Below are 52,332 nucleotides of genomic sequence, written 5' to 3'. Positions count from 1 at the left end.
GCGGCTTCGAACTCGACGAGCTCCTGCAGAACGGTGCGGACCGACTCGCGGATCATGTCGACACCGTCGCCGGTGCGGAACGCTTCGAGCAGCTCGGACAGGGCAGACTGGGGCAAGGCCATCGGTGGTTCTCCTTCAGTGCGTGACTTGGTCGTTTCACACCGAAGATCCCGCCGATGGCCGCCTACTTCACGCAGCCCCGCCGATTGACCTCAAACCCCACCACTCCACGGGACTCTCCTGTCTGCGATGTCGAGCTGGGCTGCTGCGACGTTGGCGAGCAGGTGGGTCACTCGTGCGGTCCCTGGGAGGGGGACGACAGGCTGGCCCGAGCGGCGGCCGCGGAGATGCACCCAGGCCAGTGCCGTTTGGCTGGGGGTCACCCCGTACTTCGCGGCGACCTCTCTGAGGGTTTCTGTCAATGGGCTTCTGGAGCTTCCGACAAGTGCCCCATGGCCCAGCGGTGAATGCGCCACTAGCGTGATACCGAGTTCGGCAAGCGCCGGCATCATCGGTTCGACGTCGCGCTGTGACAGTGACCATTGTTCCTGTACGGCCTGGATCGGGTGGACGGCGTGAGCTCGCCGAATGTCGTCGATCGTGACGTTCGACAGCCCGATGGCTCGGATCTTTCCGGAGCGGAGAAGATCCGCCATCGCCGTCACGGTTTCCTCGATGGGGGTCTCCTCGCTCCGGTGGTGTAGGTAGTACAGATCGATCGTCTCGACGTTTAGACGTCTCAGGTTCCCCTCGATCGCTGATCGCAGCGTGTCTGGGTCTGCTCGGACGCTCCAGTCGTCATGACGACCCGAGGGACCCCAATAGACCCCGAACTTGCTGCACAGCGTCACGTGATCACGATGTGCTGCGATGGCACGTCCAACCAGCTCCTCGTTTCCGTACATCTCGGCGGTGTCCAACAGCGAGACTCCGGCCTCGACAGCGGTGCGCACGAGAACGGTGGGGTCGCGATCGGGGTCGCCCCACCCCTCGTCCGCGAAGCGCATGAGCCCCAGTCCTTGGAGCGGGAGGTCGTCAGGGGTCCACAGCGCGGCATAGCCCATGACGAGCACCGTAGGACCTCTACTGGACTTGAGGTCAACACCGAAGCATCTGGCCAGAACAGACCGGTATACCAGCCCTGAGCAACAGGTATCCCAACGCTAGAGCGCAGGCGCCCAGTCCCAGTTGCCGATCGTCACGCGGAGCGGTGTCGGACCCGATGGTCGAACTTGGCGCGTGGTCCAGACGCTGGTCTCGTGAGCGCCAGCAAGCAGCGTGCGCAGCTTCAGGGAACTGGCTATTCCCGGGAGGATTCCCGAGAGGCGTCGAGTTCGCTGCTGGAGGGCAGCAGGCGTCCGAAGGCTTGAGTGGCCCGGAGAAGCACCTCCGGCTCGGGATTTAGTCCACGCAGCCAGGGCTCGGGGTCCCGTGCCACCACCAGCGCCCGACCGTTGGGGAGGTTTTCCACCGTGAACGCGTCGAGGGCTGGGCCCTTGGCAAGGTGGCGGGGGTTGAGCACTTGGGCCACGCTCGGCGCGACGGCGTACTCTTCCGCAGCCCACCCGTCGAAGCGCTCCTCTGCCTCGGTCGGATCGCGCTCCAGTTTCGAGCTGTAGAGCCTGTGGTCGGGGATGACCAGGCGGTCGCGCCGTACGTACGCATAGTCCAGATGCGGCCCGAGCGTCCGCAACCCGGCCACCAACCGGTCCAGTGTGGCGCGGCGCCCGAGCTCCGGGTCATGAACCTGAAGCCAGGCATCGTTTTCCAGGCCGAACCGGAAGCCGGCATAGCGAGGCGGCGTCTTGGTGAACTGACGGACACCCAGGAAGTCGTCTGCATGGGCCCGCAACTCGTCGGCCTGGCGACCAGGGGTGGTGATGAACTCGGCGGTGCCGCGGTCAACCACGGGCGTACCCATCGGCAGCTGGACCAGGTCCACGACCCGCTCCGCTGTCTCCTCGACCAGCGCATGTTCTCGGCGCTTGAAGTGCGACCCGTTCGGCGTAGTCACGTAGCCGCTGGTGAAGTAGAAGAAGGCCGTCAACACCCGATCTGGGCCGAGGGCCCAGTCGTCGAACATCCGTTGCGGAACCCGGCTCACGGCGCGCTGCGCTGTGATGCGCACCCTATGACCCTCGAGATGGGCGGCGAAGTCTTCGAACCAGGCCGCCACCTCCTCATCGGACATCGGACCGTCCTCAATCACCGCGACAACGGACCGCTTCGCGATGGATGGTTCGCCGTACAACGTGGTCGGATCGAAGGGATGCCGCTGCAGCGACAGTTCGTAAGCACGCCGAGCCGCGTCCCTCACCCTTGCCAGCAGCGTCGCCATATCTTCCCCGCGGCCGACGGCCGCGACCTGGAACGGCACCGAGTGGTGCTCACGCTCGTGGAGTCGCGCAAGCAAGCCGTCAAGGTCCATCTCCACTGTTGCCACCCCATGATCGTAGGGACACCCCTCGAGGCCCGCGGGTGGTCCAACTCGATGACCGCTGCCCGCGTGATTCTGGTCAGGGAGCCATCCGCACTTCGGTATCAGCGAACGCACTCATCTCGGCAGATCCGGACGTCCCGTAACCGAACCGGTCTCGGCCGCCTTTCCGCACGGGTGGTCAGGATCAGCCGTGTTGTCCCGCAGGGGATCGGGCAGCGGGACGATGGACGTACCTCGGCTAGATCCGGATGTTGTGCGGCAGGATCGCCCCATGAGAGCGCAGTTGAAGTCCCTCGACCTCGAACCGGACCCATCAAGTCTGTCGGAGGACCCGGCGGAGTTCTCTCTGCTGGCGCGGATGATTGTGGGTCAACCCGACACCCCGGGCGAGGAGTCGTTCGACATCACCGTCTGCACTCCTGAGTGGCTCGCGGCGCAATGCCGAGCGCAAGGCGGGCTCTATAACCCACGGCATCACCTGGTGGTAACGCTGGACGACTTCGATCAACGTCGATTGCGAGGATGGCTTGAAGCCCAAGTTCGAGCGGTGGAGGCTCCGACATGGGGTGAGGTCGGCGAAAGGCTGGGCCGTCTGGGTTGCTGGGAGTTCGAGGACTACACGCCGTAGCAGACGATCCACACCCCGGCTGATCCGAGCGTCCCGGGTGAGGAACGGGCAAGCGCTGCAACCTTCGCCGCTGGCGGTTCCTGTTGCGGGACGTCCACTCAGCCGATGTGCGGACCTTCCATAGGATGCCGCAATGCCAGACCGGACGTTCCCTCTTGCGCCCCGCAGCGCTACAGCCCTCGAGGTCGGGGACCTCATCGCAGTGCCGTGCGAACCGGAGGGCTGGGCCTGCTTGCAAGTCGTAGACGTGAAACGCCAAGGGCCTGGTGCACGGACGACCTTCGTGGCTGGCGTGTTGCCGTGGTGTGGCGCGGACGCGCCAACTCGTGACGACGTGTCCGGGCTCGCGGCGACCCAGGAGGGGCTGGTGCCGGTCGAGATATTCACGGAGGGCGGCCTGCAGGTCGTTGACCAGGCCGACGTCGTCGAGACTGGCGCACCCTCGAACTTCCGTGACTTCGGGGTCGGGACGGTGCACAAAGTCTGGGGGTGGCGGACGGCCATACGGAAGGCACAGGAAGCCTGCTGAACGCCCGCATCTGGCAGCCGCGATCCGTGCGCACAGAGCGGGGATGGCCGCGCGGTTTCGGCAGATGCGGACGTCGATCGGTTGCACACGGCCTCGTGGGCGAGGATGACACCTATGTATCCCCGGCAGTTGACCGTCCGTGAACGCGCGGTGCTTGACGCTTTGCTCACGGCGGATTTCGACGGCGTCGAGGGGCTTCGTGCTCAAACGGCGGAGGCAGAGGTCCTAGGCGGGTGCGGGTGTGGCTGCCCTTCGATTAACTTCTTCGAAGGTCGAACCGAAGGGATGGACATCGTCGTCAACGCGGGCTTCAAGAACTCAACGACCTACGACGGGCTGTTCCTCTTTACCGTTCGCCTTCCCGACGTAGGCGACGTCCTGGGAGGCATCGAGTGGGTAGGGCAGAGTGATTCGGACCCGGATGAACTGCCGGCACCTGAGGATCTGACGATCGCCTTGGCAGGCTCATGAGTCGTCCGACCATCCAAAGAACCGGATGTCTCGGAAGACGAACGGCTGGCGGCCGCGAGTCATGCTCGTCGCGCATGTTCGAGGCGACGACGGCCGATCGCCGCAGGCGGATCGGCTTGCGGTCAGCCGGCGTTGACTCGGCGTGCGGATCGCGGCATGGAAGGACGGCCCGTTTGGTCTTGCGCGTTGGCTTGCTTGTGGCAAAGGGGCGAGAGCGCGTGGGCCGACTCCACGGGTGTCGTCGGGCATTGTCTTCCAGGGAAGTAGCAGGCCGCTGGTCAGCAGCACGACGGCGGCGGCGGCCAGCGCGAAGCGGGGACTGGTCGCGGCCGCCAATGGGCCGCCGGCGACGATGAAGAGCGGCTGGACTGTCTTCGAGCTGATTGACCAGGCTGTCGTGACTCGCGACATGTGGGCGTCCGCGGTCGCTCGCATTCGATGGGTGACGAAGGTGGGGTTGAAGACTCCTGCGCTGAACAGCAGGAGGAAGTCGGCAACGATGATGACGACCAGGCCGGTCGTGCCTGCCGGGGCCAGGGGCAAGATCCCGAGCCAGAGGGTCCTGAGCACCCCGAAGGTAAGCAGGATGGTCCGGTCGCCGTACCGCTGCGTGAGTCGCGGGGTGCACATCGCCCCGAGGATCCCGCCGAGTCCGGGCAACCCGAGTGCAAGGCCGTATTGCCAGGGCGCGAGACCGAGGTCGCGGAGCATGAAGACCGTCATCAGGGGTGCGGCCAGCATGATGCAGCCGCCGAAGAGCATGGCGTTCCAGAACAGCGCGGTCAGGTCGCGGTGGCTGAAGATGTAGGCCCACCCAGCGGTGATGTCGCGTCGCCAGTGGTGGTCGGTGGCTTTGGCCGGGGGCGGGGGTTCTGGTGCTCGGAGGGCTCGGATGCCCAGGGCTGAGAGGAGGAAGCTCACCGCGTCGATCGCCAGGGTCGCCGTGGCGCCCAGCCAGGAGATGAGTAGTCCGCCGAGGGGCGGCCCGGTGCTGGTGGCGGTCCAGAACGTTGTCTCGAATCGGCTGTTCGCCACCAGTCGCTCGTCAGGCGCAACGAGGGCTTTGAGGTGGGCCCCGCTCGCCGCGCCGAAGGCGATGTTGCACGTTGCTTGGAGAATTCCGACCAGGCACAGCTGCTCGTAGCTCAGGGCACCGAGCGTGGCGGCGACGGGAACACTGCCTAGCGCGGCGAAGCGGAGCAGGTCGGCTGCGATCATCACGGGGCGCTTCGTGCGGAACTCGATCAGGGACCCGAGCGGCAGGGCAATCGCGGCGCTCGCGATCCCCGACAGAGCCGCGAGCATCGCCACCTGGAACGCCGAGACGTGAAGGACCAGGACCGCGACCAATGGCAGGGCTCCCGAGCCAAGGGCGCTGCCGATCTCGCTGATGGAGTAGGCGCCCCACAGGCGGTGGAAGTCACCGCTCAGCCGCGGCCGATGGCTCGCAGTCAGAGTCGGGGACGGTTTCACCCAGCGACCCTAGGACCGGGCGTGGCCAGGTCCACCTGCGACTCGCTCCAATCCCGCACTTCAGACGAAGCTCCAATGAGCAACTCGGCGACCAGCGTGGGTGGTGCATGCGCATTGACATGCGCGCGCCCGCTGCGGACCGTCACGCTCCGGGTGACGATCAGCGGAGCTCGCCAGTGCAGGATCGTCAAGCGGACGGGCAACGCACGATCACTGCGAGACTGGGTCTATGACGTTGAGCCCCCGGGAGACGACATTCGTCGTGCCGTTCTACTTGAACTTGATGGGGGAGAACGCGACTTGGGTCGGCGGGGAGGTTTGGGATGGAGTCGTCACGGTCGGCAGGACCGCGACTCTTGACGACGTCCTGTGGATGCTCCGAGTTGGGGCTTGGCGTCCCGTTGTCATGGGCGCGTGGCTTAGTCTGCGGTTCGATCGGGCCGCTGTTGGCGCGGCCGTCCTTGACGCGCTCCACAAGTCTGCAGGGTCTCTCACCGCTCCACCCCTAGCCGTAGCCGCGTTCATCGTGGTCGGCGACGAGGCCGCCGCCCCCGCGCTACGCAAGAGCATGGCGCGATCCGACGAGGGTTCAGTCGGAGTTCTCGATGCGGCTCTGGAAAAACTGGGTGCCGATCCTGGGCAATCTGTCAGCGAGGAGAGCAGGGCATCGTTTTCCGAGATGGTGGTTTTCGGCGAACGGCTACGCGAGGCGCTGACGGGCGCGTAGCGGCTCCGTTCCTGAACCGAGCGCTCGACGGCAAGATCCCGCGCACAACGACCGCCCGCGATGCCTCGGTCCATTGCGCTTGTGGCTCCGGGATCGGCTCGCCCTACTCTGAACCCGTGAGCCGGATCAAGAACCCTCAGGACAAGAAGCGTCTGAGCTTGGAGCGCGACCGGCGCAACACCTACGGCGAGAACGACAAGGCGTCGCGCAAGAACATCCCCCGTGCCAAGGCCCGCGTGAACCGCGCGAACCGTAGGGCAGAGACAGTCGCCCTGGAGGGCGCGCTCGGCGCTCCCGACGAGACCCTCGACGCGATCGTCGGCCGCCGTCGCAAGGTCTGGCGAAAGTGGACCGACGCACCCCTGGGTTCGGTGCTCGCCATCAAGCGCGGTGAACCGTCAGGCGACCCACTGGAGTCTCGGCGCCTCCCGTACCCGTGAAGGGACCGACCCGACGGCGCTGCACCCTGTGCGTCAGGCTGAGGTGAGACACCACTTCTGAGTTCGATCCCTCTGCACGGGGCGAGAGGCGAGACACCTGATGACGATGACCACTGCTGACGCCGCCCGGCTTGATGATGGGGTGGTGAGCCCAAGAGCTGATCGTCCGAAGCGACGCACCTTCACCGCGGAGTACAAGGCCCATATCGTGGCCGAGTACGACGCGGCCGACCACGGCGAGCGTGGCGCGATCCTGCGCCGGGAGGGCCTGTACTCCTCCCACATCACCGAGTGGCGCAAGGCCGCCGAGGCCGGCGCTGTTAGCGCTCTGGGCCCCAAGACACGGGACCGGCGGGACCGGGAGATCGAGCAGTTGCGCGTTCGCGCGGAGAAGGCCGAGTCCGAGCTCGAGCGGACCAGGGCGGTGTTGGACATCGTGGGAAAAACGCACGCGCTCTTGGAGACGCTCTCCGAGAGCAAGGGCATCCAGAAGCCGCCGCCGCGGTGATCAACCCAGCCGTCGCCGAGCTCGCCGAGCACACGAGCGTGAAGCAGGCGTGCGAGCTGGTGGGGCGGCCGCGGGGCAGCCACTACCGCGCTCAACGACCCCGAATGCACGGGCCCGCGGCGAAGCGCCCGACGCCACCCAACGCGATGAGCGCCGACGAGCAGGCCGAAGTGATCGGGGTGCTGACCAGCGAGCGGTTCTGTGACAAGTCCGTGGCCCAGACGTGGGCCACCCTGCTCGACGAGGGCACCTACCTGTGCTCGATGTCGACCATGCACCGGCTCCTGCGCGCCCACGGTGCCGCGGGGGAACGACGCCGACAGGCCACCCATCCGCCGAAGAAGAAGCCCGAACTCCTGGCAGTCGGGCCTGGGGAGATCTGGTCGTGGGACATCACCAAACTCCGCGGGCCTGGACGCGGGGTCTGGTTCCAGCTCTACGTCGTGCTCGACATCTACTCCCGCTACGTCGTGGCCTGGACTGTCCAGAACCGCGAGGACTCCGAGATCGCGGTGACGATGCTCGAAGAAGCGATGGGCGTGCACGGCATCCCAGAAGCGGTCCACGCGGATCGGGGGACCTCGATGACGTCGAAGCCTGTGGCCCAGTTGCTGCTCGACCTCGGCGTCGATCGCAGTCATTCTCGCCCGAGGGTATCGAACGACAACCCCTACTCCGAGGCCGCGTTCAAGACCCTGAAGTACGCACCCGTCTTCCCCGAGAACTTCGGCTCCCTGACCGACGCGAGGGCGTTCTGTGAGACGTTCTTCGGCTACTACAACCACGAGCACCGCCACTCCGGGATCGGGCTGCACACCCCGGCGTCGGTGCACCACGGCACCGCGACCGAGATCCGGGTTCAGCGCCAGCAGACCCTCGACGCGGCCCACGCCGCCCACCCACACCGGTTCGGCAACCGCCGACCCCAGGCACCAAAACTTCCCACCGCTGCCTGGATCAACGAGCCATCACCGGAGGCCCTCATACAAACCGCTTAACGAGACGTGTTTCAGACTGCTTGACATCTTCCGCTCCGGCGGCATCAACCGCGATGAGGGTGCCCTACGTGGTAGCAATACTTCCCGGCGTCTTCACTGAGCGTACATCTCCAACGCGTTGTCCAACGAGACTTTCCGGGCTGGCATCCCGTCATCAAAGGTCGGCTACGTTACGTCCTTGTCGGCGAGAAGTGTCTTCATCCGCAATGCGGCGTCAGAGTCGTTGAGCCAACCCAAGACATCAAAGTCTGCGATTCGCAGGGTCGGTGCCCAGCCGTGCAGGCCAGGCAGCAGGTCTGCCAGTGCATCGCGGAAGGCCCGTTGTGTGTGTCTTCCGCCCGGCTCCGGGAACAGCGGCGGGCAGGGCCGCGCGAATCCGCCTCCCCGTTGCTTGGTGTTGGCAGCGGCACGTGCAGCCCACAATCCCTGGTCGAACGCCGTCTCGACGTGGTCCGGGTACAAAGCGATGGTGCGGGCGCGCGGCACAGTGAAATGCTGGATCTCATCCACCTCAACTATCCGAGGAACACCGTCCGCGCCAATAAGGACGGCATCGATGCTGCGGCGTTCACGCGTAGGCATCTCGTCTGGAAGCACAGACCCCTTAAGTTCCCGATAGATGGCCTGAACGTCGGGCCAAAGGTCGCCACACTCCGATAGACCGGGCCGCATCAACCAATCCGGCGACACCTCACGGCTAAGCGTCGTGACCAGCGCGGCCTCTACAAGGTCGAGCACCCGGTTCTGTACCTGCCTAGGCATCCTCAACCGTCCCTCCAAGCCCGCCTTCGTGACGACTAATGATCCTCTCGTCTCCGGGGATCGGCCCAGGCCGTGGCCTCTGCCGACGATGACGGGAACGGGGCGCGTGCCCGCTAGTCTGGCGTCGCGAAGGGCGGGGGCTCCACCCCGCCCTTCGTGCTGTCTTGAACCACCGCCCGCAGCGCGACCCACTTGGGGTGGGCGACCCGGCTTCGGGGACCCACACGATGACTCCCGATGTCATTACTGAGGTGTCTCCTTACGCAGAGCCCGCCACGAGACTAACTAGTAGTCGCCGCTTCGGCATTGGACCACCAGCAGACTCGCACACGTCACCGCCGTATTGGGGCGACGCAACGCGCGAGGCAGGTCGCCTCATTCGGGCGGCGGGGACGGCAGCGTGTCGATCTCGATGGCGAGGTCGACGGCCTCCTGCTGATCGAGTCCCCGGTAGGCGGCGATGACCTGCCACATCAGCGTGAAAGCGACAACGGCGAGCCTGGTCAGCGCGTACGGGTTGCGCGCTTCCGGGAGCACGAAGTAGCCGCGCCCCTGCGCCTCATCCCACCGGTAGACCTCCTCGACGATGTACGGGGTTGGATGGGTCGCGTTCGATAAGTACCCGTACATGCCTGGGGTGACAACGTCTTGGGCGATGGCGTTCTCGATGAATCTGAGGCTTGCGCTCAACCCGGGCTTCGACTGCTTGCACAGTCTGACCAGCGCGCCGCTGCGCTCATCGAACTCGATCTCAGATGGATAGAAGAGGACCGGCAGTACCTCTTGTCGGAGAGCCTTCTTGAACTTCACGATCTGCTCCGTATCGGGGTGCTCGAAAGCCTTCGCCGCTGACGCCCGTTTGGTCGCATCGTCGAGTTCCGCCAAGAAGACCCGAGCGGCGCGACCTCGCGGGTTATCCATGAGAGATGGGTCGAGCAACCAGTAGACGTGCCCGCAGAGTTCGACGATGGAACGCGTCAGGGGTGCGATCGAGAAGGTGACTTGTCGCTCCTTGATGAGCGACTGGACTGCCTCCAGGTGTTCGGCGGCCTGTTGCGTGAAGAGAGTTGAGATGACAGCCGCACGGTTGGCCTCAGTGCCGTTCCAGTGCCTGCCCGGACCGATGTGTCGACGCAGCCGCCCCGTCTCGTACTCGAAAGGCGAGCCCGGCTGCGCCTCCCAGCGCGTGCGCCTTCCGAAGTCCTCATAAGCGTCGAGGCACTTGTCGATGTGCCCCACCAGGCCGTCCAGCATCGCGTCGATTGCTGGGGTTGTCTTGGGTCGCGCACGCATGAGCACACGCTGCCAGACAGCGCTAACGCGCCCTCCGCGACACTCGCACGTGCCGCGTCAGATCCCAGCGCAGGGTCAAGCGTCTAGCAGCCATTCGATTTGGATGGGGGTTAGCGTCCAAGTCCCCCCTCGGACACTGAGAAGGCTCCGGCTCCACGGGGCCTTCTCTTCATTTCAGCCCACCATCGGGCCAGCAGCTCCCAGTCTGTTGCGACTCTCGTGTGGGCGTCGATGGCGACGTGGGGCCCCGTAGGTCAGCAACCGGATGGGTATGCACCGCCTGGCCCGACACCATGGTCCAAGAGTTGCTGGTGGTCGCCATACGCGTCGAAAGCGGATAGTGAGTTAGACGTGGATCACTGTCACCGGGGTGTCGTCGAGTAGTCGGGTGAGATCCCCCGGATCGGATGTCAGGACGATCACGGGTTCGTCTTGTCGTATCGCTGTGGCGGCCACGACGGCGTCAACGGTCGGGTTTCCCGGCGTCCCCGTCATAGCTCCCTTGCCCAGCAGCACCCCGGCGTCGCGGGCGATGTCCGTGTCGACGTCGATGACTGCCAGCTTCTTCAAGGCTCGGTTGACGTTTGCGTCACGGGCGGGATGGCGGAGCACTTCAGCGATGGTGATGGCGGACAACACCACTCGTGCGTCGCGCTTATAGGCGGCAGCCAGTCGAATTCGCATCGCCCGATCGTTGCTGGCTGCTTTCGAAAGCCCTTCGGCGTCCAGAACCAGTGTGCCCCCCTCGCCTACCGCGCGGGCCATTGTGCCAACGCTTCATCGATCTCAGCCTCGGTGACCGGGCCATCCTCGGCTTCAGCCTCCATCGCGTCCAGCAACTCTTTCAGGTTGTCGCGTTCGAGTTGCCTCACAATCGCCGCAGCAAAATATTCAGACCGTTGCCCCTGCCCGACACGTTCGTTGAGTTGATCCATCACGTCGGACGCGATTGTGACGCTGACCTTCACCTTCGGGCTGGCTGTTCGCCCGATGACAGGGCGGCTAGCGGGTGATGCTGTGCGGGCCGTGGGTGCTGAGCGCTTTATCGGCGTGGACCGCTTCTGGGCGGCAGGTGCACGCTTCGCCTTGTTGACGACCGCCTTACTGAACCTGCCTGCCTTGCTGCTGGGCAACGCTGTGCTCCGAGCCGTCGTGTTGCGACTACTCGTGGCCTTGCTTGAGGTCTTTCGTGGTTGCGCCATCGGTCCATCCTACCAACGGTAGGACACGTTCGGTAGGAGCAACATCCGGAACGCACTCCTCCGTGCACGTCGACCTCGTCGAGGCCGCTGGGAAGCCTCCCGCGCGCCTCCTTTCCTTTCAGCAGCGGGCCGAGCAAGCTTCAGTCCGCTGCGGCGCCCTCCGTGGACGAGGCTCCCAGCGTGAACCCTTGATCGACCTGCGTGTGGACGACGATGCGGGTCCGGTCCGGTCGGAAGAAGTCGCGCGCGAACTCCACCGGCAGGCCGTCAGCGGCGTACGACGTCCGGGTGACCAGCAGGAGCGCGTCTTCCCTCGCGACGCCCAACAGCTGGGCCTGCTGCGTGCTCGCCTTGACGGGCTCGATGACCTCTTCCGCCGAGTATGGCGATCGCCCGTATTCGCGCTCCATGACGCGGTACAACGAGTCGCCCAGGTCGAGCTCCAGCATCCCGGGGAAGACGGCCGCCGGCAGGTAGGTCTCCTCCAGCGTGATCGGATCGCCGTTGGCAGAACGCACGCGAAGCACTTCGTGCACATCATCGCCCCGGCGCAGCTGGAGCGCGGCCCGGACGTCCGGCGCAGGAGCGCGCGTGAGGGCTTGCACGATGTGCGCGCCGGCCTCGACGTGGGCGCGGCGCATCTGCTCGGTGAAACCCGGGAGCTCGGAGAGGCTGAAGTCAAACCTCGGCTGTGCGACGAAGCTGCCACCGAGGCGGCCGCGCCGACGCTCGAGGAGACCCTTGCCCTCGATGGAGGCCAGCGCCTGCCGGAGCGTCATCCTGCTGACGCCGAGGGCGGCTGCGACGTCGACCTCAGGTGGCAGCCTGGTCCCCGCTGGCAGCTGGCGGGAGGTGATCAACTGCTCGAGCCAGCCGCTGATCCGAGCGTGGGCAGGCAGGCCCGTCGCCCCCATCAGGTCAGGGAGAGGCGAGAAGACCTCGTCCTCCATCGTCAGCATCGGACACGTTCGTTCGTGGGGTCGTGCCACGCCTTGAGCGAGACCTCGACGGGGTGCAGCTCCCCGCCCACGTTCACCTGGTAGCTGCCGGCCTTGATCCAGGCGGCGTCAATGGGATCCCCCGCAGGATCCCAGACGTACGCCAGACCGACGCACGCTCCGGTGGCCTCGCCCCACGCTCCGGACGTCACCTGGCCGGCGGCCACGCCGTCGCGCAACACGAGCTCACCGCCCCACAGCATGGGGTCGCAGGAGCCGACTCGCAGTCCGACCAGACGCCGTCGTGGTCCAGCGGCTCGAGCCTCCTCGACCGCCTCCCGGCCCAGGAAGTCGATGTCGGTCTTCAGCTTGCAGGCGAACTGCAGGCCGGCCTCGACCGGGTTGTGGTCCGGAGTGAGCTCGCGACCGAAGGCGCGGTATCCCTTCTCCAGCCGGAGCGACTCGATGGCGTAGTAGCCACCTCGAGCCACCCCGAGCTCGCGACCTGCTTCGAGGAGCTGCTCGTACACGCCGACCGCGAACTCCACGGGGACGTACAGCTCCCAGCCGAGCTCGCCGACATAGGTGATCCGGGTGGCGCGGACGGTCGAGTAGCCCAGGTCTATCTCGCGACTGGCACCGAAGGGGAAGGCTTCGTTGCCGAAGTCGGCCCGGCTCACCCGGGTGAGAAGGTCGCGGGAGCGAGGGCCCATGACTCCGAACACCGCTGTGCTGGAGGTGGCGTCGAAGAGCGTCGCCTCGAGGCCCGCGGGGATGTGCTTGCGGATGTGGTCCTTGTCCCGCTCGGTGGTCGCTGCGCTGGAGACGATGAGGTATTCGTCGTGGGCGAGCCGGGTGACGGTGACGTCGGACTCGTAGGTGCCACGGCTGTTCAGCATTCCGGTGTAGACGGACGTGCCCGGCTCGACGGCGACGTCGTTGGTGCACAACCACTGCAGAGCGCTCTCGGCGTCCCTCCCCTTCACCACGTACTTCGAGAAGCTGGTCTGGTCGAACACCGTGACGTTCTCGCGGGTGTTCCGCTGTTCGTCGGCCGACCACGGCAACCAGTTCTGCTTGCTCCAGGAGTACTCGATCTCTGCAGCCACACCAACGGGTGCGAAGAAGTTCGCTCGCTCCCAGCCCATCCGGCTACCGAAGTTGGCGTTGGCCTCGACCAGCAGGTGGTGGACCGGCGAGCGGCGGAAGGGCCGGGCGGTGCGCATCTCCCGGTTCGGCCACGGGATCTCGTAGTGCAGGCCCAGGATCTCGCTCACCCGGTCGTGCAGCCACGTGACGTTGCCGTTGAACGGGGCGAACCGACGGATGTCGACCGCCGTCAGGTCGCTCGCGGGCTCTCCCCCCACGATCCACTCGGCCAGCGCCCGGCCGGCCCCACCCGCAGACGCGATGCCCACGGAGTTGAAGCCGGCCCCGACGTAGAAGTTCTGGAGCTCGGGTGCCTCACCGAGGATGAACTGGTTGTCCGGCGTGAAGCTCTCGGGCCCGTTGTAGAACTTGCGGATGCCCGTCTCGTTGAGCGCGGGGATGCGCAGGAGCGCGTTGTCCATCAGGATCGCGAAGTGGTCCCAGTCCTCCTCGAGGAGAGCGAACTCGAAGGGATACGGCAGCTGGTCCGGGGCGACCCACGGCTTCGCCTCGGGCTCGAAGCCTCCGACGACGAGCCCTCCGACCTCCTCCTTGAAGTAGGTGTAGCCGTCGGGGTCGCGCAGCACCGGAAGATCGCGGTGCACGCCCTCGATGCTCTCGGTGACGACGTAGAAGTGCTCCGCCGAGTGCATCGGCACGTTGACCCCGGCGAGAGCTCCCACCGCTTTCGCCCACTGGCCCGCGCAGTTCACCACGACCTCGGCCTCGATGGTCCCTGCGTCGGTCTCCACACCGGTGACACGACCGCGCTCCGAGAGGACTCCCGTGACCCGGACCCGCTCGAACACCTGGGCCCCGCGCAGCCGCGCACCCTTGGCCAGCGACGACGTGAGGTCGGTGGGGTTGGCCTTCCCGTCTCCGGGCAGCCAGATCGCGCCGACGAGGTCGTCGACCTGCATGACGGGGTATTTCTCCTGCGCCTCGCCGGGCGTGAGCAACTCGCACTCCATGTCGAAGGCATCAGCGGTGGCGGCCGTACGGCGCAGCTGGGTCATCCGTTCCTCGGTGCGCGCGACCGTGACACCACCGCACTGCGTGTAGCCGGCAGAGAGCCCGGTCTCCGCCTCGAGCTCGGCATAGAGCTGGGTCGAGTACTGGACGAGTCGCGTCCCGCTCTCGGACGCCCTGAGCTGACCCACGAGCCCGGCGGCGTGCCAGGTCGTACCGCAGGACAGCTGCCCCTGCTCGAGGAGCACCACGTCGGTCCACCCCAGCCTGGTCAGGTGATAGGCGACGCTGGTGCCGATGACACCGCCGCCGATGACGACGACCTGGGCACGGCTGGGAAGGCTGTTCGGCATCTCTGCATCCTCGGCTCGGTGTTCCTCGCGGGCTCAGTCCGCCCGCTGCACGTCTTCCAACAGGGACTCGAGGTCGGGTCCCCGCATCTGGCTCGTGGCCAGGTCGTAGCGCTCCAGGGCCCACTGCCAGAAGTCGAAGTCGACGGGGCTGACTGCGTCCTGGATCGCACCCCACAAGGTCCAGCCGTACTGGCCGACGATGCCCTGCAACCTGGCCCGGGCGACCTTGGACGGGCGCGGCCGGCCGTAGTAGGCCGTCACCAGGGCCTCGAGCTGGTCGAGGCTGAGCCGGCACTCCGCCCAGATGTTGCCGAGCTCGAACGCCGCGTCGTTGTTCCCGGAGTACTCGTAGTCGATCAACCAGATCTTGCTGCCGTCATCGACGAAGTTCTCCGCAAGGAGGTCGTTGTTGCACGGGACGGTGCCCTCGTCGCGGACGGTGAGGGCCTGCCGGATCGGGCTGAGGACCTCGGCGTGGTCGAGGTATCCCGGCGGGAGGCGGAACCCATTGGTCTGGACGGTCCGGAGGTAGGCCTGCTGGCGCTCGAACATGTCGAAGGTGCCCTCGAACCTCGGACCGTCGTGCAGCTGCCGGCAGGACGCAGCCACTCGCTCGACGACACCGGTGTTGGCAAAGGACTCCCTGCTCAGGGTCACCCCCTCCAGGAAGCCGATGACCAGGACGCCGAGATCTGGCCGGTAGTCCACCACGGGAGCACCGACCCCGGCCCTCTCGGCAGCGCACGTGTTGTGGTGCTCCACGTCGCGGTCGATGTCGAGGGCGTCCGCGTTGAGCGCAGAGCACCGGGCCACGAAGCTGCCGGCCGGCGTCGTCACCTTGAGGTTGCGATTCGTCAGCCCGCCCGAGAGCTCAGTGATCGACCGGGGTCGTCCCGACAGCGCAGGGATCTGGTCGAGCAGCGCTTCGAGCTCCTCGTCCTGCACCTGCAGACCGTCGGCTGCCATCGGACTCCTCGGCGAGGCGGACCGCAGTGCACGGTCCGAGTCGAAATGTGATGTGGACGACCCTAGGCGATAGACCACCTAAGGTCTAGACACAAGCCGACAAAGGACTAGACTTCTCCGCAGCTCTTGCTTCCCACTCTCCCTCCGGAGGTCCGTCCCGTGCCTGCGTCCCCAGCGGTCAGCGAGGTGGTGACCGCGTGGAGCGCGCGACCGGGCCGGGCTGTGATCTTCGACTTCAACGGGACCCTCTCCGACGACGAGCCCATCCTGCTGGGGATCTTCACGGAGCTGTTCGACCGCCACCTCGGCTGGCAGATGACTCCCCGCGAATACGCCGACCGACTCCTGGGACACAGTGACCGAGAGATCATCGAGATGGCCGTGCGCCAGCACCGGGGCGATGACTCCGACCTCGTCGAGGATCTGCTGGCCCAGCGGAGGGAGCGGTACGTCGAGCAGGTGGCCGCCCGGTCGCCGATCACCGACTCCGCGGCCCAGCTGGTCGAGCACCTGGCCCGGGAGTCCGTTCCCATGGCCATCGTGACCGGGGCGCAGCGAGCGGACGTCCTGGCGGTCCTGGGCAGCTGCTCGACCGGCGACCACATCGGCCTCCTCGTGACCGAGGACGATGTCGAGCGGGGCAAGCCCGACCCGGAAGGATTCCTCAAGGGCGCCGCGCTTCTCGGTGTCGAGCCCGAGGACGTCCTGGTCTTCGAGGACTCGGTCCCGGGGATCCGTGGGGCTCTCGCTGCCGGCATGCGCTGCATCGCGGTCACCGGGGACCATCCGTCACCCCAGGTGCTGGCCGAGCGAGTCGCGACGACGCGACGACTGAGCGCGGACCTCTTCTACCGGACGTAGCCCGCGATGCGGTGCGGCAGGACAGACATGACGAAAGCGGCCACCCAGCCCAGCACCGTCCAGCCCAGCAGCAGGTTCAGCCAGAAGACATCCCAGTGGTTCGACGTCCCTCGGAGCGCGGCGATCATCCAGGGCAACATGTAGCCCAGAGTCGGGACCGAGACGAGCACGGCGATGACCTGCACTGACGGGGCGTGCCTTCTGGTCGGTGATGTAGTGCGTCATACGCCTGATGGTGGGCCCGACCGCAACATCCGCCCAGGATCTCGCGGCTACTGGCACGGCCCTTGCCCGAGGAGGCGCAGCCCCTGCAGGTCACCCTTGCCGAAGGAGGTGCGACTGCTGTTGCTCGCGTCCATGAGCTCGGCTCGCGAGTCCACGTGGCCGAGCCCGAAGACGTGGCCGAACTCGTGCAGCAGCACCGCGAGCGCTTCGTCGTCGTCACCGCTCTCGGTCAGCGAGGCGTAGTAGTCGCGAGAGAGGGCGATGGTGCCGGCCACCAGCCGCTGGGTCCCGTCGGGGCCGGCGATCGTCCGGCTCCCTCCCAGCCCCGCAGTGTGCTCGGTCAGCTCGGCGATCGACTCGCCGTCCTGCCAGGAGACGCTGATCGGGTCGTCGCGATGGACCGGGCCTGCCTCGAAGTTCCAGTTGGGTGCGTGGCCGCCGAAGGCTCCGACGACGGTGATGTCGAGGCCCGTCGCGCTGCGCATCTCTGCCACCGCCTCACGGACCAGCTCTTCGGCGTTGGGCGGCCCCCCAGCGGGATAGACGGCCACCTGGATCAGGCCGCACGACGTGTAGGTGATCGGCCGTCCGTCCACCTCGTGCATGAACGCATAGGTGGGCTCCGGATCCGACGGAGTCAGCGACCATGAGACGGCCGCGGCCACGAACGCCAGCACTGCGAGGGGCAACCAGCCGGCACGGCGTCGACGCGAGGCGACTGCGGCGGGCGGCTCATCACTCCCGGACCGCTGCCGCAGGTCGCGCAGGATCCGCTCGTACTCCCCCTCGCTGACGCCGAGCTCCGCAGCCGTGGGCAGGGTGTGTTGGGAGGGCTGATCCATGGGATTCGAGCCTATCCCGACGAGCCGAGGGGGCCAGACGTGGATAGTGTCTGCCCAGGGGCCTCACGTTCGGTGGGGCCGACGAGGGGAAGATGCACATGAGCACGTCGGATTCCGCCGCACCCGCCCCACTCGCACCACCCGAGGCCACGCTGACGCTGACCGCGCCGGAGGCCCCTGCGGTGGTGGCCGAGACCCAGGCGCCCAGGATGGCCCCTCAGGTCCCGGCGGAGGTGGTCCCCCAGCTCGACGCCAAGGTGGAGGACTTCCTGCACGCCCTGTCGTCGACCGCGCCGGGCAGTCCCGAGTTCTCCAAGCAGGCCGAGAACGTCCGGACGATGGGTGACGCCGACATCCGTCAGGCTGCCGAGACCTCCAACCGGATGCTCGACCAGCCGGTGCGCGCGCTGCAGGAGGGTGGGCTCGCCGAGGGGTCGGCCGTCGGCAAGACGCTGCTCGAGCTGCGGCGTACGGTCGAGGACCTCGACCCCAGCGCTGCGACGGGCGTATCCCGGTGGATCGAGATGCTGCCCTTCATGGACAAGGTCGAGGACTACTTCCGCAAGTACCAGTCCTCCCAGTCGCAGCTCAACGCGATCCTGCACAGCCTGCGCAGCGGCCAGGACGAGCTGACCAAGGACAACGTCGCGCTCAACCTGGAGAAGACGAGCCTGTGGTCCGCCATGGGCCGACTCAACCAATACGTGTACGTCGCAGAGCGACTCGACGCCAAGCTGTCGGCGCGGATCGCCGAGCTGCAGGTCAGTGACCCCGAAGCGGCTGCCACCCTCAACAAGGACGTGCTGTTCTATGTGCGCCAGAAGCACCAGGACCTGCTGACCCAGCTGGCAGTCTCGATCCAGGCCTACCTGGCGATCGACGTGATCATCAAGAACAACATCGAGCTGATCAAGGGTGTCGACCGTGCCTCCACCACCACGATCTCCGCGTTGCGCACTGCGGTGATCGTGGCCCAGGCACTCGGCAACCAGAAGCTCGTCCTCGAGCAGATCACCGCTCTGAACAGCACCACCTCCGGCATGATCCGCCGGACCTCGGAGATGCTCAAGGACAACTCCGCGGCGATCCAGGAGCAGGCGGCGTCGTCCACCATCGACATGGAGGACCTGCAGGCCGCCTTCGCCAACATCTACGCCACCATGGACTCCATCGACGAGTTCAAGGTCAAGGCACTGGACTCGATGTCGCAGACCATCGGCGTGCTGGAGACCGAGGTGGAGAAGTCGAAGTCCTACCTCGACCGGGTCCGCGCCCACGACGCTCGCAACGCGGGAGGCTCCCTCGACCTGACCGAGCTGCCTCGTCGCGCGTGAGCCGGTCCGAGGAACGAGTGGACCGGTGGGGCTGAGGTCGTGGTTCGACAGGGTGCGAGCACCGTCGGACAAGGACGCGCTTCCCGTGTCTCCTCCTGCACCGACGGAGGCGGACATCGTCGCCGCCCTGGCGCGGGTCGAGCAGATGCTTGCTGACGGCAACGCTCCCCCGGTGGTGGTCTCCCGCGTCCACCGCATCGCCGGGCTCATCACCGACACCCTTCCCCGGCTTCGCAACCTCGGCCACGGAAGCCTCGACTCCTACTCCGTGGTCGCCACAGCCACCGACTACCTCCCCGAGGCGCTCGGGGGCTACCTCCGACTGCCGCGCGAATGGGCCGACACCCGTCCGATCGACGGCTACAAGACCGCGTTGATGGTCCTGATCGACCAGCTCGAGCTGCTCGCCGCCACCATGGACGCCATCCTCGACGCCGCCACCCGCTCCGACGCCCAGGCGCTCATCGCGCACGGGCACTTCTTGCAGGCCAAGTTCGGTCACCCCACCGACGGCCCCGACCTCACCCTGGGACCCGCATGAACACCGCAGTCACGCTGGGCGAGGCGCTCGCCGCCCTGACGACGCTCGCCACCGCCGCAGGGCTTGACCCCCGGGTCGCCCGCGCGGAGGGCGAAGCACTGGCGGCCACCGTCGCGGAGCCCTCCCCGGGCGCCTACCTGGACTGGTGCGCCGAGACCGGACACAGCTCCGCCGAGGACTTCACCACCGCTGCCTCGCGTGGTCGCCGCTATCGGGTCGCCCAGACACCGACCATGGCGTCGCTGGCGATGGCCGGCTCGGCCGACGCTGCGGCGTACGCCCATGCACTCTCCGACGTGGCGTTGGCAGGCAGCCTCCTCGGCGAGGAGAACGCCCGCAGCATCGGCAACGCTGCCACGGCCGCGGCCGCCCAGCTCGGGGCGCCGGGGCAGGCCTCACCACGCCAGTCGACACCTGCGCGCGAACACGTCCCGGGCGTCGCCGACCACTTCCTCCAGCACGTGCTGGAGCAGAGCCGCATCGTGCGGGACAAGCTCGCCGCCCTCGAGGGGACGCCCCTCCTCCATGACCCGAGCGTGCTCGAGCACACCAGCGACTCCGGCACCGCACCCACGACCGGCGAGCCGGCTCCCGTTCAGACCGCGCCCGCACCGCCCTCGTCCACCCCCGTCGAGCCCGCGGCCACGGCGCCGCCCGTCAAGACCGTCGAGGAGCTCCTCGCCGAGCTCGACGAGCTGGTCGGCCTGACCGACGTGAAGGCGGAGATCCACCGCCAGGCTGCGGTGTTGCGCGTCGAGGGACTGCGCGCCGAGGCGGGCCTCGAGGGGCTCACCATCACCCGCCACCTGATCTTCAACGGCAACCCGGGGACCGGCAAGACCACTGTGGCCCGCCTCGTCGCCGGCATCTACCGCGCTCTGGGCCTGCTCTCCAAGGGTCAGCTGGTGGAGGTCGACCGCTCCGAGCTCGTCGCCGGATACCTCGGCCAGACCGCGATGAAGACGTCCGACGTGATCAAGTCCGCTCTGGGCGGTGTGCTGTTCATCGACGAGGCCTACTCGCTGGCGGGCGACCAGTACGGCCAGGAGGCGATCGACACGCTCGTCAAGGAGATGGAGGACCACCGGGGCGACCTCGTCGTCATCGTGGCCGGCTATCCCCTGCCGATGGCCGTCTTCATCGGGCAGAACCCCGGACTGGAGAGCCGCTTCCGCACGGAGATCGACTTCCCCGACTACACCGACGACGAGCTGGTGGAGATCTTCGAGGTGATGGCCTCGGATGCGCAGTACGACGCGAGCGAGGGCGTGCTCGCCCGCCTGCGTGATCTCCTCGCGAAGGTCGAGCGCGGACCGTCCTTCGGCAACGCGCGATATGTCCGCAACGTGCTCGAAGCAGCGATCGGTCGCCACGCCTGGCGGCTCCGCGAGACCGACGCGCCCACGCTCCAACAGCTGCGCGAGCTGCAGCCCGACGACCTGGCGGCGCCGCCTGTGGTGGTCGAGCCGTTCGAGGACACTCCGGAGGAGCAGTCATGACCCAGGCACACCAGGCAGCAGCGACCGCACCGGCGCCCGCGACACCGAGCACCGCCCGAGGCACCGCGCCGGGTGCCACGACCGGGGCGCCGGCGACTGCCGCCAACTACGGTCCTGCGACCCGCGACGTCCCCCGGCTGCTCAACCAGTGGCAGGTCATCGCTGTCGCTGCGTGTCTGCTCTTCGCGTTCCTCACCGCGTTCCTGCAGGTCCTTGGCTGGCAGGCCAACCGGGCGGCCGCCGACAACACCGAGCAGCTGGTCCGGGTCCAGAACATCCAGTCCACCCTGTTCCGTGCCGACGCGCTGGCCACCACGAGCTTCCTGGTGGGAGGGCTCGAACCGCCCGAGCAGCGGCAGGCCTACGACGACGCCATCGACCAGGTCACGCGGCTGATCGCTGACGCCGCCGAGGCGCAGCCGGCAGACCGCGAGGTGCTGGCAGCCCTCAATGCCGCGGTCAACCGCTACACGACCACCAACACCCAGGCCCGCGACAACAACCGTCAGGGCTTCCCGGTGGGTGCCGAGTACCTCCGCGGCGCCAGCGACCAGCTGCGCACCGACGTCCAGCCGCTGATGCAGGCCCTGACCGACGCGAACTCACAGCGGGCCGAGGACGAGCTCAGCGCCCAGGACCCGTTGCTGGTGCTCCTGTCCGGGGTGGCGGCGATGGCGGTGCTCTGGTGGGTCAACCGCAATCTCTCCAAGGTGTTCAACCGCCTCCTCAACGTGGGTGTCGCCGGGGCCTTCGTCCTGGTCGCGCTGCTGACACTCATCGCTGTCGTCGTCAGCTCCAGCCAGGACAACGCCAATAGCGAGCTCCGGGACGGCAGCTACCGCGTCGCGGTCGCCGAGGCCGGAGCCCGCACCGCCGCCAACGACGCGAAGTCCAACGAGAGCCGTCGACTCGGAGCCCAGGGCTCCGGCGCCGTCTTCGAGGAGGGGTGGCAGTCGGCGGCACAGAGGGTGGAGGAGAACGCCTCTCTGGACACGCTGAGGCTGTGGCAGACCTACTCGGGCCTCCACGTCCGCGTCGTCGAGCTCGACGAGAGCGGGAAGTACGACGAAGCCGTCGCCCTGGCCACGACAGTGGACCCCGACGGCCCCACGGCGGCCCTGGACACGTTCGACCAGGCGTCCCAGCAGGCCGTCAGCACGGCGGCTGCCGCCACTACGGACGAGCTCCGGTCGGGCAACAGCATCTTCCTGGTCCTGGCCGCCCTCACCTTGCTTCTGGGGCTCGGTGCTGCCGGCCTCTCCACCTGGGGTATCGCCCAGCGTCGTAGGGAGTACGCATGAACCGCCACCTGGCCGCCGCGCGGCGAATGACGCTCGCCCGGGCGTGCCGGTCGTCGGCACTCGGACTCTCGGCACTCGCGATGCTGGCCGTCACGGCCTGCGGCTACGACGCGACGCCACTTCCCCGAGCAGACGAACCACCCGTCGAACAGTCCGCGCCGGCCGCGCCCCCGACCTGCGACGCCACCACGGCGACCCAGTCCTACGGCCCCGACGCCGGCGCTGCGCAGGGAGCGTCCCTGCAGCGGATCCGTGCCCGCGGCTACCTCGTCGCCGGGGTCGCCGCGGACAACTACCTCCTCGGCTCCCGCAACCCGTTCACGGGCACGATCGAGGGCTTCGACATCGACATGGTCAACGCCATCGCCGCCGCCATCTTCGGAGAGGCGCAGGGCCACGTGCAGCTGCGCGTCATCACCGCCGCGGACCGCATCCCGCTGCTGCAGGCCGACGAGATCGACATCGTGGCGCGCAACATGACCATCAACTGCACCCGTTGGCAGCAGATCGCCTTCTCAGCCGAGTACTTCCGCTCCGGCCAGAAGCTGCTGGTGCGCAAGGGCTCCGGCATCAAGTCGATCGAGGACATGTCGGGCAGGCGCGCCTGCGCCCCGGTCGGCACCACCAGCATCGAGAACATCCAGGAACTGGCGCCCGAGGCGATCCCGGTGACGGCAAGCAACGACACCGGCTGCCTCGTGAAGTTCCAGAACGGCGAGACCGACGCCATCACCACCGACGACACCGTGCTCGCAGGTCTCGCAGCGCAGGACCCGTATGCCCAGGTCCTCACCAAGCAGCGGCTGACCGAGGAGCCCTACGGCATCGGGGTCAACGCCCAGCGTGGAGACCTGGTGAAGTTCATCAACGGAGTCTTCGAGCGCATGCGCGCCGACGGGTCGTGGCAGGCGTCGTACGACCGCTGGCTCAAGCCCTCGCTCCAGGTCGATGCCACCCAACCGACGCCTGTCTACGGCCGGCGCCCATGACAGCAGCCCCCACCGCGCCCGGCCGCCTGGGGCAGCCGCTCACGCCCGCCGAGGCGCAGACCTTCCTGCTGGACCTCGACGACTGGGTCCGGGCGCGCCGCACCGAGCTCGACCATCTCGACGAGGCGGCGCTGGCCGCTGGCCGAGGAGACGAGATCGCCTCCGACATGATGCTGTCACTGGCGGTCTGGCAGGCGGTCCAGCAGCGCTACCAGCTGCTCAACGCCACCTTCGACGGAGGGCGGGTCGGACCGGTCGAGGCCGAGCGACTCTCCACACTCGTCTGGGGCCGACTGGACGGCGACCTCGGTGCGGGGCTGGCCGTGTCACTGCCCGAGGCATGCCGCCTCTCCGACGCCCTGGTGGGTCAGGTGCGCAACCGACTGGCACTCGTGCCGGGCGCCGACGCGAGCGCTGCCCGGATCAAGTCGCTCCGAGCCGGACTCGAGCGCGTGCGCGACCAGGTGTCCCTCGAGCCGAGCTCGACCCGCGAGGAGGCCAGGGAGACCCTCGAACGCCTCCATCGCCGTCTCGACGACATCACGGAGCGTGCCCAGCGTGGCGCAGACGTGGGCGGGCTGCTGCCGCCGCTCGAACAGGCCGCCAGCGTCTTCGAGCGCGACCTCATCGTCGGCAACTCTCAGCGTCGGACCGCGCGCGGCGAGCTGCGCGCTGTCCAGCAGCTGCGCGCCGAGCTCATCACGCGGGCTGCTGCAGTCGTCGCAGTGGCGCAGCGCTGTGTCCGGACCGTCGACCCGGCGCCGCGATACGCCGTGCCGGACGTCGAGGCGCTGGGTCCGGTGCCCAACACGCCGGCCGCCATCGAGGACTACCGCAACCGACTCGAGCGCGTCGGCCGAGCGCTGGGCATTGCCGAGAGCGCGTACGCCGCAGCGCTGGCCGACCGCGCGCAGCTGGTCGACCTGCTCGACGCGTTGCGCGCCAAGGCCGACGCCCACGGCCTGGCCGGCCGCGACGACCTGGCCACGAGCGAGACCCAGGCCCGTGAGGTGCTGGCGCGCGAGCCGACCCCCGTGCCGGTGGCTCGCGCGCTGGTGTCGACCTACCAGTCCTGGCTCACCCAGCTGCTCAACCAGCAGTCCGCATCATGACCGACGTCTGTCTCACCGAGGAGTGCGCATGAAGTGCCAGCAACCCGGCTGCACCGGTTCGGTGCAGGACGGCTACTGCGACGTCTGCGGGATGTCGGCCACACCGGGGGCCTCGGTCTCCCCGTCCCCGTCCTCGTCGCCGGCCCCGCCCTCGACCACCGCGGGAGGCCCTGGCAGTGCAGCCACCCTCGACGGGCAGCCGTGCGGCCAGGCCGGGTGCACCGGCACGATCGACGACGGCTACTGCGACGTCTGCGGCTCGCCCGCGACAGGTGCCTCGGCAGCCGTCGCCGCCTCGTCCCAGAGCGACCCCATGTCGACCCGGACGGGGTCGGCGAGGACGTCAGCCAGTCGGATCCAGTCCGCCGCCGTCGGTTCGACCCGCGCCGGCACCAGCGCCACGCGCCGTTCGGGATCGGCCTCCCGGCGGATGCGTGCCGCCCGCCTCGGCGCCGGCCTCACGGTCGTGCCGGCCGCCCCGGCGGTCGATGCCCTCAAAGCCGTGATCCCCAACCCCTCGGTGCCCGAGGACAAACGCACCTGCTCCAAGTGCGACTCCCCGATCGGTCGGTCGAAGGGCGACCAGCCCGGCCGGTCCGAGGGTTTCTGTCCCAAGTGCGGCCAGGAGTTCTCCTTCACGCCCAAGCTCGGCGCGGGTGACCTCGTCGGTGGGCAGTACGAAGTCGCCGGTGCCCTCGCCCACGGCGGCCTCGGCTGGATCTACCTCGCCCGCGACCGCAACGTGTCCAACCGCTGGGTCGTGCTGAAGGGCCTGCTCAACTCCGGCGACCCCGACGCGCTGGCGGCTGCCATCGCCGAGCAACAGTTCCTCGCGCAGGTGGAGCACCCGCTCATCGTGGAGATCTACAACTTCGTCACCCACGAGGGCGCCGGCTACATCGTGATGGAGTGGGTCGGCGGGCGGTCGCTCAAGCAGATCCTCAAGCGGCGCATGAAGGACAACAACGGCGTCTACGACCCACTGCCCGTCGATCAGGCCCTGGCCTACATCCTGGAGGTGTTGCCCGCCTTCGGCTATCTCCACGACCTGGGCCTGGTCTACTGCGACTTCAAGCCCGACAACCTGATCCAGGTCGGTGACGCTGTGAAGCTGATCGACCTCGGGGGTGTCCGCAGGATCACCGACGAGGACTCGGCGATCTTCGGGACCGTCGGCTACCAGGCGCCCGAGGTGCCCGTGGTCGGCACCAGCATCGCCTCCGACATCTACACGATCGGCCGGACGCTGGTGGTGCTGTGCATGGAGTTCCGCGGCTACCAGGGCACCTACCTGCACACCTTGCCCCCTCCTGAGTCGACGCCGCTGTTCCAGATGCACGATTCGCTCTACTGGCTCATCGCCAAGTGCTGCGCGCCGGATCCGGCCGATCGCTTCGGGTCAGCCGAGGAGCTGCGCACCCAGCTCCTGGGGGTGCTCCGTGAGGTGGTGGCCGCGAAGACCTCCGGCACTGCCCTTACCTCTGCCGCCTCACCGGTGTTCGAGGCACCGGCCACCTCTGCGTCCGCCCTGGACTGGTCCCAGCTGCCCGACCTGCGACCGGACCCCTCGGACCCGCAGTACTCCTGGCTGACCAGCGTGGGTGATGCGGAGCCTGCCGAGCTGATCAAGGCCCTGGAGCAGGCCCCGGAGGAGTCGGCCGAGGTGCTGCTCCGACGCGCCCGCGCGGCCATCGCGCTGGGTGACACAGCGGCCGCCACGGCGTCGACCGCACAGCTCCTGACCCAGGACCCCTGGGACTGGAGGGCCCTGTGGCTCGACGGGCTGGCCGCGATGAAGGAGGAGGACTGGGAGGCTGCCAAGGCTGCCTTCAGTGCCGTCCACCGCCAGGTCCCCGGTGAGCTCGGCCCCAAGCTGGCCCTGGCGATCGCCTGTGAGAACGGCGGGCTGCCCGAGATCGCCGAGGGCCTCTACGCGACGTGCGCGGCGACCGATGCTGCCTACGCCGCACCCGCCGCCTTCGGGATGGCACGCGTCCGGGCCGCAGCCGGTGACACGGCTGGTGCCGTACGCGCTCTGGACCTCGTGCCGACCACCAGCCGGGGCTACCCGGAGAGCCGGCAGCTGCGGGCCGACGTGCTCCTGGCCGGGTCGCAGGACGACCTCGCCGTACTCGACCAGGCACTGACGAGCATCGCGTCGGTCCGCATGGACCCCGGCGAGCGCCAGCGCTACACCGTGCGCATCCTCCGTCACGCGCTCGACTCGGTCACGAAGGGTGCCGGCGTCCCCGCGGGGACGGCCCGGCCGACCGTGGGTGGCGTGGAGGCCAGGGAGGACGCCCTGCGCGACGCGCTGGAGAACGCCTATCGTGCACTGGCCCGTGAGGCCGACAACCTCGGTGACCGCGTCCTGCTGGTCAACGAGGCAAACGCCGTACGCAACCGGACGCTGGTGTGAGCATGACTGAACCCCGAACCTGTCCCTCCTGCGGCGCTCCGGCGCCGGGCGAGTCGAACTTCTGTGAAGAGTGCGGCACTGCCCTGTCTGCAGAGGTCCTGGTCTCCGGCGCCCCGACCGCGCCCCCAGCTGTCGCCGCTGGCGAGAGCAGTCCGATCGAGGACCTCGGCAGCGGACCCATCTCCAGCGCCACGAGCAACCACTCGGCAGCTGCGGTGCAGGAGAGCGCGGCGCCGGTCGCGTGCGCCAGCTGCGGCGGGGCGATCGGTCCCGACGGCTACTGCGAGCAGTGCGGCCTCAAGGCGCTCAGCCCCCGCGACCACTTCCGTGAGCAGCCCTCACCCTGGGTTGCCGGCGTGTGCGACAAGGGCATCCGGCACCACCGCAACGAGGACGCCATGGCGATGAGCGCCAGCCCCGACGGCAGCGCCGCGGACCGGCGGGCAGTGCTCGTCGTGCTCGACGGGGTCTCCAACACCGACGACTCGCAGGTCGGTTCACTGGCCGGCGCGAAGGCCGCGCTCGCCGTGCTCGCCGTACCGTTCCCCGACGGCCTCGGCACCGATGACTCGCGTCTCGCCGCCGTGACCCACGTCCTGACCAACGCCGTCAAGGCGGCGCAGGCCGAGGTGGTGGCTGCCGCGACCCCGGAGGCCGCCAACCCCGCGTCGGCCACCTTCAGCACGGCGGTGCTCGAGGGCGACGTGGTGAGCTTCGCCAACGTCGGTGACTCGCGCAGCTACTGGCTCCCTGACGACTCTCCGGGAGTGCAGCTCAGCGTCGACGACTCCGCCGCCCAGGGCATGATCGCCGCCGGAACGCCCCGGGCGGAGGCCGAGTCCTCCCCCCAGGCACACGCCATCACCAAGTGGCTGGGTAAGGACAGCGAGGACCACACGCCGATGGTCGGACAGCTGAGGATCACCGAGCCGGGCTGGCTGCTCGTGTGCTCGGACGGGCTCTGGAACTACGCCTCCGAGCCCGCTCAGCTGGTCGAGCAGATGCGCGCGGCCGGGACCGACGACCCTGCGGCGCTGGCCCTCGCACTCACCGACTACGCCAACGGGCAAGGGGGCCAGGACAACATCACCACCGTGCTCGCCCGGGTCCCGGGACCCGTGCTCGTGCAGAATGCCGATCAGACCACGACCCAGAAGGAGCAGCCACATGGCTGAGTTCGCCGCCGCCGTCTACCAGAACGAGTTCCTGCCGGACGGCGGGACCGACGTCAACGCCATCGTCACGATCACGTGCACGGGGGCGGGCACGGCTGGTCGGTCCGCAACGGGCGCCGTCGGGTCGAGCACCGCCGGCGAGATCATCATCGTCGACACCTCCGGGTCGATGGGCCACGAGACGATGGAAGGCGCCAAGGACGCGGCCCAGGCAGCCCTGGCCGAGATCGTCGACGGCACCCGGTTCGCCGTCATCGCCGGCACCGACAGTGCCTTCCTGGCCTATCCCGCCGTCGAGGAGGGAGCCGCCCTCGCTGTCATGGACGCCCAGAGCCGCGAGGAGGCGGCCTTCGCGATCTCGCAGTTCCGCGCCTCCGGGGGGACCGCGATCGGCTCCTGGCTCGACCTCGCGGGCAGCGTCTTCGCCTCGGTGCCCGAGGTCACCCAACGGCACGCGATCCTCTTGACCGACGGCGAGAACGGCGAACAGCCCGCGCGTCTCGACGCTGCCATCCAGCGGGCCACCGGCTACTTCCAGTGCGACTGTCGCGGCGCGGGCACCGACTGGAAGGTGGAGGAGCTTCGCCGGGTCGCCCAGGCCCTCCTCGGCACCGTGGACATCATCCCGTCCCCCAGCGAGATGCGGGAGGAGTTCCGGGCGATCATGCAGACGGCCATGGGTCGCGGTGTGGCCGACGCCCAGCTCCGGGTGTGGAGTCCGCAGGGTGCGCAGGTGCTCTTCGTGCGCCAGGTGGCACCGACCGTCGAGGACCTCAGCGACCGACGCACCACCGTCAACCCGCTCACCGGGGGTTATCCCACCGGCGCATGGGGCGACGAGTCGCGCGACTACCACGTCGCCGTACGCCTGCCGGCCAAGGCCGTGGGCCAGGAGCAGCTGGCCGCGCGCGTGCAGCTCGCCCTCGGCGACGACGTCGTGACCCAGGGACTGGTGAAGGCGACCTGGTCCAACGACTCCGAGCTGACGGCCAAGATCGACAAGCAGGTGGCCCACTACACCGGTCAGGTCGAGCTCGCCTCGATGATCCAGGAGGGTCTCGCCGCCAAGGCTGCGGGCGACGACGCCACCGCCACGACCAAGCTCGGGCGCGCGGTCCAGCTCGCGGCCGAGACCGGCAACGCCGAGGCGACGACGCGGCTGAAGAAGGTCGTGGACGTGGACGACGAGAAGGAAGGCACCGTCCGCCTGAAGCGGACCGTGGACAAGGCCGACGAGATGGCCCTGGACACTGCCTCGACCAAGACGACCCGGATCAAGAAGTAGGTGGCGCTCGTGAAGTGTCCTGCCGGCCACGACTCCGCGTCGACCGACTACTGCGACGTGTGCGGCGTCGCCATACCCGATCCGGCTCAGCCCGACGAGGCTCCGTCCGGGCCCACCCCCGCCACGCCCGCAACGCCCGCCGGCACCGCGTGCCCCCACTGCTCGGCCGCCAACTCCGCCGACGCACTCTTCTGCGAGTCGTGCGGCTACGACTTCACGACCGGGTCCCTGCCACGCCGCGCCGAACCCCTCGAGCCGCCCGGCGCCGTCCCGACCGCGGACCCCACCGACTCCGGGGCCCCCAACGGGGCCACCAACATCTCGCCACCGCTGGAGGCGGCGTGGGTGGCCGAGGTGTGGATCGATCCTGACTGGTATGCCGACCAGGAGAGCACCGATCCCCTGCCCTCACCGGGGCTGCCGCTCGTGGTGGGTCTGCGCAACACCTCGATCCTGATCGGACGGGCCTCCCGGAGCCGCAACATCAGTCCCGACATCGACCTGAGCTCGGACACCGGCATCAGCCGGCGCCACGCGCAGCTCACGACGGACGGCAGCCGCTGGTGGGTCGAGGACCTCGGATCCTCCAACGGCACCTACGTCGGTGGCGCGGTGGACGCCCTGCCCAAGACGCCCGTGGCGCCCGGGCAGAAGCAGGAAGTCCGCACCGGCGACCGGATCTACCTCGGTGCCTGGACCCGGCTGGTCATCCGCAAGGCCGCTCCCGGCGAGGTCTGAGCAGTCACCAGCGGTGGCGTCGCTGGCCCCCCGTGCCCAGACGGTGGTGAGTGCGGACCGGGGCCTCGCCGAGCCCACTCACGCCGGCGATCGGCTGGGCAGCCCCCAGATCCCGCTGGGCGAACTGCAGGTCCCGGTCATCACGCCGTCGGCGGGTGGCCCACGACACGACTGCCCACGCCAGCGCCGCCACTGCGATCCCCGTCATCACCCAACGACCGTAACCCGGACCAGCGTGGGAGGCTAGCACCATGCCTGCTCCGTTCCGCGTCGCCTTCGTGACCGGCGCGACGCCGGACAAGTGGGCGCGCGCCTGGCGTGATCGCCGCCGCGAGCCCCTGGAGCTGGTGCCGGTCGTCGAGACCGAGCAGGAGCACGGCGTGCGCGACGGCGCCGTCGACATGGCCCTGGTGCGGCTGCCCGTCGACCGCGAGGGCCTGCACTGCATCCCGTTGTACGCCGAAGTGCCGGTCGTCGTCGCGAGCTCGGAGCACTTCATCGCAGCCGCGGACGAGGTCGCGCTGGCCGATCTCAGCGAGGAGCAGCTCGTCCGACCGCACTCCAGCGGCTGGCACCCGGACGTCGAGCAGCTCGACTGGCCGCCCATGTCGGAGAAGGACGCCATCGAGACGGTGGCGGCCGGCACCGGCGTGGTGATCATGCCCATGTCGATCGCCCGCCTCCACCAGCGCAAGGACGTCGTCCAGCGACCGGTGAGCGACCTCGACTCCACCCAGATCGCGCTGGTCTGGCTTCTCGATCGCGACGGCGAGGACACCCAGGCCTTCGTGGGCGTGGTCCGGGGACGATCGGTCAACAGCTCCCGCTAGCGGTTCCCCCGCAACCAACGCCCTGACTTGCTCACCAGGACTGACTCAAGGGCTTTCCTTCGTGGAAGCCAGCGGCGGACTGAACACCCACGAGTGCGCGCTCGTGCAGCTCTGCGAGGCTGGAAGCGCCGGCGTAGGTGCACGAGGACCGCAGGCCCGAGCAGATCTGGTCGATCAGGTCCTCGACGCCCGGGCGAGCGGAGTCGAGATACATGCGTGAGGACGAGATGCCCTCCTCGTAGAGACCCTTGCGGGCACGGTCGAACGCGGACTCGGCCGAGGTGCGGTTGGCCACCGCGCGGGCCGACGCCATCCCGAAGCTCACCTTGAACGCTCGGCCGTCGGAGTCGTGCATCAGGTCCCCGGGAGACTCGTGCGTCCCTGCGAACCACGAGCCGACCATCACCGAGCTTGCTCCCGCAGCCAAGGCCAGCGCGACATCACGAGGGTGTCGCACTCCGCCGTCCGCCCACACGTGCTTGCCCCTGGCTCGGGCCGCGGTCGCACACTCCAGCACCGCGGAGAACTGCGGCCGCCCGACCCCGGTCATCATCCGGGTCGTGCACATCGCGCCCGGCCCCACGCCGACCTTGACGATGTCGGCACCGGCGTCGATCAGGGCGTCCGTGCCGGCGCCGTCGACGACGTTGCCGGCCGCGATCGGCACATTCGGATCCAGGCCGCGGACGGCCTTCAGCGCCTCAAGCATCCGGTCCTGGTGACCGTGGGCGGTGTCCACCACCAGGGTGTCGACGCCCATCTCCAGGAGGCGGCCGGCGCGTTCGGCCACGTCGCCGTTCACGCCCACGGCCGCCGCGATCCGCAGTCCCCCGCCGTCGTCGACCGCCGGCGTGTAGAGCGTCGCTCGCAGGGCACCGAGCCGGGTGAGCACGCCCACCAGGTCGCCGGTCGGCGACACCGCCACCGCGAGCGACTCCTTGGCGCGGTCCAGCGCCTCGAAGACGGCCCGCGGGTCGGCGTCGTGGGCCACCGTCACGACCTGCCGGTTCATGATCTGACCGACCTGGGCGAAGCGGTCCACCTCGGCGCAGTCCTGCTCGGTCACCACCCCGACCGGTTTGCCGTCCTCGACAACCACAGCCGCCCGGTGCGCGCGCTTCGGCATCAACGAGATCGCCTCTGCCACGGTCTGGGTGGGGTCCAGCTCGATCGCGGTGTCGAAGACGTGGTGACGCTGCTTGACCCACCCCACCACGTCGGCCACCACCGAGAGCGGGATGTCCTGCGGGATCACTGTGAGCGCTCCGCGTCGAGCAGTCGTCTCGGCCATCCGCTTGCCCGCGATCGCGGTCATGTTGGCCACGACGAGCGGCAGCGTGGCTCCGGTGCCGTCGTCGGTGGACAGGTCGACGTCGTAGCGACTGGCGATCGCAGAGAAGCGAGGCACCATAAAGACGTCGTCGTAGGTCAGGTCGTGCGGCGGGGCCGCGTCGTGGAGGAAGCGCACGGGAGGTGAATCTACGCCGACGGCATCCGGCGTGGCCTCAGACCCACGGACTTCAGCTCGAGCTCCGCCAGCCTGGTCACCACGACCGGGTCCTTGCGCCGCCAGTCGCCGGCCGGATCGGCACTCACCCTCGCCAGCACCCGCATGGGCTGGTTGGCCAACGCACGCAGCGCGAAGAGGTCGAGGTCGTCGACCGAGTCGATGAACCTGGCGCCTGCGGTGGCCTCCCGGACGAAGCGCAGGCGTCCCGGCAGGTAGAACGCCATCACCACCAGGATCGGGATCAGCGCGATCGACATACCGAGCACGAAGGCAAGCCTCTCGACGGCTTGCACCGAGGACCGACCGGCCGCAGCCAGACCGTCGGAGGCCTCGGCGGCCTTGTCGAACGGCGTGGCCACCTCGTCGCCGATGAGAGGTACGTCGTCCAGCGCGCCGCCGGCGTCCCGCAGCTGGCCCGCCATCGCGGACGCCGACTCGTCGGTCTGACGCCCCGGCGCCGCCAGCGCCATCGTGCCGTCGTGGACCGCGAGCCCGACCCAGACCCACAGCACGAGCCAGAGCACGAAGAACAGGTCGGCGACGAGCTGGAAGGTACGGCGGGCGGGGGTGTCTGCGTAGAGCAACATGCACTCATAGTGCCTGTTGCAGCGCCTCCCAGGTCCGGTCGATGTCCTCAAGGGTGGTGCGCCAGCTGCCGACTGCCAGGCGCATCGCCGCACGTCCCTCGACGACGGTGTGGCTGAGGTAGGCGGTGCCGCTGGCGTTGAGCCGGTGCATCGCGGCCAGCGTCGCCTCGTCACCGTCCACGAGCCGGAAGACGACCAGGCTCAGCGACCGCTCGGTGACGAGCTCGAAGCGCTCGTCGTCGCGGACCAGCCCGGCGAAGTGCTCGGCGAGCTCCACGCCCTGGCGGATGTGGGCGCGCAGCCCTTCGAGTCCGTATGTTCGGAGCACCGCCCAGAGCTTCAGCGAGCGGAAGCGACGTCCGAGCTGGGGATGCCAGTCGCGGTAGTCGACGACCGCCCCCGATTCCGATGCCAAGTTGCGGAGGTATTCGGGCGTGATCGACAACGCGTTGGTCAACGCCGACCGCTCCTGCACCCACAGCACGCTGCAGTCGAAGGTGGTGAGGAGCCACTTGTGCGGGTTGGTCACGATCGACCGGGCCAGGTGGACTCCGCCGAGGATCCGGTCACGGAGCTCGGGGCACACGGCGGCCACGCCCGCCCACGCAGCGTCGACGTGGAGCCAGACGCCCACGCCGTCGATGGCCTCCGCGATGGCCTGGACGTCGTCGATCGCGCCCGTGGAGGTCGTGCCCACAGCCGCCTGCACGAACAACGGGGTGAAGCCGTCGTCGATGTCGTCGGCGAGCATCCGCTCGAGCACGGAGACGTCCATCGCCTGCGTCTGGGGGTCGACGTCGACGGAGCGGACACACTCAGAGCCCAGCCCGGCCATCATCGTCGCCTTCACCAGCGAGGAGTGGGCCTGCGAGGACCCGTAGACGGTCCACTTCGTCGAGCCGACACCGTTGTCGCGGGCCGTGCCGCTCGTCGCGGAGTGCAGCGCAGCGAGGAGTGCGGTGAAGGTGGCGGTGGACGCCGTGTCCTGGATGACTCCCCCGCCCTGGCCGTAGTCGGTGAGCCGGAACTGGTCGGGCAGGCCCAACGCCTGGGCGAGCCAGTCGACCACGACCTGCTCCACCTCGGTGACGGCCGGGCTGGTCGCCCAGATCATCCCCTGGGCGCCGATGCCGCTCGAGAGCAGATCGCCCAGGATCGCGGCCGGTGAGGAGTTGGCCGGGAAGTAGGCGAAGAAGCGCGGGTGCTGCCAGTGCGTCAGCCCCGGGACGACGATGTCGTCGAGGTCGGCCAGGAGGGCGTCGAAGGACTCGCCCTCCTCAGGGGGCTCGGCCGGCAGCCTGCGGCGTACGTCGCCGGGAGTCACCTGGGACAGGACCGGAAGCCCATCCAGCCCCTCCCAGTAGTCAGCGATCCAGTCGATGGCCGCGTGGCCGTGCCGACGGAACTCCTCGGGACTCATGTGCGACCCGTCCGCTGGCCCGTCCGTTCTCATGGCCCGAACGTACTGCCCGCGGTTGAGCCGGGGTACTCAGGGAGGATCGGGTAGGACGACAGGTCCGTCGGAGGGCGGCTGCAACGAGGCTTCTGCCATGAACCCCACCACCACCGCCAAGAACACCACCGCCTTCGCCGCCCAGGCCGCCATCTCCTTCGGTGCTTCGCTCTTCGCGATGCTCGTCGCGGTCTACTTCATGGATGCCGACCCGTGGGTCAAGGGCTTCCTGGCCCTCGGGACCCTCTACCTGACGACGTCGACCTTCACCCTCGCCAAGGTGGTGCGCGACATGCAGGAGGACAGCACCGTCGTCCACCGCCTCGACGCCGCCCGACTCGACAAGGTGCTGGCCCAGCACGACCCCTTCAAGTCCGCCTGACCCCGCCGTACGACGAAGCCCCTTCCGATTGCTCCGGAAGGGGCTTCGTACGCGTCCGCAGCGAACTTCATGACGAAGTCCTGCACTTCCCGGCCTTTGCAACGGTCATGAAGTGCAGGAGTCCCCGGTTAGCCGGGGACTCCAACGACCCCCTCAGCGCAGCTCCGCGCTCGACAGGCCGAGGATCCGCCGGGCAACGATCAGCAGCTGGATCTGCTGGGTGCCCTCGAAGATGTCGAGGATCTTGGAGTCGCGTGACCACTTCTCGAGCAGCTCCACCTCGCTGTAGCCCAGCGAGCCCGCCAGCTCGACGCAGCTGAGGGTGATGTCGGAGCCGACGCGGCCGGCCTTCGCCTTGGCCATCGAGGCCTCGAGTGAGTTGGGCTTGCGGTTGTCGGCCATCCAGGCCGCCTGCATGGTCAGCAGCTGGGCGGCCTCCCAGTCCGCCTCCATCTGGAGGAACTTCGCCGCTGCTGCTGACTGCACCTGCGCCGGACGGTCGTAGTCGACCTCGACGCCGGCCCGGGCCAGGAGGTCGCGCGTGAGGTCGAGCGAGGCACGGGCACAGCCCACCGCCATCGCCGCCACCAGAGGACGGGTGTTGTCGAAGGTCGCCATCGCCCCGGCGAAGCCCTGCTTGACGTCGATGTCGGGCGAGCCGAGCAGGTCGTCGGCGGGCACGCGACAGTCGGTGAAGGTGATGGCGGCGGTGTCGGAGGCGCGGATGCCCAGCTTGTGCTCGAGCCGCTCCACCTTCATCCCGGGGTTGCCCTTCTTGACCACGAACGACTTGATCGCGGCCCGCCCCAGAGACTTGTCGAGGGTGGCCCACACGACGACGCTGTCGGCGCGGTCGCCCGAGGTGACGTAGATCTTCTCGCCGTTGATGACGTATTCGTCGCCGTCGAGTCGCGCGGTCGTGGTGATCGAGGCGGAGTCCGAGCCGGTGCTCGGCTCCGTGATCGCCATCGCGGCCCAGGTGCCGGCGTAGCGAGCCTGTTGTTCCGTGGTCGCGACCGACGCGATGGCCGAGTTGCCGAGACCCTGCCTGGGCATGGACAGCAACAGGGCCGTGTCGCCCCAGCACATCTCGGCGACGGACAGCACGGAGGCGAGGTTGGTCCCGTTGCGCACGCGACCGTCGTCGCCGTCGGTGTCGTCGCGGCGTACGCCCGCTGCGCCAGCTCCCGACGACGACCCGGACTCGGCGAGCCCGTCGATCATCGCGGCCAGCATGTCGAGCTCCTTGGGATACTCGTGCTCCGCCCGGTCGTACTTGCGGGAGATGGGGCGCAGCATGTTCATCGCGACCTGGTGGGCCTGGTCGACGAGCACGCGGTGCTTCTTGGGGGTCTCGAGACTGATCATCAGACGAGCACGCTTCCTTCCATGATCCCCACGGCCCGCAGGTCGCGGTACCACCGCTCGACGGGGTGCTCCTTGACGAACCCGTGGCCGCCGAGGAGCTGCACGCCGTCGAGGCCGATCCGCATGCCCTTGCTGGCGCACAGGTGGCGCGCCAGGGCGACTTCCCGGGAGAAGTCCTTGCCGGCAGCTGCCCGCGCGGCGGCCTTGTAGGTCACCAGACGCATCGACTGCAGCTCGATGGCGATGTCCGCGACCATGAACGCCACGGACTGGCGGTGGCTGATCGGCTCGCCGAAGGCCTCGCGTTCGTTGACGTAGCTCGTGACGTAGTCGAGGACGGCCTGGCCGGTGCCGATGGCGAGTGCGCACCAGGCCAGCCGTGAGAGTCGGACGCATTCGGTGTACGTCGAACCGTCGGTCTCCCCCAGCACGGACTCGACCGGCACGCGAACCCCCTCGAGCGTCAGCCGGGTCAGCGACGCCGCCCGGACGCCCATCGAGGGGTCCGCCTCCACCGCCAACCCCTCGGCACCGGACTCCACCAAGAACAGCGTCGGCGTCCCGTCGAGGAGTGCTCCCACGACGAAGAGCTCGGCGTCGGCCCCGCGGACGACGCCGGACTTGACGCCGTCGAGGACGAAGCCATCACCGGAGCGGGTCGCGGTGGTCGCGGGGGCGAGGACGTCGAAGAGCACGATCGGCTCTGTCAGCGCGAGTGCGGCCACCGGGACGTCCTGGCCGGTGAAGGCCGGCAGGTACGTCTGCTGCTGCGACTCGGTGCCCCACAGGCTCAGGGCCGTCGCGACGGCGCCCGGGCTCATCGCGGCGAGCGCCAGCCCCATGTCGCCCTTGCCGAGTGCCTCGGCGACGAGGGTCCCCGCCATGGCGGACCGCTCCTCGAAGAGGCCGCCGAGCGCTTCGGGCACTCCCAGGATGGGGAGCCCGATCTCGAGCCCGGCGGCGAGCACCTCGGGGGGCGCCAAGCACGACTCGTCCGCCCCGGCGGCGGCCGGGCGGAGCACCTCGGTGGCGTAGTCGGTGACCACGTCGACGAGCATCTGCTCGTCCTCGGTGGGCGTCAGGTCGAAGACGTCGCCGCTACCGGTGCTGATGGGACGGGTGCCGGGCCCGGACGCGCTCGCAACCCTGCCGAAGCCGCGACCGGCAGCAGCGACCGTGCGGAAGCCGCTCCGAGTCGTGGTGAAGACCAGCTGCTCGGTCTGCTTGCGCAGCCCGACCCGGTCGATGAGGTCGCTCTGGGCCAGCTTGTTCAGACCGGCGAGCGCGAACCCGATCGGGTCGCGGCTCTCGTGGGCGGCCAGACCGTGGCGACGGTTGCGACGGGGTGCTGGCGCCCCGGGTGCGCCTCGCTTGAAGGGGTCGGTGATTCTCGACATGCCGCAAATGTAACTCTGAGTTACACATACCGCCACAGCCCGGTCCGTGTCGCCGGTCACTAGGATCCGGCGCATGCCTGCACCCGACTCCGAGCCCTCTCCGCACGCGCCCCACGGGGACCTTCCTCCCGGAGGCACCGTGCGTCCGATGACCCGGTGGGGTACGCCCGTCATGCACCGCCCGCAGCAGCTCGTCACCACGTACGACGAAGCGCTCGCGGGTCTGGCCGCCGACATGGTGGCCACGATGCGCGCCGCCGACGGGGTGGGCCTTGCTGCCTGCCAGATCGGCGAGGACGTCGCCATGTTCGTCTTCGACTGTCCGGACGAGTCGGGGCGTCACACCGTGGGGATCGTCTGCAACCCCACGCTCACGCTCGAGGAGGGTCGCGAACGCCGGCTGGACGACGACGACGAGGGCTGTCTCTCGTTCCCCGGCGCGTTCGTGGCGTGTGCGCGCCCGGACTGGGCCGCCGTCGACGGGTTCGGCCTCGACGGGGAGCCGGTGCACTTCGAGGGCGACGGTCTGCTGGCCCGCTGCCTCCAGCACGAGACCGACCACACGCTCGGCACGGTCTTCGGTGACCGCCTCTCGACGAAGGCCCGGAAGAAGCTGCAGAAGGCGCACGACCAGGCGGCCGACGACTACCCGGACGAGTGGCCGGTCGGCCGCACGGATCCCGCGTGACGATCAGGATCACCAGCCGCAACGCGCGCTTCCAGCAGTGGGAGGCGCTGCTCCACAACCGCACCAAGCGGCACCGCCAAGGAGAGTTCCTCGTCCAGGGTGTCCGACCGATCACCCTCGCCATCGAGCACGGCTGGACCGTTCGCACCCTCATCAGCGACGGTCGGCCGCGCATGTCGACGTGGGCCAGCCAGGTGTGGGAGTCGAGCACGGCCGACCAGGTGGTCATGGCTCCCGAGCTCGTGGCCGAGCTCGGCGAGAAGGACGAACCCAGCGAGCTGCTGGCCGTGGTGGAGATGCCGCCTGACTCCCTTGACCGGCTCCAGCCGGCAGGACTGACCGTCGTCTTCGACCGTCCGACACAGCCCGGCAACCTCGGCACCTTGGCCCGCTCCGCTGACGCGTTCGGCGCCAGCGGGCTGGTCGTCACGGGCCACGCCGCCGATCCCTACGACCCGCGGGCGGTGCGCTCGAGCACAGGCTCGCTGTTCGCGCTGACCGTGGTCCGTGCACCGTCTCATCGTGAGGTGCTCGAGTGGGCGGAGCCGCACGGGATCAGGACCGTCGGGACGGACGAGACGGGGAGCGTCGACGTACGCACGGCAGACCTGACGGGCCCGCTCCTCGTTGTCGTCGGCAATGAGACCTCGGGGATGACGGCCGCCTGGCGGGAGGCGTGCGATCAGCTGGTGTCGATCTCCATGGCTGGTTCGGCCAGCTCCCTCAATGCGGCAACAGCCGGCTCGATCGTGCTCGAGGAGGCCTTCCGTCAGCGCCGGGGAGCTTGACCCGGAAGAGCTCCGGCCCTTCAGGATCGTTTGATGACCATGACGCTGGACGCGGCGAGACCCGCAGGCACGGTCGACGTCGCCGTCACTCGTACCTTCAACCTGCCCACCGGCCGCAGCACCCGCGCACCGTCCTTGGTCAGTCGGAGCCGGGCACTCCCCGGCGATCCCGCGGCCAGGTCGTAGCGGCCCTTGGCCAGGACGATCCTGCGCTTCTTCGGACCAATCGTGTGTACACGCACCGTCCCTGCGCAGCCACGCGAGTGAGCGTCTGGGCAACGGAGAGTCACGACAATGGGCTTGCGCAGCCGCTTGACCGGCTGGACCGACACGAACTCGATCGCTGCCCCGGGACCCGGACCTGGCACGGTCGGCGTCGGGTTGGGCACGGTGGGTGTGGGAGTCGGCGACTCGTCGTGGCGCGGCCCTCCCCAGTAGGGCAATGATCCGTCGGCGATCTTGCGCAGACCGGTCCCGTCGGTGTTGATCATCCAGATGCCCTGGTCCTTGCGCTCGAAGACGACCCGGTCGCCTTCGACGCTGAACTCAGGGTGGCTGTCCTCGCCTGTGGTCAACACCTTGGACGGGCCGGTGCCGCCCACCGGATAGATCGCCAGCGAGCCGTAGTAGGGCAGCCTCAAGCCCGACGACTCGGGGCCGCGGACAGCGACCACCGACGTGCCGGCAGTGTTGATGTCCGGAAAGGCTGTCTGCAACGTGCGGTCGGGCTCGCTGGTGAGCAGCTCGTCGCAGACGTCACCGCCGGCCACCTCGAGGCAGATCCGCGAGTCATAGCCGGCGGAGCCACGCCTGCTCGTCATCAGTCGGTCGCCGTGCCAGCCGATGGAGAGCTGGGAAGTCGAGGACGTCTGCGCAGACCAGGTGCCACCGGCAGGGGCGACCTGGGCGTACCACCCGATGTCGGGGTAGTACCAGACCCAGCCGGCATAGGCGCCGGTGTCGGAGATCGAGGCGAGTAGGGGCGGGTCCGCGGCACCAGGCGTCGCCATGGTGCGGGAGAAACCACCCGGGGCCAGAGCGACCTCGCGGATGGTCTGGGTCGTGTGGTCGACGACACCGGCGGTCTTGCCGTCGCGGGTGACCCCGGCCGGTGACGCGTTTTCGGCGATCACCCGGTTGCTACCGGCCACATCGGGGTCCATCGCGCAGACCGACGCTCCGCACTGATAGACCACGACCGACCCGATCAGCGCCGCGTCGGCTCGAGGAGCGGCCGCCACCAGGCCGGCTGCCATCATCGACGTCGCCATCACACCGGCGAGACCTGCCCGTGCACGTGTGGTCAACGCCATCGTCTACTCCCCCACATCCAGGCGGCACCGCGCCGCGTCGTGCTCATCGTTCCTGGGTCCGGCGTCCACCGCAACGAAGTGAGCCCGGAACGTTCCTCAGCGCCGGGCGGCGATGTAGCAGGCGACGGCCGTTGCAGCAGCCACGTTGAGCGAGTCGATCCCCGGCCGCATCGCGATGGTGGCCCTGCGGTCGGCCGACTGCTCCCACCGCCGGGAGAGCCCGTGTCCCTCGCCGCCCAGCACCAGCGCGAGGCGGTCGACCCCCGCGACGGCGGACTCGATCGGGACCGAGTCGGAGGCCAAGGTCAGCGCGACGGTGGTGAACCCTGCCTGGGTCAGCGTCGGCAGTGCGTCGTACCAATCAGGCAACCGCGTCCAGGGCGTGCTGAAGACCGCACCCATCCCGACCTTGATCGACCGGCGGTACAAAGGGTCAGCGCACCGCGGCGAGAGGAGCACGGCGTCGAAGCCCAGTGCGGCGCCGCTGCGGAAGATGGCTCCGACATTGGTGTGGTCGACCAGGTCCTCCAGCACGAGCACCGAGCGTGCACCGGCAAGGACCGAGGAGACGGAGGGAAGCGCGTGCCGCTCGAGCGACGCCAACGCCCCTCGATGCACGTGGAAGCCGGTGACCTCTTCGGCGAGATGCTCCGAGAGCACGAAGCACGGGGCGTCGGTGGTCGCCAGCACGTCGGCCAGGCCGTCGAGCCAGCGCGGGGCCATCAGCAGCGAGCGGGAGGTGAAGCCCGCCTCCATCGCGCGACGGACGACCTTCTCCCCCTCGGCGAGGAAGAGACCGTGCTCCGCCTCCAGGTGTTTGCGCAGCTCGACGTCGCGCAGGTCCCGATAGTCCGCCAACCGCGGGTCTGCCGGGTCGGTGATCTCGACCAGCTCAGCCACGGCCGAAGTGCTCCGGGTGAGCGACGGCCACGACCTCGCCCACCACGATGATCGCGGGTGCACGGACCTGCTGGCTGACGATCTCGCCGGCGAGCGTGCCGAGGGTGGCCAGCACCAGGCGCTCCTCCGGCATCGTGCCCTCGACGATGACGGCGACCGGGGTGTCGACGTCTCGACCATCCGCCACCAGGGTCGCTGCGATCTCCGGCGCGTTCTCCACCGCCATGAGCATCACCAGCGTGCCGCGGAGGCGGGCGAGCGCCGCCCACTCCACGAGGGAGTCGGGATGCCCCGGCGGCAGGTGGCCGGAGACGACGGTAAACTCGTGGGCGACCCCGCGATGGGTGACGGGGATCCCGGCGCGGGCCGGCACCGAGATCGCCGACGACAGTCCGGGCACCACGGTCACCGGGACGCCGGCCGCGCGGCAGGCGAGGATCTCTTCGAAGCCGCGGCCGAAGACGAAGTTGTCGCCCCCCTTGAAGCGGACGACCCGCTTGCCCTCCTTGGCCCTCGCGACGATCACATCGTTGATGAAGTCCTGCGAGGCATAGCGGCCGCGCGGCAGCTTGGTCACGTCGATCAGCTCGACGGTGGAGGGGAGTGCGTCCAGGAGCTCGCGCGGGGCCAGCCGGTCGGCCACGACCACGTCAGCAGTCGCGAGCGCGTGCCGGGCCGCCACCGTCACCAGCTCGGGATCGCCGGGGCCACCTCCGACCAGGACGACGCCGGGGCTCCGGTCGTGGGCATCGGCGGCGGTGAGCAGCCCTTCGCGCAGGGCGGTGACGATGTCGTCGCGCAAGGCGGCCGACTTCATGGGCTCCCGGTTGCCCAGGACCCCCACGGTGACGCTGCCGTGCTTCCCCGTGGCGGGCGTCCAGGCCGTGCCGCGAGTGCCGTCGTCGCTGCGGACGCAGAAGATCCGGCGAGCCTCGGCGGCGGCGCTGATCTGTTCGTTCGCCACCCGGTCGTCGGTCGCGGCCACGGCGTACCACGCACCGTCGAGGTCGGTGTCGACGAACTCACGCAGCACCAGGGTGATCTCCGCCGCCATGCCCTCGAGCGCGGGGGTGACCTCGGGCGACACCACGGTGACGGCGGCGCCGGCCGCGATCAGCAGCGGCACCCGCCGCTGGGCGACGTGGCCGCCCCCGACCACGACGACCTTGCGGTCGGTCAGGATGAGCCCCGAGAGGTAGGGCGCTGCGTCGCTCATGGTCCCCATTCTCGCCGATGTGCCGGGGTGGCCGGACCACGCGTCCACCGAGCGAGGCATTGTGCGGGCTCACCGGGCAGATCGCGTCGGTCAGCCCGTGACCCTGATGACCTTCTTCGCGGACGAGGCCGTCGTCGTGGGGTTGCCGACGAAGCTGACGACGACCTGCAGCTTGCCCGCCTTCACCTTGGCCAGCTTCAGCTGCGCCTTGCCTGCGACGAGGGTCAGGGTGGTCTTCTTCGTGCCGACCTTGATGACGACCTTGCCAGTGGCGGCCGCCGACCCGCGCAGCACGGACACCTTGATGACCGGGCGCGTCCCGACCTTCGCCGTCCTCGGCGCGACGAGCTTCGTGGTGCTGGACGCCAGGATGCTCGGCGGAGGGGTCGGCGCTGGTGCCGGCGCTGGTGCCGGAGCAGGCGGCGCCGACGGCGGCGCGCTCACGCTCGCGGTGGCGCCGGGTGAGCTCGACCCGTCATAGCGGGCCGGGTCCGACGGCACGAAGGTCGCGGTGTACGAGTGGTTGCCCGCGCTCACGCCGGTCAGTGCAAGGACAGCGGTGCCGTCCGCGACGACAGCGCTGCCCACCACGATGGTGGCCTCGCGGAACTGGACCGTGCCGCTCGGCGTACCAGCCGATGGCGTCACCGCTGCCGAGAGGCTGGCGGTCTGCACGCCGCCGGTGGCAGTCAGAGTGGTGGTGGTCGAGGTGCCGCTGACCGTCGAGGTGACGAGCGCCGACTGCGAGGTCGTGAAGAGGGCACTGTCCGTGGGGACGAAGGTGGCGCGGAACGGATGGTCGCCGCGGATCAGGTCCGGCATGACGAGGGTTGCCGTGCCGGAGGAGACGGCGCGAGTGCCCACGAGCACGCTGCCGTCGCGAAACTCGACGTTGCCCGCCGGCTGTCCAGCGGGGGCGGTGACCGTGGCGGTCAGCGTGGCCGAACGGCCGCCCACGACCGAGCCCAACGCCGTCGTCGTGACGGCAGCAGGCGAGGCCTCGGTGGGCGCCCAGGTGAGGGTGAAGGCGCCGACGCCGGCGGCAAAGGCGCGGTAGCCGTTGACCGCGACGGCGTAGGTGGTCCCCGCGGTGGCGCTGAACTGCACAGTCGCCAAGTGGGAGACGCCGCCCGGCTCGTCATTCCCCGCGACCCGAGTGAGCGCAGAGACCGCGGTGCCGGTGTAGACGTCGAGGGTGGTGTCGCGGCCGACGACCGCGGATGCGGTGCTCATGGTCACCGGACCGGAGCTGGGCGCTGTCCAGGAGTACCAGACCGAGGCCTTCCCGGCGCCGGATCGGGTGGCTGTTGGAGCGGGCTCGTCGGTCTCGGCGGAGGACTCGAGGTTGTCCGCGCCGATCGTGCCGCTGACCCCGGGCATCGTCGTGCGCTGGGCGAAGGCATCGTTGGCAGGACGAGCGGGAACGACGACGGTGGCAGAGGACGTGGGCCCGCGACCGGCCTGGCTGACCGCCGCCACCCCGAGGGAATAGGTGCCCGGCGTCAACCCGCTGATGCCGACCGGGGTGAACGTCACCCGGCCGATGACCGTGCTGTTGACGAAGATGTCGTAGCCGGTCACGGCGTAGCTGCCGCTACTGGCGGGCGGCGAGTAGGCGAGGACCCCCTGCTGCTGGAGGCTGGCCCAGCTCGCGGTGACGTTCTGGGGCGCGCCCGGGAGGACGGTGCCGACCGCGGTCGTCGCGCTGGCAGTCGCGGTGGGGCCCGGTCCAGCGGCGTTGAGGGCCGTCACGTTGAAGGTGTAGGCCGTCCCCGGGTCGAGCCCGGTCCACGTGTAGCTGGTGGCTGCCGCGCCGAGCTGGACGGTGAGGTCGCTGCCACTTCGGGTCAGGACGTAGCCGGTCACGGCGCTGGTGCCGGCACTGCTGGGAGCCGCCCAGCCGACGGTCGCGGTGGGGTCGGTGGCGTGCGGTGTCGCGCTCGGGTTGGTCGGTGCCGATGGCGTGCCGGTCGGTGCCGCGCCGTCACAGCCGCTGGCGGCGATCGTGTAGGCACCGAGGGAGCCGTAGTCGTCGTAGCCCGTGCTCCAGGCGCCGTTGCCGACACCGTCGATGGACGCGTAGTAGGTCCCGGCGGAGAGGGTCTGGGTCAGCGAGGCACTCATCCCGGAGGCCATGCTCTCGTCGATCTGGCCGGAGACGGGGTCCGCGCTCGACACCACCTGTCCCGCAGCGTCGAGGATCGAGAGCCGGACGTCGAGGTTGGCGTAGGTCGCGGCCGAGGCGTCAACCGTGACCGATCCCGTGCACGTGCCGAGCAGATAGGTGTCGACGTCGGACCGGGTCGAGACGTAGGCCGTTCCGGTCGGGAGGGTGGCGGCCCCGGCGATGTTGGTGCCAGCCTCGTCGACGCGCGCGCCCGTCATGGCCCGGATCTTGGTGACGTCGTCCTCGGCGTTGTTCGCGCCGGCGTAGTCGCCCTTGCTCCACTGGCTGATGGGGCGGTCGTAGCCCACGCCCATGATCGGGGCCCAGGCACCATGGCCACGGTCGTAGTCCTGGGTGGCGTTGCCGTCGTGGTTGAGCCCGAAGTTGTGACCGACCTCGTGTGAGACCGCCTCGGCGATGCCTTTCACCGAGTTGGACAGCTTGTGGGGGAACACCCAGGCGGGTTGCATGTAGCCGTAGCCGTCGCCCGCCGCCCCGCCGCCGTTGCCGTTGACCGTGTCGAAGACGTTGATGTAGGCGACGCCACCGCAGGAGCTGCCGTTGTTGAGGGGATTGCAGATGGCCTCGTGTGCGCCGATGCTCGGGGTGATCAGCACGTGCGAGCCGAAGGCGTTGTCGGCGAGCGATGCGCGGAAGATCCCCGCGGCACCAGGGTCGGCGGTCGTCACGTCGACGTCGAAGGGGGCGAAGTCCTCGGCCACCGACTGCCAGACGGTCTGGACCTTGGCGAGCTCGACATCGTTGAACCCAGTGCCGTTGCCGGCGGGGTCCCACGCGGGTTGGGTCGTCGGCGTCGCCGCGGCGCTCGCGTGCCAGGCGGTGCCGCTCGCCGTACCCCCGTTGAAGTCCAGGTAGATGGTGCGCTGCGAGTCGGGCTTGCTGTGCAGCAGGAAGGTTTCGTTGAGAGGGGCCTGCGCGCTGACGGGACTGTCAACAGGAGCGACGGTGACCTCGTCCTTGTAGAACACAGCCCCCGCCGTGTCGACCCACACTGAGGAGTCGGTGTCCAGCAGCTCGATGAGCCGTGCGCCCGTGAGCTCGTTCAGCGCAGCGGCCTCGTCGAGCTGATCTCCCAACAGCCGGATCGCGGCCGCTCCGCGAACAGGGCGCGGCAGCTCGACGCGAGCTGCTCGGCGGGCTTGAGCCGTACTGATCCGTCGAGCCCTGACCCCCGACGCGACCGGTTCGTCCACGGAAGCCGGAGTGGCCGGGTCAGGCGCTGCTGACCCGGCAGGCTGCGTCTCTCCGGGCGCTGACGCTCCAGCGGCCGCCGGCACACCTGTTGTCATCGCGGCCGCCAGCACGAGGGCCAGTGAGAATGAGGCGCCGACACGGCTGCCTGCCAGACGACGCATGCAACAACTCTCCTAGGGGGGAGTCGACAGGCTAGTGCGGCAGGATGGTTCTCGGGGGCGAATGGACAACCCCGGGCCGTGCCCCCCGTCAGAACCACCCGAGAGGTGGTCCTGACGCCCGGATGGGCACTCCTCGACTGGTCCCAAAGGACTACGACGTTCGGCTCGATCAGGCGATGGTCTATTCCAGTCACTGGCACCAGCATTGGGCACACGCCGAGCAGGACCCCCCGCCTGCTGTGACCCTGGAGTCTTCATGCCTCGTGTCCTCACCCGTCTTCTTGCTGCCCTCGCAGCGGGTCTCGTCATCACCTTGACGTGCCTGCTCTCTGCTGCCCCGGCACAAGCACAGGTCTGGGTCGTCCCTGCGGCAGACCTGTCGGTGGACCCCACGGTCAACCTGGACGAGTTCGAGAACCAGTTGATGGGCTCGATCAACGAGGTCCGTGCCAACGCCGGACTGAAGCCGGTCCGCTACTACGACTCCTGCGTGGACCAGCTCGCCGAGAGCTGGGCGACCCGCATCGCCACCACCGGCGTCCTCGAGCACCGCGACCAGCACATCGTCCTGCGTCGCTGCGACCAGGCGTGGGCCGGCGAGGACCTCGTCCGCGGGACGCTCCTCACCCCCGCGATCGTCGTCCAGGCATGGATGGACTCCCCCTCGCACCGCGAGATCCTGTTGAAGAAGCGCGCCAGTCGCGCCGGCCTCGCCATCAGCCTCGACGGATCGGGTCGCTTCGTCGGAGTCCTGAACTTCTCCGACAACCGCTGAGGCAGTCACCGCTGGCCACCCGCATGTGAGACGATCCCGGTCGCTCGTCGTCGGGGAGGCCGGGATGCTGTACGTCGCCATCGCGACGCGGGCGTTCCGCCGCTACTCCACCTACCGCGCGGCGACCCTCGCCGGGATCTTCACCAACTCGGTCTTCGGGATCATCTACTCCTTCGCCTACCTGGCACTGTGGGACGCGAGCCCGGACGCCGGCGGCTACGACGCGACCGATGCCGTCACCTATGTCTGGCTCGGCCAGGCGCTGTTGATGACGATCGCGCTGTGGGGCGGCGGCAGCACCGACGACCTCGCCGAGCGCATCCGGACCGGTGACGTGGCCATCGACCTCTACCGGCCGGTCGGCCTGTTGGGGTGGTACCTCGCCAGCGACCTCGGTCGGGCCGCCTACCACCTGCTCACGCGGGGACTGGCGCCGACGGTGGTCGGTGCCGTGCTGTTCGACATCAACGGCCCCGCGACCCCGGCCGCGGCTCTCGGATTCGCGCTCGCCCTGCCACTCGCGGTGGTGGTCAGCTTCGCCATCCGGTTCCTCGTGGCCAGCTCCGCGTTCTGGCTGCTCGACCAGTCGGGCATGAAGGTGATGAGCGGCGCCTTCGCCATCTTCTTCAGCGGCATGATGCTGCCGCTCGTGCTGTTCCCGGGCGTGCTGGGTGTCATCGCCCGGGCCCTGCCCTGGGCGGCCTACGTGCAGGTGCCGGCCGACATCTGGCTGGGCAAGCGCGTCGGGGCCGACCTGCTGGCGGCGCTCGGGTTCCAGGCGCTGTGGGCCGTGGTGCTCCTCGGCTGCTGCCAGCTGGTCCTGCGAGCGGCGACCCGCAAGGTGGTGGTCCAGGGTGGCTGAAGCCCTGCACGAAGCACTGCACCATGTTCGCCGCTACACCGACATCGCCTGGCTGTGGATCAGGGCGGCCTGGGCCTACCCGGCGTCCTTCGTCATGCTCGCCGTCGGCAACGGCCTCATCACCGGGCTCGACTTCGTCGGGTTGTGGATCATGTTCGCCCACCTCGACGACCTGGCCGGCTTCTCGCTGCACGAGGTGGCCTTCCTGTACGGCGCCAGCTCGCTCGGGCTGGGCATCGCCGACACCCTCGTCGGGAGCGTCGAGCGGATCGGGACCTACGTCCGGACGGGTCGTCTCGACCAGATGATGACGAAACCCGTCCCCCTCCTCGTGCAGGTCTGCGCCGACCAGTTCACCCTGCGACGACTCGGCCGGATCACCCAGGCCGGCGTCGCGTTCGGGTGGGCTGCGACGTACGTCGACTGGACCCCGCTGCGCGCAGTTGTTGCGCTCTCCATGGTCATCAGCGGCGCAGCGGTCTTCTTCGGCCTCTTCATCGGCTTCTCGTGCATCCAGTTCTGGACATCGGACGCCTCGCAGTTCGCCAACGCCTTCACGTACGGCGGAGCGACCGTCACGCAGTACCCGCTGTCGATCTTCCCGCGGGAGGTGATGGTCGCGCTGACCTTCGTCATCCCGGTGGCCTTCGTGAACTGGTATCCCGCCCTGTTCATCCTGGGCCGCGATGATCCCTTCGGCATGCCGTCCTGGGTCCAGTTCGCCTCGCCTCTGGTCGCGATGGCGACCGTCGCGATCGCGCTGCTCGTCTGGCGTAGCGGCGTGCGCCACTACTCCTCGACGGGGAGCTGATCAGGCCAGCTCTGCCCTCGCAGCGGTCAGGTGAGAGGAACAGCGGTGACGACGACGTTGCTGAGGTATCCCGAGCCGTCCCAGTCCTCGCACGTGACGAGCACCAGCCGACCGGCGACACCCTGGTCGAACAGCTGCGGCGCGCGCCGGGCGATCGTGTCCTTGTCGAGCACGTCGACGGACTCGGCGACATAGCGGATCACGCCACGAGCGGTGCGGACCCTGATCTCGGCCCCCACCTGCAGCGTCTCCAGGTCATCGAGGGCTCCTCCCCCGGCATTCACGGTGTGCCCGGTGATCAGAGCACTTCCCCGCACGGCCCCGGGCTGGGCACCGCCCGACCACCATCCCAGGTCCTGCGGGTCTGGCGGTGGGGTCAGAGTGCTGCCCTCGACCGAAATGGGCAGCACGGGCGCATCAATCGAGAGAGCTTCGATGTAGACCCGCTGGGGAACGCCCGCAGCCGCGAGGTCGGTCGTCACTTCGGCCGATGGACCCGCGGACTTCGCCGGGGCCTCGGACTTCGCGGCGGCCGGCACTGCGTCCGGGACCGGCGCCAGCGGCCCGATCGTCACGGCAGGGGCCGACACCTGCGCCGAGGGCTCGTCTCCGGGCGAGACGCCTTGGGCGAAGGTGAACGCGGCACCGGCGAAGCACATCGCGGCCAGTGCGGCCGCAGACGCCCCAAGGCGCCTGCGGCCGGACTGACGATGTGTGTGCTCAGGTGAGACGCGATTGATCACGCGCGACGACGAGCGGCGAACGCGACCATCCCGAGCAGGGCACCCAGCATGGCCAGACCAGCGGGGAGCAGAAGCTGGTTGCTTGCGGTCTCACCGGACATGCCAGCGTTGACCGATGTCGGCACTGCCTGCTGCTGCGCAGCGACCGTCGGTGCGGGCGCCTGGGCGGGCGCCTGGGCCGGTGCGGTGGCCTGCTGACCCTGCACCTCGACGCCACCGCCAGCGTTGTTGTTGCCGTTGTTGTTGTTGCCGTTGTTGGTGCCGGCAGCAGCCTCCACACCGAGAACCTCGTTGGTCGAGGTGTCGGGGGTATCACACTCAACCGCAGGGACCACGACGGTCTGGGTCGAGGCCGGGATCTCCGCCGTGCCGAGCACCGCCGGCGTGCCGGGGGTTCCGGGAACCGCAGGAACCGCGGGGGTGCCGGGGACGGCCGGGACAGCGGGGACGCCTTCGGAGATCACGATGATCTGCTCGGGGACACCGTTGCGGCGGTAGAAGTAGTTGCTGTTGCCGTTCTCGGAACCCTGCTGGTAGACGCCGTCCGGTCCTTCGTGGCCGGGCGGGATGTCCTCGGCAGCTTCCTGCCAGGTTCCACGCTCGTCCTCGGGCCACACCGGGGTGTAGTCCTGCGGGCCTTGGGTGTTGTTGGGCGACCAGACCTCCCAGATTTCGTCGACGGCGGCGATGGTCTGGGTGACCGGCGGGACGGCGGGGATGGCAGCCGTGCCATCCACAGCCGGAATCGCCGGGGTGCCTTCGGTGCCAGCAACCGCCGGCGTGCCTGGGGTGCCCGGGACTGCGGGAGTCACGACGACCGCTGTCGTGGCCTCAGACGGAGTGCAAGGCGCCTGCTTGGCGTCTTCGGCCCACACGGGTGTGGTTGCCAGTGGGGTCATCGACACCACCGCGGCGACGGACAGTGCTGCTACGTACTTCTTGACGTTCATCGTTGTGCTCCCCAGCAGTTTGGTGTGCGTGTGGTCCCGAGAATGACCGCGGCGCGGTCGGTGAGGCTTCTTCTGCATTTTTAGCCACAAATGACCATTGACAACTCACCCCAACGGGCTATACGACCTATCTGTGGATAGTTCGTTGGGATCAGTAGTTTCTGGTCACGTTTGACTACTTCGGACCAGTCGGTCGATGCGACGGGTCGCCACCACCCTTTGGGACTAGGGTCGCCCGGTGAACTCCGCCCTGATCGACGTCCAGGACCTGGAGCGCTCCTTCGCCGTACGCCGCAAGGTCGATGGCCGCCGTCGCAGGTCCCGGGAGACCGTGCGGGCGGTCCATGACCTCAGCTTCCGCATCGAGCCGGGCGAGATGGTGGGCTACATCGGGCCGAACGGAGCCGGCAAGTCGACGACGGTGAAGATGCTCACCGGCATCCTCGTCCCGACGGGCGGGCACCTCCGCGTGGCCGGACTGGAGCCGCAGCGCCACCGCGTCGAGCTCGCCCGACGCATCGGAGTCGTCTTCGGTCAGCGCACGACCCTGTGGTGGGACCTGCCGCTGCGCGACTCGTTCGAGCTGCTGCAGAAGATGTACCGCATCCCCCACGACCGCTTCCGTCACAACCTGGCTCGATTCGTGGAGCTGCTCGACCTCGGCGACCAGCTCGACACGCCTGTCCGACAGCTCTCGCTCGGGCAGCGGATGCGCGGTGACATCACCGCTGCCCTGCTGCACGACCCGGAGATCCTCTACCTCGACGAGCCCACCATCGGCCTGGACGTCATCAGCAAGGGCCGCCTGCGCGAGTTCCTGCGGGCCCTCAACGTCGAGCGCGGCACCACCCTGATGCTCACCACCCACGACCTCCAGGACATCGAGGCGCTCTGCGACCGGGTCATCGTCATCGACCACGGGACGGCCGTCTTCGACGGGTCCCTCGCCGGCCTGCACGAGCAGGGCGGGTCCTCACGCACGCTGGTGGTCGACCTGGTCGACGTGTCCGACCCCATCCAGGTCCCCGGAGCAGTGGTCCGGAAGGTCGAGGGACCGCGGCAGTGGCTGTCGTTCCCCTCGGACGCGAGCGCCGCCCCCATCGTGGGCGCGGTGGCGGCGTCCTACGACGTCGCCGACCTGTCGATCCAGGAGCCCGACATCGAAGAGGTCATCCGGGACCTCTACTCCAGGGGCTGACCGAGCCGAAGCCGCCTGGGACGCGGAAGTGTCCAGGACCCGAACGGCCGTCGACCCCGCGCGGCTGCCGCCGGGTCCTCGATCACCGGACCCACGCGCTCGATGATGAGCACCGCGCGGTCGTCCTGCCCTCGCGGCACGTGCCGCAGGATGCGTCCGGCCGCGCCCTCGAAGCCGATCTGCACCGCCTCGCGGGCCGTCTCCAGGAGCCAGTTGATCCCGTCCTCCAGGTCTCGACCACGAGCCTCGACCACACCGTCGGTGTAGAACAACAGCGCCTCCCCCGGGGCCAGCTGCCCGGTGCTCGACTCGAAGTCGGCATCCGGCGTGACGCCCAGTGCCATGCCGGTGGCACCGTCCAGGGTCCACACCCCCTGCTTGCGATCCCAGCGCAGGGCCGGCGGGTGGCCGGCGCTGGTCACCACGTAGTGCCCCGTCTCCACGTCGACGAGGAGGTGCACGGCGGTGGCGAAGGCCTCCTCGGAGTTCTGCCGGAGCAAGAAGGCGTTGGCCGCGCGCATCAGCTCCTGGGGCGCCATCCCCCCGACCAGTCCGGCCATCGCGCCGGCGAACTGCAGCGCCTGGGGCCCGACGGCCAAGCCCTTGCCCGAGACGTCGACCAGCACCAGCTCCAGGTGCCGGCCGTCGCTCATGTCCGCCACCAGGAAGTCACCGGCGTAGCGCGCGCCGTGGGCGGAGAGCATGCTCGAGTGAGAGCTCCATCCGGCGGGCAGGTCCGGGATCGCCGCCTGAGACTGCAGGCGGTCGCGGAGATTGGCCAGCACCTGCTCGCTGAGCGCGAACGGGAGGCCGGAGCGCTGGGTCCTGGACTGGTAGAGGATCAGTGCCTC

At 68.9% G+C, this 52,332-nt stretch carries 51 protein-coding genes and 1 pseudogene (1 of these 52 cut by a window edge); 26 read left to right on the top strand and 26 right to left on the bottom strand.

The window, feature by feature from the left end:
* The 3 genes and pseudogenes from VNJ48_RS22735 to VNJ48_RS09285 form a co-directional block, all read right to left on the bottom strand.
* Positions 1-122, bottom strand: a pseudogene (locus VNJ48_RS22735) (IS256 family transposase); the annotation flags it as partial.
* Between the two features lie 90 nt (positions 123-212).
* Entirely contained in the window at positions 213-1,064 is an 852-nt protein-coding gene (locus VNJ48_RS09290; RefSeq protein ID WP_325601363.1) for an aldo/keto reductase, read from the bottom strand.
* A gap of 236 nt (positions 1,065-1,300) precedes the next feature.
* The gene (locus tag VNJ48_RS09285) at positions 1,301-2,443 is read right to left on the bottom strand and encodes a hypothetical protein (RefSeq protein WP_325601337.1); all 1,143 of its coding nucleotides are present in this window, start codon (positions 2,441-2,443) and stop codon (positions 1,301-1,303) included.
* A 268-nt stretch (positions 2,444-2,711) separates the two neighbouring features.
* Here VNJ48_RS09285 and VNJ48_RS09280 point away from each other — a divergent pair, with 268 nt between their 5' ends.
* The 3 genes from VNJ48_RS09280 to VNJ48_RS09270 all read left to right on the top strand — a co-directional run bounded on the left by VNJ48_RS09280 (position 2,712) and on the right by VNJ48_RS09270 (position 4,068).
* On the top strand, positions 2,712-3,068 hold the full coding sequence (locus VNJ48_RS09280; RefSeq protein ID WP_325601335.1) for an Imm8 family immunity protein: 357 nt from the start codon (positions 2,712-2,714) through the stop codon (positions 3,066-3,068).
* A 133-nt stretch (positions 3,069-3,201) separates the two neighbouring features.
* Positions 3,202-3,597 carry a hypothetical protein gene (locus VNJ48_RS09275; RefSeq protein ID WP_325601333.1) on the top strand — a complete coding sequence of 132 codons (396 nt, stop codon included), beginning with the start codon at positions 3,202-3,204 and terminating at the stop codon, positions 3,595-3,597.
* A gap of 114 nt (positions 3,598-3,711) precedes the next feature.
* A complete protein-coding gene (locus VNJ48_RS09270) occupies positions 3,712-4,068 on the top strand; it encodes a hypothetical protein (protein WP_325601331.1) in 357 nt (118 codons plus the stop codon).
* On the opposite strand, the gene VNJ48_RS09265 is transcribed toward VNJ48_RS09270, so the two are convergent.
* Positions 4,063-5,541 (bottom strand): MFS transporter, encoded by a 1,479-nt coding sequence (locus tag VNJ48_RS09265; RefSeq protein ID WP_325601329.1) that lies wholly within the window; start codon positions 5,539-5,541, stop codon positions 4,063-4,065. The two genes, VNJ48_RS09270 and VNJ48_RS09265, sit on opposite strands and share 6 nt — an antisense overlap.
* A gap of 229 nt (positions 5,542-5,770) precedes the next feature.
* Here VNJ48_RS09265 and VNJ48_RS09260 point away from each other — a divergent pair, with 229 nt between their 5' ends.
* The 4 genes from VNJ48_RS09260 (at position 5,771) to VNJ48_RS09245 (ending at position 8,214) form a co-directional block, all read left to right on the top strand.
* Positions 5,771-6,268: a hypothetical protein gene (locus tag VNJ48_RS09260; protein WP_325601327.1), complete on the top strand. Its 498-nt coding sequence runs from the start codon at positions 5,771-5,773 to the stop codon at positions 6,266-6,268.
* Positions 6,269-6,384: 116 nt separating this feature from the next.
* Positions 6,385-6,708, top strand: coding sequence for a hypothetical protein (locus tag VNJ48_RS09255; RefSeq protein WP_325601325.1), 324 nt, complete (start codon positions 6,385-6,387; stop codon positions 6,706-6,708).
* A gap of 100 nt (positions 6,709-6,808) precedes the next feature.
* Positions 6,809-7,216 carry a hypothetical protein gene (locus VNJ48_RS09250; RefSeq protein ID WP_325601323.1) on the top strand — a complete coding sequence of 136 codons (408 nt, stop codon included), beginning with the start codon at positions 6,809-6,811 and terminating at the stop codon, positions 7,214-7,216.
* A complete protein-coding gene (locus VNJ48_RS09245) occupies positions 7,213-8,214 on the top strand; it encodes an IS3 family transposase (RefSeq protein WP_325601321.1) in 1,002 nt (333 codons plus the stop codon). The genes VNJ48_RS09250 and VNJ48_RS09245 overlap by 4 nt, the downstream gene beginning before the upstream one ends.
* A gap of 165 nt (positions 8,215-8,379) precedes the next feature.
* Here VNJ48_RS09245 and VNJ48_RS09240 read toward each other — a convergent pair whose 3' ends face one another.
* From VNJ48_RS09240 to VNJ48_RS09210, 7 genes are all read right to left on the bottom strand, one after another.
* Positions 8,380-8,724: a hypothetical protein gene (locus VNJ48_RS09240; protein ID WP_325601319.1), complete on the bottom strand. Its 345-nt coding sequence runs from the start codon at positions 8,722-8,724 to the stop codon at positions 8,380-8,382.
* Positions 8,725-9,351: 627 nt separating this feature from the next.
* Complete coding sequence (locus VNJ48_RS09235; RefSeq protein WP_325601317.1) at positions 9,352-10,269, bottom strand: hypothetical protein; 918 nt, start codon at positions 10,267-10,269, stop codon at positions 9,352-9,354.
* Between the two features lie 345 nt (positions 10,270-10,614).
* Entirely contained in the window at positions 10,615-11,034 is a 420-nt protein-coding gene (locus VNJ48_RS09230; RefSeq protein WP_325601315.1) for a type II toxin-antitoxin system VapC family toxin, read from the bottom strand.
* Entirely contained in the window at positions 11,019-11,237 is a 219-nt protein-coding gene (locus VNJ48_RS09225; protein ID WP_325601313.1) for a hypothetical protein, read from the bottom strand. The genes VNJ48_RS09230 and VNJ48_RS09225 overlap by 16 nt, the downstream gene beginning before the upstream one ends.
* A 374-nt stretch (positions 11,238-11,611) precedes the next feature.
* Positions 11,612-12,430, bottom strand: a complete 819-nt coding sequence (locus tag VNJ48_RS09220) for a GntR family transcriptional regulator (protein WP_325601311.1) — start codon at positions 12,428-12,430, stop codon at positions 11,612-11,614.
* Positions 12,424-14,880, bottom strand: a complete 2,457-nt coding sequence (locus VNJ48_RS09215; protein WP_325601309.1) for an FAD-dependent oxidoreductase — start codon at positions 14,878-14,880, stop codon at positions 12,424-12,426. The genes VNJ48_RS09220 and VNJ48_RS09215 overlap by 7 nt, the downstream gene beginning before the upstream one ends.
* Positions 14,881-14,913: 33 nt before the next feature.
* Positions 14,914-15,846, bottom strand: coding sequence for a phosphotransferase (locus VNJ48_RS09210; RefSeq protein ID WP_325601307.1), 933 nt, complete (start codon positions 15,844-15,846; stop codon positions 14,914-14,916).
* A 159-nt stretch (positions 15,847-16,005) separates the two neighbouring features.
* Between VNJ48_RS09210 and VNJ48_RS09205 the strand changes: the two genes are divergently transcribed.
* On the top strand, positions 16,006-16,707 hold the full coding sequence (locus VNJ48_RS09205; RefSeq protein WP_325601306.1) for an HAD family phosphatase: 702 nt from the start codon (positions 16,006-16,008) through the stop codon (positions 16,705-16,707).
* Here the strand turns inward: VNJ48_RS09205 and VNJ48_RS09200 are convergent.
* The gene (locus tag VNJ48_RS09200) at positions 16,695-16,892 is read right to left on the bottom strand and encodes a superinfection immunity protein (RefSeq protein ID WP_325601304.1); all 198 of its coding nucleotides are present in this window, start codon (positions 16,890-16,892) and stop codon (positions 16,695-16,697) included. The two genes, VNJ48_RS09205 and VNJ48_RS09200, sit on opposite strands and share 13 nt — an antisense overlap.
* Before the next feature lie 87 nt (positions 16,893-16,979).
* On the bottom strand, positions 16,980-17,774 hold the full coding sequence (locus VNJ48_RS09195; protein WP_325601302.1) for a matrixin family metalloprotease: 795 nt from the start codon (positions 17,772-17,774) through the stop codon (positions 16,980-16,982).
* Positions 17,775-17,872: 98 nt separating this feature from the next.
* On the opposite strand from VNJ48_RS09195, the gene VNJ48_RS09190 reads away from it, so the two are divergent.
* The 10 genes from VNJ48_RS09190 (at position 17,873) to VNJ48_RS09145 (ending at position 30,167) form a co-directional block, all read left to right on the top strand.
* Positions 17,873-19,108 (top strand): toxic anion resistance protein, encoded by a 1,236-nt coding sequence (locus VNJ48_RS09190; RefSeq protein ID WP_325601300.1) that lies wholly within the window; start codon positions 17,873-17,875, stop codon positions 19,106-19,108.
* A gap of 85 nt (positions 19,109-19,193) precedes the next feature.
* On the top strand, positions 19,194-19,649 hold the full coding sequence (locus tag VNJ48_RS09185) for a hypothetical protein (RefSeq protein WP_325601298.1): 456 nt from the start codon (positions 19,194-19,196) through the stop codon (positions 19,647-19,649).
* A complete protein-coding gene (locus VNJ48_RS09180; RefSeq protein ID WP_325601296.1) occupies positions 19,646-21,148 on the top strand; it encodes an AAA family ATPase in 1,503 nt (500 codons plus the stop codon). The genes VNJ48_RS09185 and VNJ48_RS09180 overlap by 4 nt, the downstream gene beginning before the upstream one ends.
* On the top strand, positions 21,145-22,449 hold the full coding sequence (locus VNJ48_RS09175; protein ID WP_325601294.1) for a hypothetical protein: 1,305 nt from the start codon (positions 21,145-21,147) through the stop codon (positions 22,447-22,449). The genes VNJ48_RS09180 and VNJ48_RS09175 overlap by 4 nt, the downstream gene beginning before the upstream one ends.
* The gene (locus VNJ48_RS09170) at positions 22,446-23,438 is read left to right on the top strand and encodes a glutamate ABC transporter substrate-binding protein (RefSeq protein ID WP_325601292.1); all 993 of its coding nucleotides are present in this window, start codon (positions 22,446-22,448) and stop codon (positions 23,436-23,438) included. Before VNJ48_RS09175 ends, VNJ48_RS09170 begins: the two co-directional genes overlap by 4 nt.
* Complete coding sequence (locus tag VNJ48_RS09165; protein ID WP_325601290.1) at positions 23,435-24,550, top strand: hypothetical protein; 1,116 nt, start codon at positions 23,435-23,437, stop codon at positions 24,548-24,550. Before VNJ48_RS09170 ends, VNJ48_RS09165 begins: the two co-directional genes overlap by 4 nt.
* A 28-nt stretch (positions 24,551-24,578) precedes the next feature.
* Entirely contained in the window at positions 24,579-26,969 is a 2,391-nt protein-coding gene (locus VNJ48_RS09160) for a tetratricopeptide repeat protein (protein ID WP_325601288.1), read from the top strand.
* Between the two features lie 2 nt (positions 26,970-26,971).
* Positions 26,972-28,144 carry a PP2C family protein-serine/threonine phosphatase gene (locus VNJ48_RS09155; RefSeq protein ID WP_325601286.1) on the top strand — a complete coding sequence of 391 codons (1,173 nt, stop codon included), beginning with the start codon at positions 26,972-26,974 and terminating at the stop codon, positions 28,142-28,144.
* Positions 28,137-29,429, top strand: a complete 1,293-nt coding sequence (locus VNJ48_RS09150; protein WP_325601284.1) for a VWA domain-containing protein — start codon at positions 28,137-28,139, stop codon at positions 29,427-29,429. The genes VNJ48_RS09155 and VNJ48_RS09150 overlap by 8 nt, the downstream gene beginning before the upstream one ends.
* 9 nt (positions 29,430-29,438) lie before the next feature.
* Entirely contained in the window at positions 29,439-30,167 is a 729-nt protein-coding gene (locus tag VNJ48_RS09145; protein WP_325601282.1) for an FHA domain-containing protein, read from the top strand.
* Between the two features lie 4 nt (positions 30,168-30,171).
* Here VNJ48_RS09145 and VNJ48_RS09140 read toward each other — a convergent pair whose 3' ends face one another.
* Positions 30,172-30,378 carry a hypothetical protein gene (locus VNJ48_RS09140; RefSeq protein WP_325601280.1) on the bottom strand — a complete coding sequence of 69 codons (207 nt, stop codon included), beginning with the start codon at positions 30,376-30,378 and terminating at the stop codon, positions 30,172-30,174.
* 40 nt (positions 30,379-30,418) lie between these two features.
* Here VNJ48_RS09140 and VNJ48_RS09135 point away from each other — a divergent pair, with 40 nt between their 5' ends.
* The gene (locus tag VNJ48_RS09135; protein WP_325601279.1) at positions 30,419-30,997 is read left to right on the top strand and encodes a LysR family transcriptional regulator substrate-binding protein; all 579 of its coding nucleotides are present in this window, start codon (positions 30,419-30,421) and stop codon (positions 30,995-30,997) included.
* 31 nt (positions 30,998-31,028) lie between these two features.
* Here the strand turns inward: VNJ48_RS09135 and VNJ48_RS09130 are convergent, their stop codons facing one another.
* The 3 genes from VNJ48_RS09130 to VNJ48_RS09120 are packed head-to-tail and all read right to left on the bottom strand — an operon-like array spanning position 31,029 to position 34,547.
* Positions 31,029-32,465 carry a GuaB1 family IMP dehydrogenase-related protein gene (locus tag VNJ48_RS09130; protein WP_325601276.1) on the bottom strand — a complete coding sequence of 479 codons (1,437 nt, stop codon included), beginning with the start codon at positions 32,463-32,465 and terminating at the stop codon, positions 31,029-31,031.
* An 11-nt stretch (positions 32,466-32,476) separates the two neighbouring features.
* Entirely contained in the window at positions 32,477-33,094 is a 618-nt protein-coding gene (locus VNJ48_RS09125) for a hypothetical protein (protein ID WP_325601274.1), read from the bottom strand.
* Positions 33,095-33,098: 4 nt separating this feature from the next.
* On the bottom strand, positions 33,099-34,547 hold the full coding sequence (locus VNJ48_RS09120) for a pyridoxal phosphate-dependent decarboxylase family protein (protein ID WP_325601272.1): 1,449 nt from the start codon (positions 34,545-34,547) through the stop codon (positions 33,099-33,101).
* A 97-nt stretch (positions 34,548-34,644) separates the two neighbouring features.
* Between VNJ48_RS09120 and VNJ48_RS09115 the strand changes: the two genes are divergently transcribed.
* On the top strand, positions 34,645-34,929 hold the full coding sequence (locus VNJ48_RS09115) for a YiaA/YiaB family inner membrane protein (protein ID WP_325601270.1): 285 nt from the start codon (positions 34,645-34,647) through the stop codon (positions 34,927-34,929).
* Between the two features lie 153 nt (positions 34,930-35,082).
* Here VNJ48_RS09115 and VNJ48_RS09110 read toward each other — a convergent pair whose 3' ends face one another.
* Complete coding sequence (locus VNJ48_RS09110) at positions 35,083-36,297, bottom strand: acyl-CoA dehydrogenase family protein (RefSeq protein ID WP_325601268.1); 1,215 nt, start codon at positions 36,295-36,297, stop codon at positions 35,083-35,085.
* On the bottom strand, positions 36,297-37,694 hold the full coding sequence (locus VNJ48_RS09105) for an acyl-CoA dehydrogenase family protein (protein WP_325601266.1): 1,398 nt from the start codon (positions 37,692-37,694) through the stop codon (positions 36,297-36,299). Before VNJ48_RS09105 ends, VNJ48_RS09110 begins: the two co-directional genes overlap by 1 nt.
* A gap of 73 nt (positions 37,695-37,767) precedes the next feature.
* Here VNJ48_RS09105 and def point away from each other — a divergent pair, with 73 nt between their 5' ends.
* Together def and VNJ48_RS09095 are read left to right on the top strand one after the other, a co-directional pair.
* Entirely contained in the window at positions 37,768-38,382 is a 615-nt protein-coding gene (def, locus tag VNJ48_RS09100; RefSeq protein WP_325601264.1) for a peptide deformylase, read from the top strand.
* On the top strand, positions 38,379-39,170 hold the full coding sequence (locus VNJ48_RS09095; protein ID WP_325601262.1) for a TrmH family RNA methyltransferase: 792 nt from the start codon (positions 38,379-38,381) through the stop codon (positions 39,168-39,170). Before def ends, VNJ48_RS09095 begins: the two co-directional genes overlap by 4 nt.
* A gap of 20 nt (positions 39,171-39,190) precedes the next feature.
* Here VNJ48_RS09095 and VNJ48_RS09090 read toward each other — a convergent pair whose 3' ends face one another.
* The 4 genes from VNJ48_RS09090 to VNJ48_RS09075 form a co-directional block, all read right to left on the bottom strand.
* Positions 39,191-40,483: a hypothetical protein gene (locus VNJ48_RS09090; protein ID WP_325601260.1), complete on the bottom strand. Its 1,293-nt coding sequence runs from the start codon at positions 40,481-40,483 to the stop codon at positions 39,191-39,193.
* Positions 40,484-40,579: 96 nt separating this feature from the next.
* A complete protein-coding gene (locus VNJ48_RS09085) occupies positions 40,580-41,383 on the bottom strand; it encodes an RNA methyltransferase (protein WP_325601258.1) in 804 nt (267 codons plus the stop codon).
* The gene (cobA, locus tag VNJ48_RS09080; RefSeq protein WP_325601256.1) at positions 41,376-42,599 is read right to left on the bottom strand and encodes a uroporphyrinogen-III C-methyltransferase; all 1,224 of its coding nucleotides are present in this window, start codon (positions 42,597-42,599) and stop codon (positions 41,376-41,378) included. The genes VNJ48_RS09085 and cobA overlap by 8 nt, the downstream gene beginning before the upstream one ends.
* A gap of 90 nt (positions 42,600-42,689) precedes the next feature.
* On the bottom strand, positions 42,690-46,142 hold the full coding sequence (locus VNJ48_RS09075; protein ID WP_325601254.1) for an Ig-like domain repeat protein: 3,453 nt from the start codon (positions 46,140-46,142) through the stop codon (positions 42,690-42,692).
* Between the two features lie 256 nt (positions 46,143-46,398).
* Here VNJ48_RS09075 and VNJ48_RS09070 point away from each other — a divergent pair, with 256 nt between their 5' ends.
* From VNJ48_RS09070 to VNJ48_RS09060, 3 genes are all read left to right on the top strand, one after another.
* Positions 46,399-46,917 carry a CAP domain-containing protein gene (locus VNJ48_RS09070; RefSeq protein ID WP_325601252.1) on the top strand — a complete coding sequence of 173 codons (519 nt, stop codon included), beginning with the start codon at positions 46,399-46,401 and terminating at the stop codon, positions 46,915-46,917.
* Between the two features lie 64 nt (positions 46,918-46,981).
* Complete coding sequence (locus VNJ48_RS09065) at positions 46,982-47,779, top strand: ABC transporter permease (RefSeq protein WP_325601251.1); 798 nt, start codon at positions 46,982-46,984, stop codon at positions 47,777-47,779.
* Positions 47,772-48,590 (top strand): ABC transporter permease, encoded by an 819-nt coding sequence (locus VNJ48_RS09060; RefSeq protein ID WP_325601249.1) that lies wholly within the window; start codon positions 47,772-47,774, stop codon positions 48,588-48,590. Before VNJ48_RS09065 ends, VNJ48_RS09060 begins: the two co-directional genes overlap by 8 nt.
* A gap of 26 nt (positions 48,591-48,616) precedes the next feature.
* Here VNJ48_RS09060 and VNJ48_RS09055 read toward each other — a convergent pair whose 3' ends face one another.
* Positions 48,617-49,249 carry a class F sortase gene (locus tag VNJ48_RS09055; protein WP_325601247.1) on the bottom strand — a complete coding sequence of 211 codons (633 nt, stop codon included), beginning with the start codon at positions 49,247-49,249 and terminating at the stop codon, positions 48,617-48,619.
* 80 nt (positions 49,250-49,329) lie between these two features.
* Complete coding sequence (locus tag VNJ48_RS09050; RefSeq protein WP_325601246.1) at positions 49,330-50,283, bottom strand: hypothetical protein; 954 nt, start codon at positions 50,281-50,283, stop codon at positions 49,330-49,332.
* 238 nt (positions 50,284-50,521) lie between these two features.
* On the opposite strand from VNJ48_RS09050, the gene VNJ48_RS09045 reads away from it, so the two are divergent.
* Positions 50,522-51,481 carry an ABC transporter ATP-binding protein gene (locus VNJ48_RS09045; RefSeq protein WP_325601244.1) on the top strand — a complete coding sequence of 320 codons (960 nt, stop codon included), beginning with the start codon at positions 50,522-50,524 and terminating at the stop codon, positions 51,479-51,481.
* On the opposite strand, the gene VNJ48_RS09040 is transcribed toward VNJ48_RS09045, so the two are convergent.
* Positions 51,466-52,332 carry the 3' portion of a PP2C family protein-serine/threonine phosphatase gene (locus tag VNJ48_RS09040; protein WP_325601242.1) on the bottom strand. Its footprint extends 333 nt past the window's final position, so 867 of the gene's 1,200 nt are visible here — the last part of the coding sequence; its start codon lies beyond the right edge, outside the window — the gene reads right to left on this strand; the stop codon is at positions 51,466-51,468. The two genes, VNJ48_RS09045 and VNJ48_RS09040, sit on opposite strands and share 16 nt — an antisense overlap.

The organism is Nocardioides sp. (assembly GCF_035576065.1).
Lineage (GTDB): Bacteria > Actinomycetota > Actinomycetes > Propionibacteriales > Nocardioidaceae > Nocardioides.
The sequence above is the reverse complement of the archived record's forward strand: the minus strand, read 5'-3'. Positions and strand labels throughout refer to the sequence as shown.

Excerpts from the sequence above, each read along its gene's own strand:
- VNJ48_RS09290 (WP_325601363.1), bottom strand. The coding sequence starts at position 1,064 with ATGGGCTATGCCGCGCTGTGGACCCCTGACGACCTCCCGCTCCAAGGA.
- VNJ48_RS09280 (WP_325601335.1), top strand. The coding sequence starts at position 2,712 with ATGAGAGCGCAGTTGAAGTCCCTCGACCTCGAACCGGACCCATCAAGT.
- VNJ48_RS09275 (WP_325601333.1), top strand. The coding sequence starts at position 3,202 with ATGCCAGACCGGACGTTCCCTCTTGCGCCCCGCAGCGCTACAGCCCTC.
- VNJ48_RS09270 (WP_325601331.1), top strand. The coding sequence starts at position 3,712 with ATGTATCCCCGGCAGTTGACCGTCCGTGAACGCGCGGTGCTTGACGCT.
- VNJ48_RS09260 (WP_325601327.1), top strand. The coding sequence starts at position 5,771 with ATGACGTTGAGCCCCCGGGAGACGACATTCGTCGTGCCGTTCTACTTG.
- VNJ48_RS09250 (WP_325601323.1), top strand. The coding sequence starts at position 6,809 with ATGACGATGACCACTGCTGACGCCGCCCGGCTTGATGATGGGGTGGTG.
- VNJ48_RS09235 (WP_325601317.1), bottom strand. The coding sequence starts at position 10,269 with ATGCGTGCGCGACCCAAGACAACCCCAGCAATCGACGCGATGCTGGAC.
- VNJ48_RS09230 (WP_325601315.1), bottom strand. The coding sequence starts at position 11,034 with ATGGCCCGCGCGGTAGGCGAGGGGGGCACACTGGTTCTGGACGCCGAA.
- VNJ48_RS09220 (WP_325601311.1), bottom strand. The coding sequence starts at position 12,430 with ATGCTGACGATGGAGGACGAGGTCTTCTCGCCTCTCCCTGACCTGATG.
- VNJ48_RS09215 (WP_325601309.1), bottom strand. The coding sequence starts at position 14,880 with ATGCCGAACAGCCTTCCCAGCCGTGCCCAGGTCGTCGTCATCGGCGGC.
- VNJ48_RS09210 (WP_325601307.1), bottom strand. The coding sequence starts at position 15,846 with ATGGCAGCCGACGGTCTGCAGGTGCAGGACGAGGAGCTCGAAGCGCTG.
- VNJ48_RS09195 (WP_325601302.1), bottom strand. The coding sequence starts at position 17,774 with ATGGATCAGCCCTCCCAACACACCCTGCCCACGGCTGCGGAGCTCGGC.
- VNJ48_RS09190 (WP_325601300.1), top strand. The coding sequence starts at position 17,873 with ATGAGCACGTCGGATTCCGCCGCACCCGCCCCACTCGCACCACCCGAG.
- VNJ48_RS09180 (WP_325601296.1), top strand. The coding sequence starts at position 19,646 with ATGAACACCGCAGTCACGCTGGGCGAGGCGCTCGCCGCCCTGACGACG.
- VNJ48_RS09175 (WP_325601294.1), top strand. The coding sequence starts at position 21,145 with ATGACCCAGGCACACCAGGCAGCAGCGACCGCACCGGCGCCCGCGACA.
- VNJ48_RS09170 (WP_325601292.1), top strand. The coding sequence starts at position 22,446 with ATGAACCGCCACCTGGCCGCCGCGCGGCGAATGACGCTCGCCCGGGCG.
- VNJ48_RS09165 (WP_325601290.1), top strand. The coding sequence starts at position 23,435 with ATGACAGCAGCCCCCACCGCGCCCGGCCGCCTGGGGCAGCCGCTCACG.
- VNJ48_RS09160 (WP_325601288.1), top strand. The coding sequence starts at position 24,579 with ATGAAGTGCCAGCAACCCGGCTGCACCGGTTCGGTGCAGGACGGCTAC.
- VNJ48_RS09155 (WP_325601286.1), top strand. The coding sequence starts at position 26,972 with ATGACTGAACCCCGAACCTGTCCCTCCTGCGGCGCTCCGGCGCCGGGC.
- VNJ48_RS09150 (WP_325601284.1), top strand. The coding sequence starts at position 28,137 with ATGGCTGAGTTCGCCGCCGCCGTCTACCAGAACGAGTTCCTGCCGGAC.
- VNJ48_RS09135 (WP_325601279.1), top strand. The coding sequence starts at position 30,419 with ATGCCTGCTCCGTTCCGCGTCGCCTTCGTGACCGGCGCGACGCCGGAC.
- VNJ48_RS09125 (WP_325601274.1), bottom strand. The coding sequence starts at position 33,094 with ATGTTGCTCTACGCAGACACCCCCGCCCGCCGTACCTTCCAGCTCGTC.
- VNJ48_RS09120 (WP_325601272.1), bottom strand. The coding sequence starts at position 34,547 with ATGAGAACGGACGGGCCAGCGGACGGGTCGCACATGAGTCCCGAGGAG.
- VNJ48_RS09115 (WP_325601270.1), top strand. The coding sequence starts at position 34,645 with ATGAACCCCACCACCACCGCCAAGAACACCACCGCCTTCGCCGCCCAG.
- VNJ48_RS09110 (WP_325601268.1), bottom strand. The coding sequence starts at position 36,297 with ATGATCAGTCTCGAGACCCCCAAGAAGCACCGCGTGCTCGTCGACCAG.
- VNJ48_RS09105 (WP_325601266.1), bottom strand. The coding sequence starts at position 37,694 with ATGTCGAGAATCACCGACCCCTTCAAGCGAGGCGCACCCGGGGCGCCA.
- def (WP_325601264.1), top strand. The coding sequence starts at position 37,768 with ATGCCTGCACCCGACTCCGAGCCCTCTCCGCACGCGCCCCACGGGGAC.
- VNJ48_RS09090 (WP_325601260.1), bottom strand. The coding sequence starts at position 40,483 with ATGGCGTTGACCACACGTGCACGGGCAGGTCTCGCCGGTGTGATGGCG.
- cobA (WP_325601256.1), bottom strand. The coding sequence starts at position 42,599 with ATGAGCGACGCAGCGCCCTACCTCTCGGGGCTCATCCTGACCGACCGC.
- VNJ48_RS09075 (WP_325601254.1), bottom strand. The coding sequence starts at position 46,142 with ATGCGTCGTCTGGCAGGCAGCCGTGTCGGCGCCTCATTCTCACTGGCC.
- VNJ48_RS09070 (WP_325601252.1), top strand. The coding sequence starts at position 46,399 with ATGCCTCGTGTCCTCACCCGTCTTCTTGCTGCCCTCGCAGCGGGTCTC.
- VNJ48_RS09065 (WP_325601251.1), top strand. The coding sequence starts at position 46,982 with ATGCTGTACGTCGCCATCGCGACGCGGGCGTTCCGCCGCTACTCCACC.
- VNJ48_RS09055 (WP_325601247.1), bottom strand. The coding sequence starts at position 49,249 with ATGTGCTTCGCCGGTGCCGCGTTCACCTTCGCCCAAGGCGTCTCGCCC.
- VNJ48_RS09050 (WP_325601246.1), bottom strand. The coding sequence starts at position 50,283 with ATGAACGTCAAGAAGTACGTAGCAGCACTGTCCGTCGCCGCGGTGGTG.